Here is a 51,261-nt window from a genome sequence, read left to right as displayed (position 1 = left end):
TGCTGAAGGTGGCGCTGGCCAGCAGCTGTCCGCCGCTGGTCCACAGGCTTCCGACATGCGTGCCGGTGTTCTGCGGGCCCTTGTAGAACCGGATGCTGTCGATGGTCCCCGAGCTGGCCGCGGTGAACTTCACGCCGACGGTGATGGCGTTCGAGTCGTCGTGGGAGGGGACGTCCGGGGTGGCCGAGCTTCCCCACAGGCTGTTCGACGGAGCGGTCGAGGGGGTGAACACCACGTCGACCCAGTAGTTGGTCGCCTGGTAGGTGTTGCTCGGGAAGAGGTTCCCCGAGCCGTAGACGTACACCCCGTTGCCGCCCGAGGCTCCGTCCGCCAGGGCCGTGAGCGGACCGTTGCTGAAGGCCTGGGTGAAGTACGGCCTCGTTATGGAGTAGAAGCCCACGTTGGTGTGGTACGACGCGACGTAGGTGGTGCCCGCGACGATGGAGACGGGTGAGGAGAAGTCCACCTGCTGCCATCCGGAGGCGGTCTCGTTGCTGAAGGTGGCGCTGGCCAGCAGCTGTCCGCCGCTGGTCCACAGGCTTCCGACATGCGTGCCGGTGTTCTGCGGGCCCTTGTAGAACCGGATGCTCTCGATGGTCCCCGAGGTCGACGCCCTGAACTTCACGCCGACGGTGATGGCGCTCGAGTCGTCGTGGGAGGGGACGTCCGGGGTGGCCGAGCTTCCCCACAGGCTGTTCGACGAGGCGGTCGAGGGGGTGAACACCACGTCGACCCAGTAGTTGGTCGCCTGGTAGGTGTAGGCGGGGAAGGCGCTCGTCCCGTTGTAGACGTACACGCCGTTGCCGCCCGAGGCCGCGTCGGAGGGGGCCGTGAGCGGGCCGTTGGTGTAGGCCTGGGTGAAGAACGGCCTCGTTATGGAGTAGAACCCGGCCGTGTGGTAGGAGACGACATAGGTGGTGCCCGCGGTGACGGCGACGGGTGAGGAGAAGCTCACCTGCTGCCATCCGGAGGCGGTCTCGTTGCTGAACGTCGCTCTCGCCAGCAGCTGTCCGCCGCTGCTCCACAGGCTTCCGACGTGGGTGCCGGTGTTCTGCGTTCCCTTGTAGAACCTGACCCCGGTGATGTAGCCCGAGCTCGCGGGCGTGAACTTCACGCCGACCTCGATCGAGGAGGAGTCGTTGTGCGAGTCGACGGCGGGCGTCATCACCGGCGTCCACAGGGTGCAGGGGCATTCGGAGACCGTGACGGTCACCGAGGCCGGATTCTGCTGCATGTTGCCGATGTCGTCGACCGCCCGGGTCCGGATGGTCACCGCCCCGGAGGTTGAGGGAGTCCAGTTGTACACCCAGTTGGTGGTCCCCGTCGCGTGGGCCCAGGTCGTGCCGCCGTCGAAGGAGATCTCGACGCCGGCGACGACGCCGCCGCCCGTGTCGGCGGCCGTGCCCTGGATCGTGGTGATCGTGCCGTTCTGGACGGAGGCGCCGCTCGCCGGGCTGGTGATCGTCGAGGTGGGGGGACTGGTGTCCGTCGAGGCGGTCGCCGGGACCAGGCCCGCCTGGAGGCTGACGGGCTGGACCTGCATGTCGGCGAAGAGGTTGACCGTCGCCTGCTGCATCCGGATGTCCGTGGGCGTTCCCGGCATGTCATGGGTGGCGTCGAGGCCCCACGACCACTGGATGGTTCCCGACCCGAAGACGAGCGCGCCGCTCGAGTGCCGGTAGAGCGTCAGGCTGTGCGTCGCGGTCCCGGCGCCGTAGGTGCTGCCGAAGTCGAGCAGGAACAGGGAGGAGGTGCTCACGGTCGTTCTGGAGTACTTCACCAGTCCCGCCGGTTGGAAGCCGTTGTCGGGCGCCTCGTCCCACTCGTAGCCGAGGGTGCCGCCGGGGAAGGTGGCGGTCTGGCCGGGCTGCAGGTTGGCGACGGAGGTGTTGCGCCACAACCGCATGGCGGCGAACTCGGAGGGAACCGTGATGGCGTCGTAGGCGTAACCGTTGATCCTGAACAGGGTTCCCGTCAGGCCGTTCTCCGGCTCCGGAGGGACGAAACGGGGGTCGCGCCACGTGCCCGTCCACTCGGGACTCGGGTCGATCTTGGCGTTCGCCGTGGTCTCCTTGTAACAGACGAGCGTCCGGAACGGAGTGTTCGAGCTGTCGATGCTGTTCTCCCAGCGGGTCTTCCAGAAGACCTCGTTTCCGCTGAAGAAGGCGAGGCTCACCCCGTTGTTCCGGGCGTTCTCCGCGTTCTCGCGCATCTCGCGGGACCAGTACTCATCGTGCCCCGAGACCATGAACATCTTGTGGTCGAGCATCTCCGCCCCCCGGCTGGCGGTGTCGATGCTGGAGGTGTAGCCGACGTCGTATCCGTTGGCCTCGACCCACCGGATCATCGGGTACTCCGACTCGAAGAACCTGCGGGTCTGCGCCCCGAAGGGGCGGTTGTAGCTCACCTTGAAGGCCCGCCCCGCCGGGCTGCCCACGTAGAGGCTGTTGCCGCCGTAGGTGTTGTAGGCCTGCCAGGTGGCGTCCGAGGTCTGCAGCAGGATGTCCGAGTCCCTGGAGTCGTCGCGGACGACGAACACGATGTGGCTCGAACCGCTCGTGGCGTCCTGCCGGACCAGCTTCGCGAGGTAGACCCCGGACACGACGGTGTTCGGCACCGCCCAGGAGGCCGAGACCCCCCAGTTGCCGCAGTCGACCAGGCCGGTCGTCGCGTTGCTCAGGCAGGCGGGCTGCGTCTGCGGCAGGGAGGCGGAGGGACTGATCGTCGTGATCAGCCGCGCGCCCATGCCGTTGTAGTAGCCGATGCGGTAGATGTCCAGGCGGTAGTTGGGCGAGTTGGTGTTCACCTTGAACTGGACGGTCGACCCCTTGTTCACGCTCATCTGGGCGGCGTAGCCCTGGATGTTGCTGCTGCCCCCTCCCGAGACGTCCCACTCGCTGGGGGGATTGCCGGGAAGGTTGTTCTCCGCGCAGATGACGTTGACGGGCTGGCACACGGCCCTGAGCCTGCGGGCCTGGGCGGGACGCCCGTCGGCCTTCCCGCCCAGGTCGCCGGAGCCGGTCTCCGGCCGTGCGGGTGTCGCCTCACCGGGTGTCGTCTCACCGGGTGTCGTCTCACTGGGCGTCGTCTCGTCGGAGGTCGTCTGGCGCGGGGGAGTCGTCTCGCCCAGGGGGGTGGCGGGAGGCGACGGGATCCCGGACGCGGAGCCCTGAGAGGGTTCCCCTCTGTTCGAGGGGTACTGCGGGGGCGCCGCCCGGTCCGACAGATCCGAGGACTCTGTCTCGTCCGAGGAGGAGGGGCCCGGGGTGTCCCGCCCCGGAATCACGGGGGCCGTCTCGCTCCGTGACGAGCCCTGCAGCGTCTCCACCGCCGAGGACGTGTCCGCCGGCGTGGGCGCGGGCGTCGCCGCCCCCAGCGCGCCGGCCAGGGGGATCAGCGCGCCTCCCAACGCGACCAGCGCGATCCGGAATCTCCGTCCTCGCCAGGACGTCCGACTGTTCTTCTGCTCGCCGTATCGCACGCACAACCCCCGGTCGCAACCTCGCAGTCGGCCACCGCCAGACGGCGAAAACCCGGCGACGTGTACGCCGGACGGCGAAATTCTGACGACGCGGCTGAACAGGGAGGTTCACGGACGCATGCGTTCGACGATGTCTTGCCGCTCCTTTGTTGAGATCTAGACCCTTTGGCCGTTCCGGGGGCGGTTCGCCATCACAGAGGAGTTCTCGGGACACGACACCCGTCGGTGTGACGGCGTGCGAAGGCCGCCGGCCCGCGGCCGGTCCCGCCGTTTCCGTGATGACGGATCGGGCGGGAGAGGCGGCCGCGGGCCGGCGGGCGGGGATTCCTAGCCGACGTCGTAGAGCACGTCGACCCAGTAGTTCGTGGCCCGGTAGCCGTTCACCGGGAAGGTGTTCGTCGCGCCGTAGCTGTACACGCCGTTGACGCCGATGCCCTGCGTCCCGTTCTCAGGTGCGGCGAGCGGGCCCCTCGCGCGTGGGACGATGAAGTACGGCCTGTTCACCGAGTAGAAGCCGGAGGTGGTGTGGTAGGAGACGACGTAGACGGTGCCCGCGGTGACGGCGACGGACGAGGAGAAGTTCGCCTCCTGCCATCCGGAGGCGGTCTCGTTGCTGAAAGTGACGCCGGCCAGGAGCTGGCCGCCGCTGGTCCACAGGCTTCCGGTGTGGGTGCCGGTGTTCAGCGAGCCCTTGTAGAACTTGACTCCCCTGATCGAGCCGTTGGCACTCGGCCGGAACTTCAGGCCGACGGTGATGGCGTTGGAGTCGTTGTGGGATGCGGTGTCCGGGGTGTCGGCGCTCGACCAGAAGCTGGTCGACGGGGAGAAGAGCACGTCGACCCAGTAGTTCGTGGCCTGGAAGCCGTTCACCGGGAAGGTGCTCGCCGTGCCGTAGGAGTACACGCCGTTGACGCTCGCGGCGCTGTTCTCCGGAGCGGTGAGCGGGCCGTTGGTGCGGGCCTGGGTGAAATACAGCCTCGACACCGAGTAGAACCCGGAGGTGGTGTGGTAGGAGGCGACGTAGGTGGTGCCGGCGGTGACGGAGACGGGTGAGGAGAAGCTCACCTGTTGCCATCCGGAGGCGGTCTCGCTGGTGAAGACGGCGCTGGCCAGGAGCTGGCCGCCGCTGGTCCACAGGGTTCCGGTGTGGGTGCCGGTGTTCAGCGAGCCCTTGTAGAACTTGATTCCCCGGATGACGCCGTCGGTGCTCGCGGTGAACTTCACGCCGACGGCGGTCGCGTTGGAGTCGTTCTGGGATGCGCTGTCCGGGGTGTCGACGCTCGTCCAGAGGCTGGCCGTGACGATCTGGATCACCGGGGCCGAGGCGCTGGGGGCGAAGTGCACGGTGCCTTCGCCGCTGGGGGTGTCACCGCCCAGGTAGACGGCGACGATCGAGTGGTTGCCGGCGGAGAGCGCCGAGGTGGTGAGCGTGGCGACCCCCGAGCCGTTGGCCGTGCTCGTTCCGATGACGGTCAAGCCGTCCTTGAAGGCGACCTGGCCCTGCGGGCTGAGCGAGCCCGTGACCGGGCTCACCGTGGCGGTGAAGGTGACCTGCTGGCCCGCCGCGCTGGGAGAGCCCGAGGTGGTCAGGGCCGTGGTCGTCGGCGGGTTGTTCGGGACGGTGATGCGGGTCTTCGGGATGCTGGCGGTGCCCTGGAGGGTGACGGTGTCGGTGAGGGCGAAGAGACGGCCGTAGACGGCGGCCCCGTTGTTGACCGAGACCGAGTCGGACGCCAGGACGTTCCCCCGGAAGGTGGAGAGCGTTCCAAGCGTCGCGGAGTCGCTGAGCTGCCAGAAGACGTTGTCCTCCTGGGCTCCGCCGATGAGGGCCACGTTGCTGACGCTCGCCGTGGAGAGCGTGGCTCCCTTGAAGATGAAGAGCGCGTCCGGGTCGCTCTGGGCGTCGAGGGTGAGCGTGCCGGCTATCGCCAGGTTTCCGTTGGCGGTGTCGTAGACGCCCGGGGTCTTGGTCGTCCCGCCGAGCTGGGTGGGCACGGTGGTGACGGGCGTCCGCGCGGTGATGTCGTTGTAGGCGGCGGTCGCGGCGGCCAGGGCCTGCGTCGCGGCGGCGTCACCGTTGTGCGTCGCCCCGCTCACCGTGCCGGGGGGAAAGCCGCTGATGGTGCCGCCCGCGCCGACGCCGAGGTCTCCCGCGACGTCGGTGAGGTTGACGTTCGCCACCGTCGACCCCGCCAGGACCCCGAAGGAGGCGGCGCTGCCGAGGTTCACCGGCAACGCGTTCGCCTCCTTCTGCGTCCCGGCGACCACGCCCATCGTGAGGACGGTCACGAGGGTGACCAGGAGCCAGGGGCGGCCGAGCCTTCGCAGGGGGGTGTTTCTGCGGATCGAGGCCGTTGGGGGGACGGGGGATTGACCTGTTTCTCGCACTTCGGGCATCGCAGTCACCCTTTCTGGATTGACTGGGAGCTGTTCGGGGGAGTCGCACGCCTTGGTTCCGCGGGCGCGTTCGCATGAGCGCCGGGCGGGCGTGCCGTGGTGAGGGGTGGTCGTGCGACGTGGTTTTCCTGGTATCTCGCGCCGGCGGTGTGCGCGACGTTTCATGGATGCCGCGTTTCATGGGGGACATGTCACCGGATGGTGATTTCGCAGGCTTCCATGTATTTTTGCCGGGCTGTTGTGTCCGTTGGGAAAAAGGGGGAGGCGCGAGCGGGAAATGGGAGGTGAAGGGCGTCGCGCATGCGGAGGACGTCACGACATGCGATGGCGACTGCGCCTTGAGCGGTGGGGGGCGGGGACCTATGTTTGATCATAGGAGAACCTCTATCAATGCGCGATTGAAAGAGATTTTACTCGTGACCGTTCTGGATTGCCATAGTGCGGGGTTCGGGTAGTCCGATAATTTTATTATGATGATTTGAGGGGAATTGGCGGTCAATTAATCTTGCGTTTATCGCGATATCTGCTGATATGTTTTCCTGGCTCTCGGCTCGCACGTGGAAGTCGGCGAGGGCGCGCGTTCGCCGCGTCGGCGTCAGGGGGGAGCGAGCACACGGTCAGGCCCGCGGTCGCCTCACCGGGCGGCGAGCACCTCCTGGGACAGCACGTTCGACCTGCTCGGCATGAAGAGGACCCACGCCTCATGCATGGCGGTGCCGCGGCTCACGTAGACGGCGGTGATCTGGTGCGTTCCCGCGGAGAGGCTCGAGGTCGTGAATCTCGCGACTCCTGTGGCGTCGGTCAGGACTATGCCGAGACGGGTCGAGCCGTCCCTGAAGAGCACCCTGCCGGTGGGGGTGAGCGAGCCGGTGACGGCGCTCACCGTCGCCGTGAAGGTGACGGCCTGCCCCGCGGTCGAGGGGTTCGGCGACGAGGTGAGCGTCGTGGTGGTCCGCGGGCGGGTCACCCCGGGGAGGGAGACCCGGGTGGCGGGGAGTATGGCGGAGCCCCTGAGCTCGACGGTGCCGTTGAGCGCAAGGGTGCGGCCGTAGACGACGGCGGTCTCCGCCACGGTGATCGAGTTCAGTGCCAGGACGTTTCCCTGGAAGGTCGAGAGGGTTCCGATCGTCGCGGAGTCTCCGACCTGCCAGAAGATGTTGTCCACCTTGGCGCCGTTGGCGAGGGCGATGTTGCTGACCCTGGCCGTGTTCAGGGCGGAGTCCGCCTGGAAGACGAAAACCGCGCCGGGGTCGCCTTCGGCGTCGAGGGTGAGTGTCCCGTCGAGGGTGAAGACGCCCTCGGCCGCCTTGTACACGCCGGGGGTCCTGGTCGTCCCGCCGAGCTCCGCGGCCACGGTGGCGGTGGGGGTCCGTGCCGCGACGTTCTGGTAGGCCGCGGCGGCGGCGGCCGCCACCGCCTTCGCGTGGGCGTCGTCGAGGTGCGCGGAGCCTTCCCGCACCTCTCCCGGGGGGAAGCCGGTCAGGGCGGTGCCCGGGCTCAGGTCGAGGTTGCCGCTCACGGTGACCAGCTTCGTCGCGGTGACCGCCGTCCCGGCCAGGACCGCGGTGTTCGCGGCTCTGCCGAGGTCCACCGGTTCCTGCGCGGCGCTCATGCCCTTCGGCGTCGCGACCAGCGAACCCAGCACGCCCGCGACCAGGATGGTCGGCGCCAGCCAGTAGCGGCGGCGTGGAAAGGTGCGTGGATTATCAACGTTCGTCATTGATGGTCCTTATGCCGGTGACGCCGCATCGACGATGGCCGCCGTCACGAACTCGAATGCGGGTGCTCCGGGAAACCGGTCCCCATGGGCGTGAGTCTGACGAAACGATCAACTCCACCGGACGCGGACATCCGTGCTTGACGATGCTCTTGCGGATACTTTGCGGGTGACCGGGATCCATGCCGTCTTCCCGTGCCGCATCACGGCCGCCGCGGGCGACACGCCCGGTTCGCCGCCGAATCGGTGTCATGGGAACCATGGCTCCTACAGTCGGGTCGTACCTCATCTCGATGTGACGGGGGTCATGGCATGGGGGAGAAGCTGGTCGTCGTCGGCCAGGGTTACGTCGGTCTGCCTCTGGCGATGCGGGCCGTCGAAGCGGGGTTCGACGTCGTGGGGATCGACGTCGACGAGTGGCGGACCAAGCGGCTCAACGCCGGTGAGTCCTATGTCGAGGACGTCGACGACGATCTGCTGGCGGCGGCTCACCACTCGGGGCGCTATCTGGCCAGCACCGACTACGCCGACGCCGAGGCGTTCGACGTCTGCGTGATAACGGTTCCGACGCCCCTGCGGGAGGGCGTTCCCGATCTGCGCCACATCGGTTCCGCGGGCCGCTCCCTGGCTCCGCTGGTACGGCCGGGCGCCACGGTGATCCTGGAGTCGACCACCTATCCGGGGACCACGGAGGAGTATCTACGGCCACTGCTCGAGGAGGGCTCGGGGTTGTGCACCCCGGAGGACTTCTTCCTCGGCTACAGTCCCGAGCGGATCGACCCCGGCAACTCCCACTGGCGGCTGGAGAACACGCCGAAGGTCGTCTCCGGGATCGACGAGGGCTCGCTGGAGAGGATCAGGGCGTTCTACGGGCGGATCGTGCGGGAGGTCGTTCCCGTCTCCTCGCTGCAGGTGGCCGAGCTGTGCAAGCTCATGGAGAACACCTTCCGGCACGTCAACATCGCCCTCATGAACGAGCTGTCGATCTTCGCGCAGCAGCTCGGGATCGACGTCTGGGAGGCCATAGACGCCGCCTCGACCAAGCCGTTCGGCTACATGCGCTTCACTCCGGGGCCCGGCGTCGGCGGGCACTGCCTGCCCATCGACCCGTCGTACCTGTCGTGGAAGGTCAAGCGCAGCCTGGGGCACAACTTCCGCTTCGTCGAGCTGGCGAACGACATCAACGACCACATGCCGGAGTACGTCGTCCACAGGCTGATCCTCGGGCTGAACCGGCGGAGCATGCCGATCAGGGGCAGCCGGGTGCTCGTGCTCGGGCTCGCCTACAAGAAGAACGCGGGAGACTGCCGCGAGTCGCCGGCGATCGAGGTGGCCAGGGCCCTGTGCAAGCTGGGGGCCGAGGTGCGGGCCGCCGATCCCCATGTGGAGACCTCCCTGCTGCCGCCGGACATCGAGATCGTCAGGCCGGTCGAGCGGGAGCTCGAGCGAGCGGACGCGGTGGTGATCCTCACCGACCACGACTGCTTCGACTACGACCTCGTCCAGCGCTGCGGCGCCTATGTCTTCGACACCCGTAACCGCTGCCGGGGTTCCAACGTCGAGCGGCTGTGAGCCGGAGGGGGCGGGCCGTCCGCGGTCTCCGCGGCGGTCCGCCTGACGGCGGCTACGGCCCCATGACCCGGGCGATCAGTTCCTCGACCTGGGTGTTGAGCCTGGAGCCGCGCGGCCATCCCGCGTAGAGGGTGAGGAAGACGACGATCTCCCTCAGTTCCTCCGGGGTGAGCTCACCGGTCCGTACGGCCGCGTCCAGCTGGAGCTCGACCATGTCGTCCATGCTCTGACCGACGAGGAGCCCGAGCAGGAGCAGCCTGCGGTCCCGCACGCTCAGCCCGTCCCTGGACCAGACCTCGGCGAACAGGCGCTCCACGGTCGCGCCGAAGAGGTCGCCGGTCTCCTCCCTGCCGTGGACCCGCCTCATGATCTCCAGTCCGCGGGCGCGGCGGTCGGCAACACTGTCGTGCGCGTGCTCGTTCACGGGGCACTCCGGGTCCGTCGGCCAGCCGGTCGAGGTGATCGCGGTGAGGTGTCTCACCACCCCATCCTTGGTCAGTTTCAGCGTCAGGGGTAGCTCCTTCCGTCGTGAGTCACGACATGTATGAATATTTCGCGTCCAGGCTTGCCGGACGTTACAGGCCACGACCTCCTGCGCTCTCCTGTCCCCGTTCCGCCCCCAGGGACCCCCGTGATGATCTGTAACAAGTGAACACAACCTATCGCCAAGATTTGGTCAAGGTTTCCAGGATGGCTGGACCGTGAAAGGAGATGCATACTCGGAAAACGGGCACAACTATCTCGTTGGTCCGTAAAGCGGAGGTATACCCCTGGTGGAACGGTCAAGGGCCAGGTTCGCCGTGATCTCGATGGCGGTCATCCCCGCCATGGTCGGCGGGCTGACCGGATGCGCGGGTCCAGAGTTCACCTACGTCCGCCACGATGACGGTCAGACCTACTTCAAAGTGCCGGCGGCCTGGCGGAAGGTCGACCAGGAGGCGCTGGACAGGGCGACCACAGGGCAGGACCCCGAGTCGGCGACCGCCCGACTACGCAGGCGACTCGTCTGGTCGGTCGCCTACGACGCCAACGTCACCCCCTCCGCCGACCACCTCCTCGGCTACGGCACCGGGGACGAGCCGTTCGTCTTCGCCCGGGTCGACAAGCTCCTGCCCGACCAGCGGGACGCCATCTCCCTGAACGGCATGCGCGACGCGATCATCCCCGTCACCAAGGCGCTCAGGGAGGAGTACGCCCAGCTTCCCGGCTATCCGCTGACCGACTTCGAACTCCTGGCCGACGAGGTGCTCGCGCCGGGGGACGGTCTGCGCGGAGTGCACGTGCGGTTCAACTACACGGTCGGCGGGGCGGGCACGCAGACCTTCGACCTCACCTCCTACCTCGCGGGAGACGGCGACCAGATCTCCACGCTGCTGATCCGCTGCTCCGCGGGCTGCTACCGCAGACGCGCCGCCGAGTTCGACGGGATCGCGCAATCGTTCAAGGTCAAGCGACTCACCGGGTGAGGAGAAGCCCGAACATGACGTCACCCCCGCTCTCTCCGAGTTCGGAGGGCCTGCGCGCACCCGGTTCAGGCCCGGCCGACCCGCGTCCCCTCACCCGCAAGCGCATGCCGTTCTGGGACCGGACCAAGTTCGTCCTCGTCCTGGCGCTCATCTACGTTGTTCTGGTCTGGAATGAGATGGCCTCCTACGAGGGCATCATCACCGTCCGGGACGCCGCGATCAGAACCACCGCCACCGCGCCGTGGATCTTCTGGCTGCTGGGGGCCGAGCTCCTGCGGCAGCTCCACTTCCTCGCCAGCGAGCGTTCCGCCGGATACCACCGCTTCTGGACTCGCGGGGTCTTCGGCGGCTTCGAGCGCTGGAGTCACCGCCGCTTCTCCGACTGGAACCGCTTCAGGCTGGCCCGCGCCGTCAAGTGGCTGTTCTGGATCGGGGTGCTCGCCCTCATCCTCGGCGAGGTGCTGGGAACCTCGCCCGCGCTCGCGCTGTTCCAGGCCCCGGCGCTGCTGTGGCAGGCGCTGCCGTACGCGGCGCAACTCGCCTTCGCGTTCTTCTTCGTCGCCTTCCAGTTCATCGGCCTGTTCTGGCTGCTGTCGCGGGGCGGCGTCGAGACCTACTTCCCCGACGACATCAAGACCCGGTTCACCGACGTCTGGGGGCAGGACCACGTGGTCGAACGCGTCAAGGAGAACATCGTCTTCCTGGAGCGGCCCGACGAGATCGAGGAGCGCGGCGGCTACGTGCCCAGCGGCCTGCTGCTGTGGGGGCCGCCCGGCACGGGCAAGACGCTGATGGCCGAGGCCGTCGCGGGGGAGACGGGCAAACCGTACGTGTTCGTCGACCCCGGGGCGTTCGTCAACATGTTCATGGGCATCGGCATCCTGAAGGTGAAGTCGCTGTTCAGAAAGCTCCGCAAACTCTCCCTCAGGTACGGAGGCGTGATCGTCTTCTTCGACGAGGCCGACTCGCTCGGCCGCCGCGGCTCGCTGGCCCAGCAGGGACCCAGGGGCGGCGCCAGCTTCTCCCCGCACTCGGGCGGCTGTCACGGCTTCGGCTATCTGACGCGGGACACCAGGTGGCTGCTCGCCGGGCGGCAGGCGTCGAGGCCCGCCCACGAGGAGCGGGAAACCGGCCGCAGCCGCTTCTACATGGGCGGCAACCTCGGCGGCGGCGGGGACCCGGGAACGTTGCAGGCCCTGCTCACGGAGCTGTCAGGCCTGAAGAAGCCGCGTGGTGTCGTCAACCGCCACGTCCGGCGGCTGCTCGGCATGCGCCCCAAGCCGCCGCCGAGGTACCGCATCCTGGTCATGATGGCGACCAACATGCCCAACTCGCTGGACGAGGCGCTGCTGCGGCCGGGCCGCATCGACCGCATCTACAAGGTGGGCTACCCCTCGAAGGCGGGCCGGGTCCGCACCTACCGGGGCTACTTCGACAAGGTGCGGCACGAACTGACCGAGGAGCAGCTGGACAAGCTGGCGGTCATCACGCCCTACGCCACCGGAGCGACCATCAAGGACCTGGTGAACGAGTCGCTGATCACCGCGATCCGCGACGGCAGGGAGGTCATCACCTGGGCGGACGTGACCAGGGCGAAACGGCTCAAGCAACTCGGGCCGCCCGAGGACGTGGAGTACATCGAGCGTGAGCGGCACGCGGTGGCCGTGCACGAGGCGTGTCACGCGGTGGCCGCCTACCGGACCCGCTACCACCTCGAGATCGACATCGCCACGATCGAGAAGGGCGCCGACTACCTCGGCATGGTCGCGAGCATCAAACCCGAGGACCAGTTCACCCGGTGGAAGTCCGAGCACGAGGCCGACATCATGGTCTCCCTCGCCTCGCTGGCGGGGGAGCGGATGTTCTTCGCCGAGGACAACTCCTCCGGCGTCTCGGGCGACCTGTACTCGGCCACCTACCTCACCGCGCTGATGGAGGCGCACTGGGGCATGGGACGCGGGGTCACCTCGCTTCCCGCGCTGCAGGAACTGGAGATCATGGGCGGCAAGTCGCTGCCCAGGGCGGAGGGCGCCGGGGGCGTCGGCGTCAGGCCGTCCGGCGGCGGGCAGCCGCCGGCTCCCGACGTGCTGGGCGAGCGCATCGAGTACAACCTGGTGCGCCTGCTGAAGGCCACCGAGGAGCTGTTGCGGGAGCATCGGCGGGAGGTGCTCTGCCTGGCCCACGCGCTGGAGGTCCACAAGACCCTCAACGGCGAGGACGTGGTCGCGATCCTCGAGCATCGGCAGGGGCCGCTGGTCGACGGCTCGGTCTACGTCTCGGACGGGTTCTACGCCGAGATCGAGGAGTATCACCTGGAGGCCGCGCGGGCTCACCGTGAGCACAGCCGCGTGGAGCGGGAACTGCCCGTCCCGGTGAGAACGCCCCGCCTCGAGCCCGCGGGCGCTCTCGTCCAGGGGGCGGTCGTGGCCGGCAACGGTCACGGAGGCGCGCTGCCCGGCGTCGTCTCCACCGCCGTCCCCGCCGTCCCCGCCGTCGTCTCCGGCGCCGAGGCGGGGAACGCGAGACCTGCGGCGGCGGGTGGGCCGGACTTCGTGCCGTGGGGCGACGACGGGTCGCTCTCCCAGCCGGTTTCGCCGCCGGGTTCGCCGCCGGTTCCGTCGACCGGGACACCGGGGGCGAGCCGGGCGCCCCGGCGGCGTCTGCGCGCCGCGCTGGCGGTCACGGGAAGTCTGACCGCGCTGGCGGCTCTCACCTTGCTCGTCGTCCATCTCGTCGGAGGCGGGGCGGGCGGCCCGCAGGGCTCGGGAACGCTCCTGGCGACGCTCGCCGCGGTGGCAGTCACGGCGGTCGTGCTCCTCCTGGCCGCCGTCGTCGTCACGGTGCTCAGGAACGCACAGGCGGCCCGTGCCAGGGCGGAGGCCCAGCGGGACCGTGCGGTGGAACGCGCCCAGCTTCTCGCCGCCGCGATGGAGCCGGGAGTCGCCATGCGGGTGCTCGGCTACAACGGCGAACGGCAGGGTGGCTGAGGGCTCCGGGGGAACCGGGCGACCGGTTCCCCCGGAAGGCGGCTCAGCCGAACTCGCCGTCCTTCACACCGCCGACGAAGGCGTCCCACTCGCCCTGAGTGAACGCCAGCGCCGGACCGTCGGGGTTCTTCGAGTCGCGGACGAGGTAGAGCTCATCTACTCCGGCCTTGTGCGCGGCGACAGCCGGGTCACCGGGCACGACCGCCACCTCCACGCAGTCCCCTCCGTTGGTGCTGTGGCTGCTCTTGCGCCATGCGACGCTGGACAGATCCATCGATGGTCCTCGTACTCTCTTCCTATGGGGCGGAACATCTCCTCGCCATCTGGGCGATGAAGGTGGCCGAGGCCTCCGCGCCGAGAGCCAGTGCCGAGAGGCTCCCGAACATGAGGGTGTATCGGCGCACCTCCTCCGGGTCTTCCGGCATGAGCCCGCTCGTGGCCTGCTCGAGGTAGACCAGATCGGGATCCTCCGGCTCGGGGAAGCTGAGAAGGCAGAACTTGCCGTCCATCGCGGCGTGCGCTCCCGCGGAGAAGGGGATGACCCGGATCTCCACGTTGGGCAGCTTGCCGAGATCGACGAGGTGTTCCAGCTGCTCGCGCATCACCGCGCGGCCGCCGATCTGACGCCGGAGTACTGCCTCGTCGAGTAGCGCGACGAGCTGGATCGGGTCACCGGGGCCGTGCAGCAACTGCTGGCGCGAGATGCGCACGGAGACCTTCTCATCGACCTCGGAGGGGGCCTGGGTCATGGCGGTCGCCTCGATGACGGCACGTGCGTACGGTTCGGTCTGCATCAGGCCGGGAACGACCAGCGGCTCGTAGGTGCGCACCACCGACGCCTCCGCCTCAAGCCCGATGTAGGAGTCGAAGCCAGGTTTCAGCGCCTGCCGGTGCCGGTGCCACCAGCCGCGCTGGCGGGCCTCCCTGGCCATCTGGATCAGGGAGTCGCGAGCCTCCCCGGTCACGCCGTACACCTCGGTGAGGACCGACACGTCGGAGGGCCTGGGACGGGTCAGACCCGTCTCGTATCTCCAGAGAGTGGTGTCGGTGGAGCCGATCCGCTCAGCCACCTGCACCCGTGTCAGCCCGCTGTCCTCTCTCAGGCGGCTCAGCTCCGCCATCAGACGGCGATGCCGCGCCGTTGGACTGCGCCGGGGAGCCATGCACATACCTCCGTCCGATGGCAACGAAACTGAGGAATCTCAATATGAGCTATTGAAGTCCCTGATAGAACAGTTCACCGTGAGTGAGTGTGCCATCTCAGAGCGCGACGCGCATAGAAATATGTGTGTCGGGGAGCGGGGCCAATCATGGCGGTCGTGCAAAGGACCCTTCCACCTCGGTCAACGGTGACCTTACGGGGCGTGCCCGAGTCGGTCTCCGTGGCGAGACGCCGGGTCAGGAGGTTCCTCGGCGAGGGACATCCGGCGTCGGAGGACGTCGTCCTGCTGGTGAGCGAGGTGGTGACGAACTCGGTCGTCCACTCCGCCTCCGGTGAGGGCGGAAGGGTCGCGATGACCGTGGCGGTCGACGCGGGGGCCGTGCTGGTCGAGGTGTCGGACGCCGGGTCCGGGGCGTCGGCGCCGCACGTCAGGAACGACCCGCAGGCGGAGAACGGGAGAGGGATGTTCCTCGTCGACCTGCTCGCGAGCCGGTGGGGCATCAGGGACGACGGCGGGAGCGGGCGCAGGACCGTCTGGTTCGAAGTCGACTTCTGACGCTCGGGGCTGGATCGTCCCCTGTGTCCGAGGCGCGTCCTCGCGCGCCTGGAAATTTGGGCCTTTGCGAATCGACATCCTTGCCTGACTCTCAGTGCAGGTGCGTGACAACCCCCGAGAACGCGCCTGAGGAGGACACAGGTGAGACGCCGTCTGATCGTGGTACTCACGATCCTGGCGCTGTTGGGTTTCGGCGTCACCGGTGCGGGAGCGTCCGCGGAACCACCGCCGAACAGCCAGTACAGGGTCCAGGGGCCGAGCAACTCGCAACAGCGGAGCGCGGTCGCGGCGACCGGCGCCGCGATCGACCAGGTCGACTCCACCTCTGTCGTGGTCACCGCGAGCGAGGCCGAGGTCGCCGCGATCAAGAAGCTGGGCTACACGGTCACGAGGATCCCCGGGTCCCTTTCCAGGGAGGCGCGTCCCTTCGACTTCCCGCCCGCGGACTCCGGGTACCACAACTACGCGGAGATGACCGCGGAGATCAACCGGATCGTCGCCGCCCACCCGTCGATCGCGAGCAAGAGCAGCTACGGCACCTCCTACGAGGGGCGCGACCTGATCGCCGTCAAGATCAGCGACAACGTCGGCGTCGACGAGAACGAGCCGGAGGTGCTGTTCACCCACCACCAGCACGCCCGGGAGCACCTGACCGTCGAGATGGCGCTGTACATCCTCCACCTGCTCACCGACAACTACGGCGCCGACAGCAGGATCACCTCCCTGGTGAACTCGCGTGAGATCTGGATCATGCCGGACCTCAACCCCGACGGCGGCGAGTACGACATCGCGAGCGGTTCCTACCGGTCATGGCGGAAGAACCGGCAGCCGAACGCCGGGTCGTCCTACGTGGGCACCGACATGAACCGAAACTGGGGCTACCAGTGGGGCTGCTGCGGCGGCTCGTCGGGCTCGACCTCGAGCGACACCTACCGCGGCCCGTCCGCCGAGTCGGCGCCCGAGGTCAGGGCGGTCGCCAACTGGGTGCGCGGCAGGGTGGTCGGCGGCGTGCAGCAGATCAAGGCGAACATCGACTGGCACACCTACAGCGAGCTGGTCCTGTGGCCGTACGGTTTCACCAACAACGACACCGCCCCTGGTCTGACCCAGGACGACCACGACGCCTTCGCGGCGCTGGGCAGGAACATGGCGTCGACGAACAACTACACCCCCGAGCAGGCCAGCGACCTCTACATCACCGACGGGTCGATCGACGACTGGATGTGGGGCGCGTACAAGATCTTCAGCTACACCTTCGAGATGTACCCGACCAGCGCGTCCCCGGGCTTCTACCCGCCCGACGAGCAGATCGTCCCGCAGACGACCCGCAACCGGGAGGCCGTCCTCCGCTTCCTCGAGTACGCCGACTGCGTCTACCGGATCACCGGCAAGGAGGCCCAGTACTGCGCGGGCACCGGCAATCCGCCGGTGACCGTCTACTCCGACACCTTCGAGACGGCGACCGGCTGGACCGTCAACCCCGGCGGCGCCGACACCGCCACCCTCGGCCAGTGGGAGCGCGGTGACCCCGAGGCCACGACCTCCAGCGGGACCAAGCAGCTCGGCACCACGGTCAGCGGCGTCAACGACCTGGTCACCGGGCGTCTGGCGGGCGCGGGCCCGGGTGACCACGACCTCGACGGCGGCACCACGAGCATCCAGTCCCCACCCGTCGCCCTGCCCTCGACCGGCACTCTGCGGCTGGGTTTCTCCTGGTATCTCGCCCACGGTTCCAACGCCTCCAGCGCCGACTTCCTGCGCGTCAAGGTGGTCGGCTCCACCACGACCCAGGTGTTCCAGCAGCTCGGCGCGGCGGTCAACCGCGACGGCGCCTGGGCCGCCGCGAGCGTCGACGTCTCCGCCTTCGCCGGGCAGACGGTCCGGATCCTCATCGAGGCGGCCGACGCCTCCGGCGCGTCCCTGGTCGAGGCCGGGATCGACGACGTCAAGATCACCCAGCAGTCCTGAGCGGGGACCGGGCCAGGGCGGGGCCCCGCCCTGGCCCGGCAGACTCCGACCCCGTCCGGGACGGCCGTCCCGGACGGGCGGACCTCAGGCGCGGCAGAGCAGTTCGCCGTGCAGGATGGACAGCCAGCCGTCCCGGTCGGCGGCCCAGGTCCGCCAGCCGTCGGAGAGGCGGCGCAGGTCGTCCTCCGTCGCCGCGCCCGAGGCGACGGCCTGGCCGGCCATGTCGGATCTCAGGATCCGTTCGGCCCACATGCCGCCCCACCACGCCCGGTCCTCCGGCGTCGCGAAACACCAGGCGGACGCGGTGGGGGTGACGTCGGTGAAGCCGGCCTCGTGCGCCCACGACAGCAGGCGCCGCCCCGCGTCGGGCTCGCCGCCGTTCGCCCTGGCCACCCGCTGGTAGAGGTCCATCCACTCGTCCAGCTCGGGCAGCCCGGGGAACCAGGTGAACGCGGAGTAGTCGCTGTCGCGGACGGCCACGATCCCGCCGGGCCTGCAGACCCGGCGCATCTCCCGCAACGCCCGCACGGGGTCGCCGACGTGCTGCAGCACCTGGTGGGCGTGGACGACGTCGAAGGTGTCGTCGGGGAACTCCATGGCGTGCACGTCGGCGACGAAGAACTCGACGTTGGACTGCCCCCGCCGCTGCGCCTCGGTCCTGGCCAGGGTGAGGGCCTCGGCGGTGACCTCGACCGCGGTCGCCACGCCGGGCGCGATCCTGGCGGCCAGTTCGGCGGTGATGGTGCCGGGGCCGCATCCCACGTCCAGCAGCGACATCCCCGGCCTCAGGTGCGGCAGGAGGTAGGCCGCGGAGTTCTCCACGGTGCGCCAGCGGTGGGAGCGCAGCACGGACTCGTGGTGTCCGTGGGTGTAGACGGCGTCCTTGGACGACATGGGCGGTCACTCCTTCGGTGTGCTGGGTCAACCGTAGCAGCAGTCTCATATATTAAGAGAAAACGTCTCAAAATATGGTCATTACGGATTTCGCATGTCTTGGACACTTGCTGTCACGGCGAAGCGCGCTCACACTCGGGTCCGCGTCGGTTTCCCGGCGCCGGTTCCACTGTGGGGGTGGTCCTCGTGACCGAGGAGTTCAGCACTCGCGAGACCTGGCCGATGGAGTGCCTGCGTTGCTGGCACGTCTGGCAGGAGGAATACGTCGTCCGCCGTCTGACCGACGGGCACGGTCACGACGTCGTGGTGTGGCTGCGGGCGGGCACGCCGGTCCAGCCGCCCTGGGCGGGGGTGAGCTGTCCCGGCTGCGGGCACAGCCGGGTGACGGCCTTCCCGCCGGGAAACCGCGCGGGCAGGGCCGCGGCGACCGCGGCGCCCCCACCGCTCTCCCGGCTGGGGGCCGGTGCGGGATCCGGGGCGGGCGCGGAGACGGGCCGTGACGCCGGACGGGCCGCGGAGCCGCCCGCCGGGGCCGAGGCGGCGCCCGGCGTCCGGAGCGGGGCGGGCCGTCGCAGACGGCCGGTCCTGCTGTACGCCCTGCTCGGGATCGCGTTCCTGATCCTCACCGGTTTCGAGGTCGTCGAACGCGTCGTGACACATCACTGACGACACTCGTCGGCGACACGGCCGGAGACGTTCACCGGGGTGCCCGCGACAGTCCGTGAGGGACCGCGCCGCAGCACGCGGTCCCTCACGTGTCCCGGCAGGGTTGACGGCCCTCCAGGCGGGTGACGGCCTCGCGCGGGCCGTCGCACAGGGAGACGGGGCCGGTGACGCCGGGCGGCCGCGGGGCGGAGCGCGGGTCCCGGGAGATCGGCGCCGGAGCCGGCCCGCCCCGCGGGGCACGCCGGTCGCCGGGGCGCACGCCCGTCCTCACGAGGAGGCATCCCGCGATCATGATGGGGAGAACCTCCTCGCAGGGCAAAGTCAGAGCCTGAAGTCCAGATCCGGGACGATCTCGGCGACGTCCATCTGGGCCTTCTGCAACCTGCCCGAGTAGTCCCAGTTCATCGCCTGCCAGCGGGTGAACTGGTCGAGCACCCACACTCCCGACTGACGGCTGCCGTTGCCGGACTTGCCGTTCCCGCCGAAGGGCAGGTGGGCCTCCGCCCCCGAGGTGGAGTTGTTGACGCTGACCATGCCCGCGCCGATGCCCGCGCGGAAGCGGAAGGCGGCCTTCGGGTCGGTGGTGTAGATGGAGGAGGACAGCCCGTAGCCGGGCCGGTTGGCCAGCCCGATCGCCTCCTCGAGGGTCGAGAAGCCCGTCACTCCCACGATCGGGCCGAAGGTCTCCTCGAGGAACAGGCGGTCGTCGGCGCGCACGCCGTCCACGATCACCGGGTGGTAGTAGAGGCCGCCCTCCCCGGTGAAGCCGCCGCGGGGGTTCTCCCCGGTGATCCTGCCCGTCGGCCCAGAGACGACCGTGTGGTGGGGCTGGATCCAGCCGAGATACTCCTCGTAGCGGGCGGCGAACCTGCGGTCGAGCAGCGGTCCGCACAGCACGTCGCCCGACGGGTCGCCGATCGCCGCCTCCTCAACGGCCCGCACGTAACGCTCGAGGAACTCGTCGTGGACGCTCTCGTGCGCGATCACCGTGCCGAGCGAGGTGCAGCGCTGCCCCGCGGTGCCGAACCCGGCGAACAGGGCCCCCTCGACCGCCAGGTCCAGGTCGGCGTCCGGCATGACCACCATCGGGTTCTTGCCGCCGAGTTCGAGGCAGGGCGACTGCAGATGCCGCCCGCACAGCTCGCCGATCCTCCGGCCCACCTCGGTCGAGCCGGTGAAGCCCACCTTGTGCACCGTGCCCTCGCCCAGCGCCGTCTCCAGGCCCTCGTAGGCCGTCGGGCCGTCGGCGAGGACCAGGTTCAGCACGCCGTCCGGCAGGCCGGCCGCCGCGAACAGCCGGTAGAGCGCGTGCGCGGAGGCCGCGGCGTACTCGGCGGGCTTCCACACGACCGCGTTGCCCGACAGCAGGGCGGGCACGAGGTACCACGACGGCACCGCGACCGGGAAGTTGCCCGCCGTCACGACCGCGGCCACCCCGACCGGGACCCTGAAGGTGAACAGGTTCTTGTCCGGCATCTCGGAGGGGACCGTCTGGCCGTAGAGCCGTCGCCCCTCGCCGAGGAAGAAGTCGCACGTGTCGACGATCTCCCTGACCTCTCCCAGCGCCTCGGCGTACGGCTTGCCGATCTCCCGGGTGACCAGGCGGGCCAGCGGCTCGGCGTTGGCCTCGACGAGCCGTCCGGCCGAGGCGATCACCCGTCCCCTGACGGGCGCGGGCACCCGTGCCCACTCGGCCTGCGCCGCGGCCGCCGTACGGCAGGCGGACGAGAACGTCTCCGCGTCCGCCAGCCTGACCCGGGCGACCACCTCGTCCAGGCGGGCCGGGTTGACCGAGTCGTAGGCGTCCCCGGCCGTGCCGTTGCGCGCCTGCTTCCCTCCGATGACAGAGACGATCTCATCGGTCACCGTTGACCTCCTCATATGGTTGTGACCGCATTGTTCCCGTGAAGGGGGGAGCAGTCACACCAAGACGACCGGATCCCGCGAACGCGGGACGGGCCGGGTGACCCGGCCCGGGGCGCGGGGCCGGCACGCGCGGGCGGGACTCAGACCATGCGGAAGTCGGCGAAGTCGAAGCCGGGGGAGACGACGCAGCTCACCAGCACGCCCTCGTCCCCCGCGGGGCGGGCGGCCTGCCAGGTTCCCGCGGGCACCAGCGCCTGCGGGACCTGCCCCCGCTCGACCAGCGGGCCGAGAGTCACCGTGCTGGACGGCTGGCCCTCGTGCCCGCCGAGGAGCAGGGTCAGCGGACCGCCCCTGTGCCAGAGCCACACCTCGTCCGAACGGACCACGTGCGGGCGCGACTCCTGTCCGGGTTCCAGCAGGAAGTAGATCCCGGTGGCCGTCGACCTCGGCCCGCCGTACCCGGGTGGGGCGAGGTCGACGGAGGTCCTCCAGGTCTCCCGGTACCAGCCCCCCTCGGGGTGGGGGAGCAGGTCCAGGGCCTCGGCGAGCGGGGGACGGGCAGATGTCGTCATTGCACAGATCTTACGGATCACACCGCCCCCGGGGGATCACCCCTTGAGCGCCCCGCCGAGGAGGCCGGAGACGAACTGCCGCTGGAAGAGGAGGAAGACCAGCGTCAGCGGCAGCGTGGCCAGGAAGGCGCCCAGCATCAGCCCCGCGTAGTCCACGTGGGACAGGCCGATCAGGTGGTTCAGCGCGACGGGGACGGTGAACCGCTCCTCCGAGTTGAGCATCAGCAGCGGCCAGATGAACGCGTTCCACTGGGCCATGAAGGTGAAGATGACCAGCGCGCCGAGCTGGGGCCGCACGCACGGCAGGACGATCCCATAGAAGATGCGCAGATCACCCGCCCCGTCCAGGCGGCCGCTCTCCAGGAGTTCGTCCGGGAAGTCCAGGAACGCCTGGCGCATCAGGAAGATGCCGAAGGAGTTGGCCAGGAACGGCACGATGATCGCCTGGTAGCTGTCGACCCAGCCGACGCTCGCCATCATCTGGAACAGCGGGACCAGCAGCACCTGGAACGGGATCATCATGGTCGCCAGCACCGTGCCGAGCAGCAGCCCGCGCCCCCTGAACCGGTACTTCGCCAGGCCGTACCCGCACATCGCCGACACCAGCGCGCTGAGCGCCGTGTAGACGACCGCCGTCCAGAGGCTGGTCGCCATGACCCTGGAGAAGTGGATCGTGCTCTCCAGGGCGACGAGGTTGGACATCAGCTCGCCGCCCGGCAGGAACGGAGGGGGAGAGGCGAACAGCTCGCCGTCGTCGTGGGTGGCCGCCACGACCATCCAGTAGAACGGGATCACGCTGACCGCCGCGCCCGCGACGGCCGCGAGCCATACCAGGGCCCGCTTCACGGGCGCTCCCTTCCGAGGTAGCGGAACTGCAGATAGGAGAGACCGCCGACGAGCGCGACCACGACCCAGGCGATGGCCGCCGCGTAGCCGAAGTCGAACTGCCGGAAACCCACCTGGTAGAGGTAGAGGATGGGGGTGAGCGTGGCGTCGGCGGGGCCGCCGCCGGTCAGCACCAGCGGCTCGTCGAACAACTGCAGCGTGCCGATCGTCGAGGTGATCGAGCAGAACAGCACCACGGGGCGCAGCTGGGGCAGGATCACCCGCAGGAACGTCGTCAGCGCTCCCGCGCCGTCGATCGCCGCGGCCTCGTACTGCTCGCGTCCCACGGCCTGCAGCCCGGCCAGCAGGATGATCGCGTTGTAACCCGCCCACCGCCAGGTGATCGAGGCGATCAACGCGACCCTGGCCCAGAACGGGTCGTTGAGCCAGTCGACCTGCGTGCCCAGGATCTGGTTGACCGCGCCGCCGTCGGTCTTGAGCAGCACCCGGAAGACCACGGCGTAGGCGACCAGGGTCGTCACCGCCGGCAGGAAGTAGGCGGTGCGCAGGGTGGCCCGCCAGCGCAGCCACGACTGGTTGAGCACGTAGGCCAGCGCCAGGGCCAGGCCGATCATGACGGGCACCTGGACGACGAGGATCAGCGCGACGTTGGCGAGCGACCGCAGGAACGACGGGTCGTCCAGCATGCGCGTGTACTGCTCCGCCCCCGCCCACCGGGTGACGCCGCCGTCCGTCGTCTGCAGGCTCTGCACGAAGGAGGCGGCCAGCGGGTAGGCGAAGAAGACCAGGAACAACGCCGCCGCGGGGCCCGCGAAGACCCACGGCGCGGTACGGCTCCGCCGCACGGCCGGGGCGGTTCCCGCGGGCGCGGGGAGCGCGGCGGGGACGGCGGCCCCGGGGGAGGACCCGGGGGAGGCCGGGGACGTCGGGAGTGACGCCCCGGGGTTCGTCCGAGGTCTCATCCGGGGCTTCACCCGCCGACGGGACGCCCGGTCGCGGACGCGATCCGCGCGGCGGCCCGGTCGAGGGCGGTCTTCGGGTCATCGCCGTCCAGCAGCACGCCGGAGACGGCCGTCTTCAGCACCTCCCGGGCCTGGGCGTCGTCCCCGGTCAGCTCGACCGGCGGGATGTCACGCACCTCGTCGGCGAACAGGCGGTTGACCCGCTGCCCGCCGAAGTAGGGCTGCGACTGGTCGAACAACGGGTCGGTCAGCGCGGGCAGGTACGCGGGGAACAGCGCCTCCGTCCTCATCATGGAGACCTGGTTGTCCTTGCGGGCGAGCAGCCACTCGACGAACGCCCACGCGGTGTTCTGGTTCCTCGTCTGCGAGGTGATCGCCAGCGCCGACCCTCCGTTCGCCGAGGTGCGGACTCCGTCGGCGTCGAAGGCGGGCAGCGGGACGACCCCGAACTTGCCTGACAGTTCGGGCATCTCCCCGGTGAGCGTCCCGGTCCACCACGCGGCGGTCGGCTGGGTGGCGGCCTTGCCCTGCTTGGTCGCGGTGACCATGCCGTCCCAGCCTCGCTCGTTCTGCAGCAGGTCCTTGTCCCTGAGGGTCTTGAGCAGGGTGAGCGCCCGCACCGCCGCGGGGCTGCTCACCGCGACCCTGCCTCCCTTGAAGTAGCCCTGGCCGAGCTGCTGGAGCAGGGTGGTGAACATGTCGGGGTTGGTGAGGTCGGAGACGAAGAGCCGCTTCCCCGTGGCCTGTTTGACCTTCTCGCCGGCCTTGATCGCGTCGTCCCAGGTGATGATGGAGCCGGCGTCGACCCCCGCCTGCTTGAAGAGGTCGCGCCGGTAGAACAGCCCCACGGGGGCGGAGTCCCACGGCAGCGCGAACAGCTTTCCGCCCGACGTGGCCGCGGCCCACTTGGCCTGGTCGAAGTCGGCCCTGTACTTGCCCGCGACGCCGCTCAGGTCGACCAGGCCGTGGGGGAAGTTCTCGGCGTACCCGGGGATCCGGCCGTCCTCCAGCGTGATCACGTCGGGCAGTCCCGAGTTCGACTTGAGGCCGACCGTGATCTTGTCGTAGGCGTTGTCGTAGCCGATGTCCACCACCTGGACCTTCACCCCGGGGTTGGCCTTCTCGAACTCGGGCGCCATGCGCCGCAGGGCCTTCGCCGCGACGTCCCACGACCAGATTTTGATCTCCCCGGAGAGCGCGCCGCCGGTGCTCGGCGTGATTTTCGGCGTGTCCTTGGCGGGCACGCCTCCGGCGGCGCATCCGCTCGTCGTGAGGCAGCCGACGAGTGCTACCCCCACGATGACGTGGACTTTCTTCACCATGCTGCTCCTCGGGCGAACAGTGCTATGTCATGTGGTGAATACTGAGTTTTGAATACAGTAGACCGATAAGGGGGTATGCACCAGACCGTTTTGCGAGAGCTTTTTTGTCGGCGGGGTTGGCTAGCGTTCGGACCGTGATCGAACGGTGGAACCGGGATCAGGTGCTCGCGCTCGCGCCTGACGCCCCCTCCAGGAAAGCGGCCCAAGGGGTCTCCTCGCCCGGCAAGTGGTCGGGCGTCGGCGTCGCCGCCGAGGCGGTGTGGGGCGAGTGCGCGGGCAGCGGCTCCAAGCCCTACAGAGCGTGCGTGGACCTGTCGGAGCCCGCGTACCGGTGCAGCTGCCCCAGCAGGAAGTTCCCGTGCAAACACGCCCTGGGCCTGTTGCTGCTGTGGTCGGCGGACGGGGTTCCCGCGGCGGAGCGGCCCGCGGACTGGGCGGCCGAGTGGCTCGACCAGCGCAAGGCCCGCGCCGCGGGGGCCGCCGCGTCCTCCTCGGGCGCGGGGAGGGCGGCCTCCGCCTCCGCCCCCGACCCTCGCAGGGCGGAGCTCCGTGAGCAGCGCGTGACGGCTGGCCTGGCGGAGCTGGAGCGCTGGCTCGCCGACCAGGTCAGGCAGGGCATCGCCGGATCGCGCCGCCACGACCACTGGGACGGCCTCGTCAAACGCCTGGTCGACGCGCAGGCCCCCGGCGTGGCGGGCACGGTCTCCCGCCTCGGCGCCGTCCTGTCCCACGAGGACTGGCCCGCCCGCCTCCTCGGCGAGTACGCCCTTCTGCACCTGCTGGCGGTCGCGCACCGCCGCCCGCCCGCCGCGCGCGAGCCCGGCGAGGACTCCGGCGCGGAGCTGCTCCAGACGGTCCGCGAGCGGATCGGATTCCCGGTCGCCAAGGAGGAGGTGCTCGCCGGACGAACCGTCCGCGACCTGTGGGACGTGCTGGGGCGACGTGACTCGGAGCAGGACCGGCTGATCACCCGCCGGGTCTGGCTCCGGGGCAGGGCCACCGGAAGGGCGGCCCTCGTGCTCTCCTTCGCCCCCGTCGGGCAGGCGCTCGACGCCTCGCTCGTCACCGGCGCGGTCCTGGACGCCGACCTGGCGTTCTACCCCGGCTCGGCCCCGCTGCGCGCCCTGGTCGCCGTCCGCCACGACGGCGAGGCCGTCTCCGCGGGGCCCGCGCCGGGAAACACCCCCGAACAGGCGCTCGAGGAGGTCGCGCGGGCCCTGGCGGGAGACCCCTGGCTCGACTCGTGGCCCATGGTGCTCGAGGCGGTGACCCCCGCGAAGAACGGCTCCTGGCTGCTCGCCTCCCCCGCGGGAGGCCTGCCGCTGCACCCGTCCTGCGGCACCCCGTGGCGGCTCGTCGCGGCCTCGGGCGGACATCCGCTCACCGTCGCCGCCGAGTGGACCCCCGAGGGGCTGTGGCCCCTGACGACCTGGGACGAGAAGGGCCAGGTGATCGTGCTGTGAGCACCTCGCGAAACGTCTCCCCGGACATCTCGTCCGGATGGGAGGACCTGGTCTCCACGGCGCTCGTCGGCACCGACCGGCGTCCCCTGCCAGGGGGGAGCGCGCCCTCCGCGGGCTCGGCGGCCCAGGCGGCCGAGGTCGAGCTGCTCGAACGCGCCGCCGTGCTGACCGTCAGGGCGAGGGCGGGCAGGAGGCTCCGCGAGGTCAGGCCGCTCGAGGCCGCCCCGGCGGAGGAACAGCGGGAGGTCTCGCGGGCGGCCTGCGACCGGCTCGCCCGGATCCTCGGCGGCGAGCAGCCGAGACTGCTCGCCGAATGGCTGGAGACCGCGGCCGCCCGAGGCCGTCGGATCTCGCCTCACCTGCTGCCCGAGCTGCTCGACCAGGCGACCAGGGACCGGTCGATCCGCCCGTTCCTCGGCGTCCTGGCGGGCAACAGGGGTCGCTGGCTCGCCGGGCTCAACCCGGCCTGGGGTTTCCTGCTCGAGGAGGCCACCGCCGCCGGCGCGACGGGCTCCGGCGGCGAGGAGGTCTGGGAGCTGGGCACCTCGGGCGACCGTCGCGCCCACCTCGGGGCGCTGCGGGCGGTGGATCCGGCGCGGGCCAGGCGACTGCTGGAGACGACCTGGGAGAAGGAGCCCCCCGACGAACGGGTCGCCTTCCTGGAGATCCTCGCGGACCGGCTCTCCCCGGACGACGAGCCGTTCCTGGAGGCGGCGCTCGACGACCGCCGCCGCGAGGTCCGCCATCAGGCCGCCGACCTGCTCGCCCGCGTCCCCGGCTCCCGCCTCGGCCTGCGGATGGCCGAGCGGGCCGCCCGCTGCCTCAGCGTCGAGGACGGCAAGATCCAGGTCGTCCCGCCTGTCGCCTGTGACGCCGCGATGGAACGCGACGGCGTCAGGGCCAAACCCCCGAGGGGGACCGGTGAGAGGAGCTGGTGGCTGCAGCAGGTCGTGGCCCGCGCTCCACTCGGGGTCTGGGCCGGGCTGCTCGGCCGCCCGCCCCGTGAGCTGGTCCGGATGAAGATCGCCGACTGGGGCCGCGAGGTCATGGCCGGATGGGTCCGCGCCACCGTGCTCCAGGGCGACCCCGAGTGGGCGCGCGAGCTGTTCGCCTGGGATCCGCTCGCCGACCTGCTGGCCGCCCTGCCCAGGGCGGAGCAGGACAGCGTCGCGGCCGACTTCGTCCGCAGGCACGGCCTCGACGGTCAGCTGATCATGGTTCTCGGCGGCGCCGCCGCCCCCTGGGGAGCCGCCCTGGGGCAGGCCGTGCTGGAGAAGATCCTCCAGGTCTCGGGCACCCAGCCGTGGAACCTCGGAGAGCTCGTCAGACTCGCGGGCGAGCGCATCGACCCCGCCCTGCACGGCATGGCGGAACGGCTCTCCCTCGAACCACCCATCCAGGAGGTCGCCGCCCTCCTGCGTTTTCGCGACGACATGTTGAAGGAGCTTCAGTGACAACGGTTCTGCGGGCCCACGCGGAAGACCAGTACGCCGAGGAGCTGGCGGTCCTGGCCAAGGACGACGACCGGGTCCGCCCGCCTGGCTGGAAGCTGTCCCCCTGGGCGGTGACCACCTACGTCCTGGGCGACGGCGACCGGATCACCCCCAAGTACATCGGCCCGAGGCGCATCGTGGAGGTGGCCGTCGCCACCCTCGCCACCGACCGCGCCCTGCTCCTGCTCGGTGTGCCCGGCACCGCGAAGACCTGGCTGTCCGAGCACCTGGCCGCCGCCATCAGCGGTGACTCGACCCTGCTCGTGCAGGGCACGGCGGGCACGGCGGAGGAGGCGGTCCGCTACGGCTGGAACTACGCCAGGCTGCTCGCCGAGGGCCCCTCCCGTGAGGCGCTCACCCCCAGCCCGGTGATGCGCGCGATGGCTGAGGGACGCATCGCCAGGGTGGAGGAGCTGACCCGCATGCCCTCCGACGTCCAGGACGCGCTGATCACGGTGCTGTCCGAGAAGACGCTCCCGATCCCCGAGCTGAACCAGGAGGTCCAGGCCTCGCGGGGCTTCAACGTCATCGCCACCGCGAACGACCGCGACCGGGGCGTCAACGACCTGTCCAGCGCGCTGCGCCGCAGGTTCAACACCGTCGTGCTGCCGGTCCCCGCGACGGCGGAGGAGGAGGTGGACATCGTCTCCCGTCGCGTCGGCCAGCTCGGCCGCTCGCTGGAGCTGCCCCCCGCCCTGACCGGTCTCGAGGAGATCCGCCGCGTCGTCACGGTCTTCCGCGAGCTGCGCACCGGCGTCACCGAGGACGGCCGCACCAAGGTCAAGTCCCCCAGCGGCACCCTCAGCACCGCCGAGGCCATCTCGGTTCTCACCAACGGCATCGCCCTGGCCGCCCACTTCGGCGACGGCGTGCTGCGCCCCTCCGACGTCGCCGCCGGGATCGTCGGCGCGGTGGTCCAGGACCCGGTCTCCGACCGCGTCGTGTGGCGTGAGTACCTCGAGACCGTCGTCCGCGAGCGCCAGGACTGGCGCGACTTCTACCGGGCCTGCCGTGACGAGGGGTGAGGCGGTCCTGAACCCGCACATGACCGTCTCCGTGCTGGGAGTGCGGCACCACGGACCTGGATCGGCGCGTTCCCTGAAGGACGAGCTGGAACGCCTCAGGCCGGACATCGTGCTCGTCGAGGGGCCGCCCGAGGCCGACGGGCTGGTCGAGCTGGCCAAGGACCCCGAGCTCGAGCCCCCCGTCGCCCTGCTGGCCCACGTGCCCGGCGAGCCCTCCAGGGCCGCCTTCTGGCCGTTCGCGGTGTTCTCGCCCGAGTGGCAGGCCATCCGTTACGCCGTCGAGGCGGGGGTGCCGCTCCGCTTCTGCGATCTGCCCGCGGCGCACGGCCTCGCCCCCGGGGCCGACGCTCCGGCGGGGGAGGCGGACGACGCGGACGCTCCGGGGGAGCGGGGCGCGGAGGAGGGATCCGGAGGCGAGGCCGCCGACGGGGAGCCCGCCGTACGGGTCGATCCGATCGGCGCCCTCGCCCGGGCCGCCGGATACGACGATCCGGAGCGCTGGTGGGAGGACGTGGTCGAACACCGGGGGGACACGCCGTTCCAGGTGATCGCCGAGGCGATGGCGGCGGTCCGCGAGGGGCACGTCGCCGACGGGCACGAGGCCCGGCGTGAGGCCTTCATGCGGCGCACGATCCGCAGGGCGGTCAAGGAGGGGTTCGAGCGGATCGCGGTCGTCTGCGGAGCCTGGCACGTGCCCGCGCTGGCCGGATCACCGGACGGGGCCGCCGCCTGGGGGGCGGGGCTGCCCTCAGGGAAGGCCGACGACGCGCTGCTGCGGGGACTGCCCAAGGTCAAGGTCGAGATGACGTGGGTGCCGTGGACGTACGGACGGCTGGCCGCCTGGAGCGGATACGGCGCGGGAGTGACGTCGCCGGGCTGGTACCACCACCTGTTCGTCGCTCCCGACCGTCCGGTCGAGCGCTGGCTCACCTCGGCGGCGGGCGTGCTGCGCGAAGAGGACCTCCCTGTCTCGTCCGCGCACGTCATCGAGGCGGTACGGCTCGCCCGGAGCCTGGCCGTGCTTCGGGGAAGGCCGCTGGCGGGGCTGGCCGAGGCCACGGAGGCGGTCAGGGCGGTGCTCTGCGAGGGCGACGACCTGCCGGTCGAGCTGGTCCAACGGCGCATGGTCGTGGGGGAGCGCCTCGGCCACGTCCCCGACTCGACCCCGATGGTCCCTCTGCAGCGCCACCTCCGCGAGGAGCAGCGGCGTCTGAAGCTCAAACCGGAGGCGCTGGACCGTGAGCACGACCTCGACCTGCGCAAGCCCCTCGACCTGGAGCGCAGCGGCCTGCTGCATCGGCTGCGCCTGCTCGGCGTCGACTGGGGAACCCCCCAGACGAGCAGGAGCAAGGGCACCTTCCGCGAGTCGTGGACGCTCGCGTGGCGGCCCGAGTTCGACATCGACCTGATCGAGGCGAGCGCCTGGGGGACCACCGTCCCCGCCGCGGCCACCGCCCGCGTCCGTGACATGGCGGAAGGAAGAGCCGAGCCCGTCCAGGACGCGTCACCGGGGGCGGGTCCGAGCGGGCCCGGCGCGCGGGGCGGGCGACGAAACGGACACACGGGGACGGGCGGCCGGGGAGGAACGGCCTCGGCGGTCTCGTTGGCGACCCTCACCGGGCTGGTCGAGCGGTGCCTGCTCGCCGACCTGCCGGACGCGCTGCCGTACGTGCTCGACGCGTTGTCGGCGCGGGCCGCCCTGGACGGCGACGTCACACACCTGATGGCCGCGCTCCCCGCGATGGTCCGCGCCCAGCGCTACGGCGACGTGCGCGGCACTCCGGCGGCCGGGCTGGCGACCATCGTCGACGCCCTGCTCAGCAGGATCTGCGTCGGGCTCGGCGGCGCGGTCACCGGCCTCGACGACGCCGCGGCCCGTGACCTGCTGGGGCACGTCGACGCGGTGCACGCCGCGGTCGCCCTGCTCCAGGACGTCTCCGCCCCCTCCGCGGCGGCCCCGTCACACGACGCCCCCGTAGCTTCGGCGGAGGCTCTGCCCGGGGAGGTTTCCGGAGCTTCGGCGGGGACCGGGGGCCGGGGCGCTTCCGGTGTCCCGTCGGAGGTTCTGTCCCGACAGGCTTCCGGAGTTTCCGGGGAGACCACGTCCCGGGACGCCTCGGGGGAGTCGGGGGAGACGCCCCGGCGGCGGTGGCTGGCCGCGTTGCGCGGTGTCTCCGGGCGCGCCGACCTGCACGGGGTGATCGAGGGACGGTTCACCAGGATCCTGCTGGACGCGGGGGACCTCGACGTGGGGCAGGCGGGCACGCTGATGTCGAAGGCCATGTCGGCGGGCCACCCCCCGGCCCGTGCCGCGTCGTGGGTCGAGGGGTTCCTGTCCGGTGGCGGCCTGCTGCTGGTCCACGACCCGCGGCTGCTCGCGCTGGTCGACGAGTGGCTCACCGGGCTCGCCCCGGAGACGTTCGTCGACGTGCTGCCCCTGCTCCGCCGTACCTTCGGCGCCTTCGCCGCGCCCGAGCGGCGCTCGATCGGCTCTCGGGTCCGATCACTCGGCGTCGAGGACGACGACACCCTGGACGAGGACGTGGACGAGGAGCGCGCGGCGGCGGCCGTACGCACCGTGCTGGCGATTCTGGGAAGGACGGAGACCGCGTGACGGACGAGAGACTGCGCCGCTGGCGGCTGGTGCTCGGCGGGGACGCCGACGGCACCGGCTGCGCGCTCGGCGGGGTCGACGCGCAGATGGACGGGGCCCTGGCCGCGCTCTACAACGCGGGCGGCACGGACGGCCGGGAACGGAGCGGAGGGCTCGGAGCCTCGGCGCCCAGGGTGGCGCGCTGGCTGGGCGACATCCGCTCCTACTTCCCCTCGACCGTGGTCCAGGTCATGCAGAAGGACGCCGTCGAACGGCTGAACCTCACCCGGCTGTTGCTGGAGCCGGAGATGCTCGAGGCGGTCGAACCAGACGTCCACCTGGTCGGCACTCTTCTGTCGCTCAACCGCGTGATGCCGGAGAAGGCACGAGAGTCGGCACGCGCGCTGGTCAGAAAGGTCGTCTCCGAGCTCGAACGGCGGCTCGTGCAGCGGACGAAGGCGGCCGTGACCGGGGCGCTGGACCGGTCGGCGCGGACCCACCGGCCCAAGCGGGTCGCCGACATCGACTGGGACCGCACCATCCGGGCCAACCTGAAGAACTACCTGCCCGAGCGGAACACCGTGGTGCCCTCCAGACTCGTCGGGTACGGCCGGCGGCAGCGAGCGGTCCAGCGCGAGGTCGTGCTCTGCATCGACCAGAGCGGGTCGATGGCCGCCTCAGTGGTCTACTCGAGCGTCTTCGGGGCGGTGCTCGCCTCGATGCGCTCGCTCAGGACCTCGCTGGTGGTCTTCGACACCGCGGTCGTGGACCTGACCGACCAGCTCCACGACCCGGTCGAGCTGTTGTTCGGCACACAGCTCGGCGGCGGGACCGACATCAACCGGGCCATCGCCTACAGCCAGGGCCTCATCACCCGGCCCACTGACTCGATCTTCATCCTGATCAGCGACCTCTACGAGGGAGGCGTCAGGGAGGAGATGCTCCGCCGGGTCGCCCAGATGACCGCGGCCGGAGTCCAGGTGATCGTGCTGCTGGCGCTCTCCGACGAGGGCGCGCCCTTCTACGACCACGAGAACGCCGCCGCGCTGGCCGCCATGGGCGTGCCCGCCTTCGCCTGCACCCCCGACGCCTTCCCGGGCCTCATGGCCGCGGCCATCGAGCGCCGCGACATCGGCCAGTGGGTCGAGCGGGAGCTGGAACGCACGGCCACCTGATCCGGCTCTGACGAGGATGGCACGGAGGCCCGTCCTCGTCAGAGCGTCGTGGCCGCCCCGGCCGAAAACGGCTCAGGCTCCGTAGCCCGGGTCTTCGCGGGCGTGTCCCGTCGTGTCCGAGGCGGTCGGGGTCGCATCGGCGGGGTGCGTGCTCGTGCGGAGGCGTCCCTGCTGTGTCCGGATCCGTCGCGGTCTCGCCCCACCGCTTTCAGGGCGCTCTCGCCCCACCGCCTTCGGAGCGGTCAGAGGGAGGTGGTGGGCGAGGCGAGCAGGGGCTCGATGGCGGTGCGCAGAGCCGGGGTCATGGGGGACGGGCGCAGCGTGGCGGGGTCGAGTTTGACCTGGACGCGGCGGCCCTCCGCGTGTGTCACCGACCGGTCGGCCGACAGCACGCGGAAGCCGTACACCACGCTGGTCGTGCCGAGGTGTTCCACCCAGAAGTGCACCGCCGCCTCGCCGACGCTGTTGATCGGCACCTGGTAGGTGATGGAGAACTCGCGCACGACGAAGAAGATGTCGGCGAAGTGCGGCTTGGTGGGGTCGAAGGCCCAGCCTCGTTCGGCCCAGTAGCCGGCCAGCGCCCGTTCGAGCAGCAGGACATAACGGGCGTTGTGCACCACGCCCATGGCGTCGAGATCCTCGAAATGGATCTGGACGGGGTGGACGTGTCCTGGCCACAGGGCGGTCGTCATGTCAGGCCTCCGGGAGGATGCTGGGGTCGGTCGCCAGGCCGCGGAGCCGGTCGAGCACGGCGCGGCGGGCGTATTCGTGGCTGTGCTCGTGCTGGAGCAGGTGGGTGTGGACGATCACGACCGCGCCGAGTGCCTCTATCTCGAAGGCGAGCTGACGGGGATCGGTGCCGGAACGCAGCTGGCCCAGCTCCACGGCTTTCCTGGCGAGGTCGGCCAGCAGGTCCATCCAGCTGTCGATCGCGGCGGCGATGGCGTCGTGAACCGGGCCGGGCCGGTCGTCGAACTCGCTGTCGACGGCACGGAAGAAGCAGCCGCCGGGCAGCCGGCCCGAGGCGTAGAACGTCAGCCGGAGCTCGTGCAGGGCCAGCAGCCTGCGCAGCCCCCGAGGAGCGCGCAGGGCGGGATCGACGATGTGCTCGATCCACTGCTGCCGAGCGTGTTCCACGATCGCGAGCTGAAGTGCTTGTTTGTCGGGCCAATGGACGAAAAGGCCGGACTTGCTGACACCGAGCGTCTGGGCGAGGCGGGCGAGTGACAGGCCTTCGAGCCCCTCCACCGAGGCAAGCTGGACGGCGGTGTCGAGCACCGCCCTGCGAGTCCGCTCGCCGCGCTGAAGTCGTCCGTCGATCACCCTCCAACCGTACCAAAGAATATGAGCGACCGGTCATATATATTTCACGACGTCGATGCTTCACGGCGTCGCGACGAGTGGCCTCCGCCCGCGTCGTTCATGAGCCCGCCCGTCACGCTTCCGGTCAGCCGCGCTTCCGGCCAGCCACGTTGCCGCCGTTCGCGTTCCCAGTCCGTGCTCGCAGTTCTCGTTCGCAGTCCGCGTTCGCAGTCCGTGCTCCCGGTCGTCCATGCCCCGTCGCCCCTGTCTCCGCTGCCGTCCGTGCCCCCCGCTGTCCGTGCCCCCGCCGTTCCTGTCTCCGCCGGTCCCGCTCCCGTCGGCTGCTCCTGTGGCACGGGACCGGCCGCCGCCGTCCTATCGGCTGCCGAGCACCGCCGGGTTGCCCTCGCCCCACATGTGGGTCAGCAGGCGGTGACTGAACCGCCAGCCGTCGGGAGTCCGGCGCAGCCGGTCCCGGTAACGGACGCCCCCGAGGTACGACTCGCCGCCGGGCAGGCCGCGCTTGACGTGCTGGGCGTGGGCGTAGCCGGTGTGCTCGGCCTCGTCGCCGCGCACCGTGACGACGTTGTTGCCGTTCAGGTGCTGTGTCGCGTCCAGAGGCTCCAAGGACGCGCGCATCAGGGCGACGATGGCCTCGGGCCCCGAGCGGGCGTATCCCCCCGACCCGTTCGATCCGCCGTACTCCCAGCGTGCGTCCTCGGTGAACAGCCCGCCGAGCGCCTCCCAGTCCCTGGTGTCCAGGGCTGTGGCGTAGGCGTTGACCAGGTCCAGCACCGCCGCGCGGTCGGCGAGCTCCCGAATCTGCCGGGCGGTCTCCGCGCCGCTCTTCATGCCAGCCTCTGCGCCGGTCTCAGCCATGGCCGTGCTCCTCGTTCCCTCTGGGCTCGTGAAGTGATACGGGGTACATGGTCGGCAGCCGACCGGGAGAAGGGGAAGAAGGCACTTTCCTGTCCGGGGCGCACAGTGATGTGCCGGTCCAGCTCACGGGCCTCTCGCCAACCCTCCTCGCCAACCCTCCTCGCCAGGCCCGGCTCGCCGGGCCCGGCGGTTCACGTGAGGCCCGGCGGTTCGCCTCGGGGGCGCGGTCCTACGACCAAGGGCTGAGCCTCGGGGCCGATGCCCGGCGCGAGGCGGCCGCCGTACTGTCCGGTTCATGACTACTACGACGGTTGCCGCGCCCTCCGCGGGGATATTCGCTGAGCGTTATCGCGCGCTGACGGTCGGCATGGTGGCGCTGATCGTCCTGGTGGCGTTCGAGGCGCTCGCGGTGGCGACGGCCATGCCGGTCGTGGGACGGGCCCTCGACGGGATCGCGCTGTACGCCCTGGCCTTCAGCGGGGCGCTGGCGGCCGGGGTGGTGGCCACCGTGCTGGGCGGGCGCTGGGCGGACCTTCGCGGACCGGTCGCCCCCCTCTGGGCGGGCGTCGCGACCTTCGTGGCCGGGCTGGTGGTCGCGGGGGTGGCGCCGAGCATGGACGTGTTCATCCTGGGCAGGTTCGTGCAGGGTTTCGGGGGAGGGATCTTCCAGGTCGCGATGTACGTCCTGGTGTCACGGGTCTACCCGGCGGACATGCACCCCAAGGTGTTCTCGATCTTCGCGGCGGGCTGGGTGGTGCCGTCCATGGTCGGCCCCCTGGTCGCCGGCGTCGTGGTCGAGCAGGTGGGCTGGCGCTGGGTCTTCCTCGGGGTGCCGTTGTTCGTCGCCCCGGCGGCGTTGCTGCTCTGGCGCGGCCTCGCCGCCGCTCCGGCGGGCGAGGAGCGCGCGGAGACGGGTGAGCGCACCTCCATCGTCAGGAGACTGGGCTGGGCGGTGCTGACGGCGGTGGGCGCCGCGCTCATGCAGTACGGCGGCGCGGCCGGAGGCGCCGGGCTGCTCCTGCTGGCGGCCGGGCTGTTCCTGCTGGTCCTGTCGCTTCCCAGGCTGCTGCCGCCCGGCACCCTCCGCGGCGCGCGCGGCCTGCCCTCGGTGATCACGCTGCGCGGCATCGTCGGCGCCACCGTCATCGGCGGCGAGGTGTTCCTGCCGCTCATCCTCACCGGGGAGCACGGGCTGTCACCGACCGGCGCCGGGATGGTGCTCACCGCGGGCGCGCTGGCCTGGGCGTTCGCGTCGTGGGTCGTCGGGCGCAGGCGCTACGACCGGGTCCTGATCCTGCGCGTCGGCCCGGCACTCATCGCCGCAGGGACCGTGCTGATGGCCCTGACCGTCTTCCCCGACGTCCCCGTCCTGTTCGCCGTCCTCGGCGAGGCCGTCGCCGGGTTCGGCATCGGAAGCGCCTACCCCACGCTGTCGGTGCTCGTGCTGGAACTGTCGAACCCCGGAGAGGAGGGGGAGAACAGCGCCTCCATGGGAATCGGGGAGTCGGTCTTCACCGTGGTGACGGTCGCCGTCGTCGGTGTGATCGTCGCGGTCTTCGGCGCGGAGGCTCCCGTCTACCTCGTGTGCTTCGCGCTGACGGCGCTCATGGCGGGCGTGGGGGTGTTCGTCGGAGGCCGGTTCAGGAGCTGACCGCCGGGCGTGGCCGGTCCGGGGCCGGCTCACAGACGGTTCGGGCAGATTCGGGGCCGGGCGGGCGTGGCACCATGGAAGAACGCCGAGCGCCTTCGTGTTGGGAGATGAGTCCCGCCTTCGGGCGGGACTCGTTTTTTACGAGACGCTTTCCCATGGCGTTTTCCCGAAAGACGTAAGGAATCGAGGGGGTTCATGCCGCGCGTACGTGAGCTTGAGGTGTTCCGGTTGGTCCTGCCCTACGGCAGGCGGCCAGAGACGATCCTCGTCCGGCTCACCGACTATGGGGGCATGACCGGCTGGGGAGAGGTCGTCGACCCCGCCCCCAAGACCTGGAGGCTCCTGCAGGAAGGACTCGCCGAGGCGCTGATCGGCGTCGACTGGGAGCACCCCGACGAGCTGGGCGAGGTTCCCGGGGGCTCCGCCGCCGACATGGCCTGCTGGGACCTGTGGGCGAGGATGCTCGGGGTTCCGCTCTCCCACGCGCTGGGCGGCAGCCGTACCTCGCTGACGGCCACCGTCAGGATCGGCGCCGAGCGCAACCTGGAGAGCCTGGTCGCGCGGGTCAACCGCCATGTCTGCGCCGGATACGCCCACGTCACCCTGGACGTCCACCCGGGGTGGGACATCGAGCCGCTGCGCGCGGTGCGGCAGGCGTACCCCGCGCTCGGCATCGGCGTCGACGCCCGCCGCGCCTACACCGACGCCGACGCCCTCGAGGCGATGGACGCCTACGCGCTGTCGTCCATCGAGCGTCCGTTCGTCGACCTCGCAGGCCACGCCGACCTGCAGGAACGCGTCGCCGCGCCGGTGCTGCTCGAAATCTCCTCCGCGGCCGAGCTCGACGAGGCGATCGCGACGAACGCGGGCAGGGCGCTGCTGTTGCGCCCCGCGCTCCTGGGCTCCCTGCGTGAGGTGCGGCGGATGCACGACACCGCGACGGCGGCGGGCTGGGAGATCGCCTGTTCGGGAGGCCAGGGCACCGGTCTGGCCAGGGCCGCGACGGTCGCCGCGGCCAGCCTGCCCGGCTGCGGGCTGCCCTGCGACGTGGCCGAGCCCCCGCGCAGCGCGCAGATCGTCACCCCGCCGGTCGGCGCCTCCGGCGGCGTCGTGGCCGTGCCGCTCACCCAGCCAGGGCTGGGCCACAACGTCGACGTGGCGCGCGTCCGCCGTCTGGCCAGGGACTCCTACAGCGTGTAGGGGCCCGCGGCGTGTGGAGCCGGTCCCCGCGCCGGCGGCGCGCGGGGGAGGGGTCAGGCGCAGCCCTCGCTGATCCCCTTCGGGACCGTGGGGTCCACGGGTTTGCCGTCGGTCCCGGACCTGGCCTCCGAGTCCGTCCCCGCCCGCTGAGCGGTGGTCGGCGTGGCACGCGGCCCGGCGCTCCGGCCGGTTTCCGGGGAGGCGGCGGTGCCGCTGGGCGAGGCCGTGGCGGTCGGCGACCCGGCGACCGCGGTGGCCGTGGGCGAGGCGGTCGCGGTGAGACGCTGCCGGGAGACGTTCGAGGCGCGGATGGCCTTCGCCGTGACGACGCGGATCTTGTTCCAGTCGGGGTAGCCGGTGTTGATCAGCGGAGGGACGAACTGGACGCTGGTCACCTTGGCGTTCTTCACCTTCAACGCCAGCGGGACCAGGTGCTCCAGCATCGGGCGCGGGATGTCGGTCCTGAGAAGTTCCTTGGTGGCCAGCGCGATCCGGTTGAAGCGGGCGAGCACCGTCGCCGGGTCGGCCTGCTGGAGCAGGGCGCCCAGCACGCAGCGCTGGCGTCCCATCCGGGTGTAGTCGTCGCTGTAGGTGCGCGAGCGGGCGAACCACATCGCGTCGGCTCCGCCGAGCCTGCGGGTTCCGGCCTTGACCAGGCCCTCGTTGTACTTGCCGAAGACCACGTCCTGCGGCACGGTCAGCCGCACTCCGCCGATGGCGTCGATCAGCCGGGCGAATCCCCACATGTTCACCAGGGCGTACCAGTCGACCCTCAGGCCGAGTGTGTAGCCGATCGTCTCCATGAGGGTCTTCGTGCCCTGCCCCTTGCGTCCGCCGAAGATCTCCGGATGGGCGTCGGCGTACTCCCAGACCGCGAAGAGCAGGTCCTCGCGCGAGCCGTCCGGGTTGGCGGGCAGCCGGAAACCGTCGGGGAACCGCCTGGCCATCGGAGAACCAGGAACGAAACGGACGTTCTCCAGGTTGCGCGGCAGTCCCAGCAGCACGGTGTTGCCGGTTTCGACATCGATGCTGGCCAGGTTGATGCTGTCGGTCCTGACGCCGACCCGGTGGGTGTCGGCGTCGCCGCCGAGCAGCAGGATGTTCACCCGGCTCCTGCCCGCCCACGGGTCCGCCTCCTGGGAGGCCTGGGGCGCCGGCGTGGTCGGCGCGGCGCTGAAGATCTTGTCGATCGCCGACTGCGAGACCGAGACGTACTGGCCGACCAGGCCGAACGGCACCACGACCGCGACCGCGAGCAGCCCCGCGACCGCGCCCGCCACGGCCTGCCTCGCGCCGCGGAGCGTGCCGGGGTTCAGCACCGTGAAGGAGTGCACGACCAGTGCGAACCAGGCGGCGCCGAGCGCCAGGGAGGCGACCGTGACGCCGGTCAGCCACGAGGAGGAGGCGGTCAGCTGCCCGAGCAGGTCGCCGAAGTCGACGGTGAGCAGCACCCACAGCACGCCCAGCAGCAGCAGAGCGTAGGCCGACACCAGCGCCAGCCCGGTCTTACGCCATCCGACCCGCAGGTGCGCCGCGCCCGGCACCACGGTGGACAGGGCCGTCCATCCGATGACCGCGCCGAGCCCCCGCGGCTTCGTTCTCTCCCGCACCTGCTCCCCGATCTCCCACGCGCCTGAGCGCCGCAGGGAGATGGTAGGGGGGACACCGGGGCGTGCGGGCGACGACCGAATGAACAACGCGGAAAAGTAAACCCTTTTTATGCTGACTTATCACTGACAATAAGATTCCGTTGCCGTCTTTTGCCGGTATGGCGAAAGACAAGCCCCGGAGGGGAACCCGTCGAGTCCCTCGAAAGCCCCTGGGAGGGCGAACCCCTTCGGACGTACCCTGATGTCCATGCCCGACGTTCTCGGTCCCGGTTACGAGCTCACCGTCCTGCCCATGGCCGACGACTACGAGGGACCGGTGGTCGCCTCCCTGGTACGGCGGCGCGCCCCCGAGCCCACAGGAAGGGCCGTCCTCTACCTTCACGGGTTCACCGACTACTTCTTCCAGACCCACCTGGCCGACCACTTCGTCGCCCAGGGCTTCGACTTCTACGGCCTCGACCTGCGCAAGTACGGCCGCTCCCTGCTTCCCCACCAGACCAGGGCGTTCGTGCGCAGCGTCACCGAGCACTTCCCCGAGATCGACGAGGCGATCAGGATCATCCGTGACCAGGACGGCCACGACGAGGTGACCCTCAACGGCCACTCGACAGGAGGCCTGGTCGCCGCCCTCTGGGCCGACCGGGTCAGGGGCAGGGGGCTGGTCCAGAGCCTGGTGCTCAACAGCCCCTTCCTCGACCTCAACGTCCCCGCCCCGCTGCGGCTGGCCGCCGACCTGCTGAAGGGCGCCTTCTCCAGGATGCCCCCGCGCGCCGTCATTCCCACCGGGAAGGCCAACGCGTACGGCGTCAGCCTGCACCGCGACCACCACGGCGAGTGGGACTTCGACCTGGCCTGGAAACCCATCGGCGGCTTCCCCGTCCACGCGGTCTGGCTGGCCGCGATGCGCAGGGCCCACCGGCGGCTCCACGCCGGTCTGAAGGTCGACGTCCCCGTCCTGGTGCTCTGCGCGGAGAAGGGGCTGAGGCTGCGCGACTTCGCCCCCGAGGCCCAGGAGGCGGACGTCGTGCTCGACCCCGAGCAGATCGCCCACTGGGCCACCAGGATCGGCTCGCACGTCACGTGCGTGCGGGTGCCGGGCGGCATGCACGACCTGGTGCTGTCGTCGCGCCCCGCGCGCGAGCGGACGTTCGAGGAGATGGACCGCTGGCTCGAGTGCTACCAGGGGAAGGCGAAGAGACTGTAGTAGGCTCCGGCGACCAGCAGCAGGCCGGTGCCGCCCAGCACCCCCGCGATCGCGGCCCGCTGCGGACGGCTCGGCTCCCAGCCCTCCCGCAGTCCGGAGACGACGGCCGCCACGGCCGTGACCTCCTGCAGCAGCATGAGCACCGCCAGGATCCTGATGACCAGCCATCCGGCGAGCACCGCGGGCCAGGCCCCCGCCTGGTTCACCGAGAACAGCACCAGCAGGACGATGAAGGCGACCACCGAGACGAGCAGCCCCAGGCCGGTCCACGCCATCCGCCGGAACCTGCGCCTGATCGGCGGCCAGACCCTCGCGTTGGCCTCCGCGGGCAGCTGCCTGCCGCGCAGCCGCAGCACCATCTCGGCCACCGGGCCGACCACGTATCCCACGGCGGCCAGGCACAGCGTCAGCCCCAGGACGGCGCCACCGGCGTACCACGGGGCGTTGGGCACCTCGCTGGCCTCGTAACGCTGGACGGGGGTCGCGCCCGCGATGTGCGTCGAAGGCCTGGCCGTGCCCGGCAGGCCCTTGACCCAGTTGGCCAGCGTCTCCAGGTAACCGGGGGCGAAGGGCCCGCCGTGGATTCGCATGCCGTGGTCGGCGCCCTCCAGGTAGCGGATGGTGTAGTCGGCGTTGCCGCCCTCGGCGAGCGCGCCGGTCAGCGCCTTGCTGCTCTCGACGAACGGGATCGACGGGTCGCGTGTGCCGTACAGGGCCAGAACCGGGCGGTGGAGCCTGCGCAGCGCGGGCAGTCCGTCGTAGCGCAGGAAGTTCATGTGGACCGCGCTCATCGCCCTGGTGAGCAGCTCCCGCACCCCGCTGGGGGCGTGCAGCCGGTCGAGTTGCTCGCTGAGCGCCCACGTGACCTGCCGCAGGGGGGAGACGTTCGGCGCGGAGACCAGCACGGTGAACCCGACGTCCCGGCTCCTGGCCGCGGCGATCGGGACCACCCAGCTGCCCTCGCTCACCCCCCACAGCCCGGTCCTGGCCGGATCGACGTCGGCGCGCAGCCTCAACCTGTCCAGGACGCGCAGGGCGTCGCTCGCCAGCAGGTCGAAGTCACGGTTGCGGAAGTCGTAGCGAACGGTCCGCTTGTCGTAGACGAGCGTGACGATTCCCGCCCTGGCCAGCCACTCGGCCTGGACGGTGAACTCGTCGCGCACCCCGGGGCCCGCCCCCTGGACGAAGACCAGGGCGGGGTGCCTGCCGGGGGTGAGCGGCGCGCGGATCGTGGCGCCCAGGGTGGTGTCCCCGACGTCGACGTCGACGTCCTCGACGGTGATCTGCCCGCTGGCGGAGACCGGCGCGAGCTCGGCGCGCGGCTGGGCGGGCAGGGCCTGGAAGACCGGGTCCACCCCCAGCGGCGGCGGGTCGAAGGGCGGAGGCAGCGTGTAGCCCATCGTCGCGAGAACCAGCAGGACCACGCCCGCTGTCGCGCCCAACACACCTCGGCCAACCCGCACGCCGATTCGCTCCCCGATCGTTGTCCGCCTCCGGGATGAACGTATGCCGGTATCGTTCCCTTCGATCTTCAAGCGTACTCACGACCGGCCTTCCGGGGCAGAGGGGCGATGAGAGCAGTGTGGCGGCAGTGGCCGCATTTGCCGCCGAGGCCTGTTAGCTTCAGGTGACATGCGAGTGCTGCACACCTCGGACTGGCACCTGGGCCGTTCGTTCCACCGCGAGAGCCTCCTGGCCGCCCAGGGGGTCTTCGTCGACCACCTGGTCGAGACGGTCAGGACCGAGCGGATCGACGTGGTCGTCGTCTCCGGTGACGTCTACGACAGGGCGCTGCCCTCGGTCGACGCCGTGGAGCTGTGCAACCAGGCGCTGCAGCGGCTGGTCGCGGAGCGGGTGCGCACCGTGCTGATCAGCGGCAACCACGACTCCGCGCGCAGGCTCGGCTTCGGCGCTGGCCTGATCGACGCCGCGGGCGTCCACCTGCGCACCGATCCGGCGCGGGTCGGCGAGCCCGTCGTCGTCGACGAGGTGGCCTTCTACGGCATCCCCTACCTCGAGCCCGAGCTGGTGCGCGGTCCGTGGGAGCTGCCCGCGCGCACCCACACCGCCGCGATCGAGCACGCCATGTCCCTGATCCGCGCGGACCTCGCCCACAGGGGTCCCCGCTCCGTGGTCCTCGCCCACGCCTTCGTCACCGGCGGGCAGGCCAGCGACAGCGAGCGCGACATCAGCGTCGGCGGGGTCGCCAACGTCCCCGTCTCCGTCTTCGACGGCGTCGACTACGTGGCGCTCGGCCATCTGCACGGCCGCCAGCGGATGAGCGAGACGGCGCGTTACTCGGGTTCCCCGATCGCCTACTCCTTCTCCGAGGCCGACCAGGTGAAGGGGTCCTGGCTGGTGGACATCGACGGGGAGGGCCGGGTGAGCGCGGAGTTCGCCGAGGCCCCGGTGCCCCGGCGGGTCGGCAGGATCAGGGGCCGTCTCGACGACCTGCTGGCCTCGGCCGACCACGCCCGCTACGAGGACCACTGGCTCCAGGTGACGCTCACCGACCCGATCAGGCCGAAGAGCGCCATGGAACGCCTCAGATCCCGCTTCGAGCACACCCTCAGCCTCTCCTTCGAACCGGAGGGCGGAGTCCAGGAGGCCGCGGCGCGCCCGAGGCTGGCGGGAAGACCGGAGATAGAGGTCGCGCTCGACTTCGTCCGCGAGGTGCGGGGCGAGGCGGCGGACACCGAGGAGACCCGCCTGCTCCAGGAGGCCGTCGAGGCCTGCCGCGTCAAGGAGGCGATGGCGTAGATGCGCCCGCACCATCTGTGGATCACCGCGTTCGGCTCCTTTCCCGCGGAGGAGGTGGTGGACTTCGACGCCCTCGCGGAAGCCGGGCTGTTCCTGATCCAGGGCCCGACGGGCGCGGGCAAGACCACCGTCCTGGACGCCCTCTGCTACGCCCTGTACGGCAGGGTGCCGGGAAGGCGCGACAGCGCCAAGAGCCTGCGCTGCGACCACGCGCCGCCGGACAGGGGCCCCTCGGTCGCCCTCGAGGTCACGATCAGGGGACGACGGCTGAAGATCAGCCGATCGCCCGCCTGGCAGCGCCCCAAACTCCGGGGAACCGGCACCACCAGGGAGAACGAGAAGGCACTCGTCCAGGAGCTCACCCCCTCGGGGGAGTGGATCGGGCTGACCACCCGGGTCGACGAGGCGGGCGACCTGATCGGCGGCCTGCTCGGCATGAACGCCGACCAGTTCTTCCAGGTCGCGATGTTGCCGCAGGGAGACTTCGCCAGGTTCCTGCGCGCCGACGGCGAGGAGCGCCGCAAGGTCCTGGAACGCCTTTTCTCCGTGAAGGTCTACGCCGCCGCCGAGTCCTGGCTGGCCGACAGACGGACCGAGGCCCACCGTGAGCAGCACGCCCTGCGCAGAGAGGTGGACTTCGCCGTCAAGCGCGTCGAGGAGGCGGCGGGGCCCGATCTCCTCGCGCTCCTGGCGGACGACGCGACGCCTCCCGGCGTGTCGGGCGACGCCGTGTCCCCCGACACGCCGGATGACGCCGTGCTCCTGGGAGCGTCAGGTGACGCCGTGCTTCTGGGAGCGTCGGGCGACGCGGTGCCCCCCACGGCGTCGGGTGACGCCGCGCCCTCCGGGGCCGCCCTCGCCGAGGACGACCCGCTCGGGTGGGCCGCCGCACTCGAGGAACTCGCCACCGAGGCCGTGGCCCGGATGAGGCTTGACTCGACAGACGGACACGAAGCCGTACGGCAGGCGCGGGCGATGCTGGAGCACGGCACCGCGCTGGCCGACCGGCGCCGCCGGCACACGGAGGCGCTGGCGCGTGGCCGGGCGCTCGAGGAGACCGCGGAGGAGCGGGCGGATCTCGAGCTCGTCCTCGCGGAGGCGGCCCGCGCGGACCGGGTGCTGCCCCTGATCCAGGCGGCCGAGCAGCGGGCCGAGGCCGCGGCCAAGGCCCACGGACTGGCCGTGGACGCCGTCGCCCGCGCGCTCCCCCTGACCGGGACCGGGCTGGAGACCGCCCCCGACCGGCTCGCCGCGCTGGCGCGCGACCGCCGGGACGAGATCACCAGGCTGGGCGAGCTGCGCGCCGAGGAACCGCGCCTGGCGAAGATCGTCCAGGACCGTGAGCTGGCCGCCCGCGAGATCGCCGAGCTCGGCGCGGCCCAGACGGAGACCGACGACCGCCTCGTGCTCCTTCCCGGTCTGCGACAGGAGGTCGAGACCCGTCTCTCCTCGGCCCGTCTCTCCTCGGCGCGGATTCCGGCCGCCGAGTCGGCGGAGGCGGCGGCCGTGACCCGCCTGCGGGCCGTGGAGCGGCGTGACGGCCTGGCCGCGGAGCTGACCGGGGCGCGACACGACCTGGCGGCCGCCCTGTCCCAGGTCCTCGCCCTGCCTGCGACCACTGACACCGCCCTGTCGTCCGCCCCCGAGCTTCCCGAGAGGCCTGGCGCCGCCCCGTCCGCCTTCGCGCCGCCGGGGAGCCCTGACACGGACGCTCCGTCCGCCTCCGGCCTGTCCGCGCGCCTTGACGCGGCAGCCCTGTCCGCGCTGGGCCTGTCCGTGTGCCAGGACGGCGTCGTGCGGGTCGCCGTGGCAGGCCGGGAAGCCGCGCGGGACGTCATGCTCCAGACCTTCCCCGGCTCGCCCGGCCCACGGGGCGAGGCCGTTCCCGCCGGGACGGCGATCCGCGACCTGCTGGCCTCCCTGGAGCGGGAGCGCGGTCATGAGCTCGCGGGACTGCAGGGCCTGCGGAGCGACGAGGCCAGGCTCGCCGAGCTCGCGGGGCTGCTCGCGGGACTCGACGCCGAGCTCGTGGCCGCGGCGGAGCGGGAGGCCGCGCTCAGCGGGCGTCGGCAGGAGCTCCCCGTCCGGCTCTCCGAGGTGTCGGCCCGGCTGGCCGAGGCCAGAGCCAGGGCCGCGGAGGTTCCCGCGGCGCGGGCGCGTGTGGACGCCGCGACCGTCCTGCTCGAGGCGGCCGGGCGGCGTGACGTCCTCCGCGCCGAGCTGGAGGCCGCCAGGACGGTCTGCGCCGAGGCGGTCGATCTCGCCCAGCTGGCCAGGGACCGCCATCAGGATCTCCGGCAGGCCAGGATCGACGGCATGGCCGCCGAGCTGGCGGCCAAACTCGCTCCCGGCGAGCCCTGCGCGGTCTGCGGCTCGCCCGAGCACCCCGCCCCCGCGGCCCCGGCACGGCAGGCCTCGACCGCCGAGGACGAACGCGCGGCGCAGAGCGCCTACGACGCCGCCGCCGAGCGGCGCGGAACTGCGGAGAACGCCGTCACCGCCCTGGCCTCACGGCTGCAGGAGGCTCTCGCCGCCGCGGGGGAGCTGAGCGCGCGGCAGGCGGAGGAGGCCCTCGGCGAGGCCGGGCGGACACTGGCCGAGCTGGTCTCCGCCGCGAGCGTGGAGACGGAGCTCGCCGCGGAGTCGGAGCGCCTCGCGGCCGAGCTGGACGCCGTGAGAGCCCGGGCGGCGGAGACCGAGCGGTCGCTGGCCGAGGGCCGTGCCAGACGGGCGGAATGGCGGGCGGAGCACGACCGGCTGGCCGTCCGCCTCGACACGGCGCGCGGCGCCGACCCCACGGTCCAGGCCCGCAGGGACCGCCTCACCCGGGAGGCCGCGCTCCTGGCCGTGGCGGTCGCGGCCGCCACCCGTGTCGTCGACCTGGCGGCCGCCCACCGCGAGGCGTCCGCCGTGACGGACCTCACCGCTGAGGACGCCGCGGGAGAACTGGAGGAGGCGCGGACGGCGCTCGCCCTGCTGCGGGAGTCGGCGGGAGCCGAGCCGGTGCTGGTGGCGGAGGCCGGCCGCGTCGCGGCCGAGCTGGGCGAGCTCGAGGAGCGCTCGCGCGGGCTCGCGGTGACGCTCGCCGCCCGCCGTACGACCCAGGAGAGGCTGACAGCCGACGCCGAACGGCTGGCCGCGCGCATCGACGCGGCACGGGGCGACGATCCGACCCTCGCCGCCAGGCTGGACCGGCTGGCCGACGAGGCCGAGCTGCTCACCGAGGCGGTCGAGGCCACCCAGCGGGAGCAGGCCACCGCGACGGAGCTGGCGGCGGCGCAGGTGGCGGCCGTGGCCGCCGCCGTCGAGGCGGGCTTCCTCGGGATCGACGACGCGCGCGTGGCGGTCCGCCCGCCCGCCGAGCAGGAGGAGAAGGCCGAACGGCTCCGCGAGCTCGACAGGGAACGCGTCGCCGTCGCCGCGGTGCTGGCCGACCCCGAGCTGATCGCCGCGGCCGCCGAGCCCGAGCCCGACCTCGAGGGGCTGCGAGCCGCGCGTGACGCCGCCGACGCCGCGCAGGCGGGCCTGCTGTCCGCCAGGAACCAGGCCGAGACCCGTCTGGCCAGGCTGGCCGCGCTCCGCGCCGAGCTGGCCGGATGTCTGGAACGCTGGCGTCCCGCCGAGCGGCGGCACCGCCTCGCGGAGGGGCTCGCGGCTCTGACCGGCGGGACCTCCGGTGACAACCGGTGGAAGATGCGTCTTTCCGCCTACGTGCTCGGCGAGCGCCTGCGGCAGGTGGTCGAGTCGGCCAACGAGCGGCTCGACCGGATGTCCGGCGGGCGTTACCTCCTCGAACACGGCCTCGGCCGGACCGCGGGTGACAGGAGCAGGTCGGGAGGCGGGCTCGGCCTGCGGATCCTGGACGGCTGGACCGGCTTCGACCGCGATCCGGCGACGCTTTCCGGCGGCGAGAGCTTCATCACCTCGCTGGCGCTCGCGCTCGGCCTGGCCGACGTGGTCACCGCCGAGGCGGGGGGAGTGGAGCTCGGCACGCTCTTCATCGACGAGGGGTTCGGCACCCTGGACGAGGACACCCTCGACGGCGTGCTGGACATCCTGGACGGCCTGCGCGACGGAGGCAGGGCCGTCGGCATCGTCAGCCACGTCACCGAGCTGCGCACCCGTGTGCCGGCGCAGCTGCGGGTCCGCAAGGAACGCCGAGGCTCGACCCTGTCGGTCTTCACTTCCTGACGACCCGTTCCCGGCGGGATAACCTGTGCGGAGGCAGGCTCCACTCCATCTGCGGGGGACGCCTCAGAAGAGCGAGGAGCCATGGTGACGACCACCCAGCGGCCCATGCGCGCCGACGCGCGTCGTAACTACGAGCGGCTGCTCGCCGCCGCCGCGACCGCCTTCGCGGAGCAGGGCACCGAGGCCTCCCTCGAGGACGTCGCCCGGGCTGCCGGCGTCGGCATCGGCACCCTCTACCGGCACTTCCCCACTCGCAGGGCGTTGCTGGAGGCGGTGCTCCACGACAGCATGGTCACCCTCGACGCGAGGGCCCGCGAACTGCTGGAGTCCGGCTCCCCTCAGGAGGCGCTCCTGGAGTGGCTGCGTCATCTGGTCGTCCACACGACCGCCTACCGGGGCCTGGCCGCGACGCTGATGAGCAGCCTCCGTGATCCGGACTCCGAGCTGTACTCCTCGTGCGAGACGATGCGGAGCAACGGCGCCAGGCTGCTCGCCGCCGCCCAGCGCGCGGGCGCGATCCGCCAGGACGTCACGGGCGCCGACCTGATGAAACTCGTCAACGCGATCGCCTGGGCCGCCGAGCACGCCGAGGACGACGCCGACCGCCTCCTCGGGCTGGTGATGGACGGCCTGCGGGTCAGGGAGGGGCGTTGACGCACCCACCGCGCACCGGGTGCCGGGCGGCGGTTCGTCGGCCCGGACGCCGGGTCGGCAGCCGCGGCCGCGGCGGTTCGCGGGGCGGGACGCCGGGTCAGTAGCCGCGGGTGCGACGGGCCGCCGGGCGGCTGATGAACGGCCTGCGGACCCGCCGGGGGCCCTGCCGCCTGACCCGCCTGGTCAGGTCGGAGCCGGTGACCGCGCGCAGGATCTCCGCGCCGAGGATGACTCCGGCGCCCAGGGCGAGAGCGGTCGACAGCGCCTGGAGCAGGCTCTCCTGGCCCGCGCCTCCGTGGCCGAGGCTGACTTCCAGCATGCCCCGGTAGAGCGCGGTGCCCGGCAGCAGCGAGCCGATCGCCGGGATCGTGATCACCATCGAGGGCACCTGGGCGCGCAGCGCGTACGCGCTGCCGAACAGCCCCACGACCGCCGCGGAGACGGCCGTCGCCAGGACGACCGGGACCTGCCAGACGTGCAGCTGTACGAAGACCATCCAGACCATCGCGCCGCCGACCGCGGCGGGGACCAGGTGGCGGAGCGGCACCAGCAGGGCGACGGCGAACGACAGCGTCACCCCGACGGCCCCGAGCAACTGCTCCGGCCTGATCAGCAGCGGCGCCGCGGGCACGTCCTCGACGGTCAGCGGCACGCCGAGGCGGACGGCCGCGTACAGCGTGATGCCGATGCCGGAGACGACCGCCGTCAGGATGAAGAAGACCTCGAACAACCGGGCGGTCGCGGTGACGTACTCGCCCGCGATGCCGTCCTGCACGCAGGCCACCATCGGACGTCCGGGCAGCAGCGCGACGACCGCCCCGACCACCACGGCCTCGGCCCGCACCGGCGCGCCGATCGCGACCATCAGCACCGCGACCAGCGAGCCGAGCACGGCCGCGACCGTGATCTGGAAGAACTCCGCCACCCCCCGGCGGGCCAGCCAGGCGCTGGCCCGGTCGCCCAGCACGGTCGCGACGAACGCGGCGACCGCGACCAGCGCGCCGCCGCCGACCAGGATGCTCGCTGAGGAGGCGATCAGCGCGAGCGCCGTGACCAGGAACCAGTTCGGATAGACCCGCACCCGCCGGGTGATCTTCCGTAGCCGGGCCTCGGCCTCCTCGAGCGGCACGGATCCGCCCGAGGTCTCCCTGATCATCTCGTGGACCGCGATCAGCCGGTCGTAGTCGGGCAGGAAGCGCCGTACCCGGCGCTCCGCGGTGACCGGGACGCTCCCGTCCGACGGAACGTGCGACAGCGTGATGGCCGACAGGTTGACGTCCGCCTCGCAGTGCGGCACGCCGTAGGCGTTGGTGATCCTGCGCATGGCGCCCGCGACGGTCTCCGTGCCCTCGCCGCTGCCGAGCAGCAGCTCACCCACGCGCAGCGCCAGCGCCATGGCCCGGTAGAGGTCGTGCTTGGCGGGTGTCCGCTCCAGCGATGACGCCGACACCGAATCTCCCTGACCTTCCCGACTTCCACCGGCTCGCGGATCCGCCGGTCCTCGTTTCCTGCTGAGGCTATCCTCTGACGGCCCGTCCGATCACCGCCCGCCGTCCGCGCACCCCGTCTGTCGGCTCACACCGTGTCCGCTCACACCGTGTCGGCTCACACCGTCTGCCTGCTCACCGCGGAGGCGAGCGCGCGCACGCGCTCCGCGTGGTCGTCATGACCGATGATCACCGGCGGCTCGTTGTACGGCATGGCGTCCGAGGAACGACGCAACTTGATGTACTGCCCGCAGGCGTCGATCGCGTAGGGCTCCATGTCGTCCTGGAGCGCGCCGATCACCGTGATCCCGTAGGTCTCGCCGATCCTGCGGAACAGCGCCACGGCCTCCCTGCGGTGCTCCTTGCCCAGGTTGCGGCCCAGCTCGTCCAGGACCAGGCACAGGTGGCCGCCGCCGGAGGACGCGATCGCCGCCGCGCAGACCAGCTTGACCGCCTTCTCGTCCATCAGCGCCGTGTTGGCCCGGCGGTTGTACGGCACGTAGCCCTGCCCCTCGCCCCTGCGCCACTTGGGCGTGACCCGCCAGGCCCAGCGCTGCTCGGGGTCGGCGGGCGCGGGCGGCACCGGGAACTCCAGCGTCGCGCCGTAGCCGCCGTAGGAGGTGTCCAGCTTGTCGAACTCCTCGGCCACCCGGGCGAGCCGTGCCTTGATCGCGGCGCTCAGCGCGGCCCGGTGGACGGCGGTCGACTGCGCGGCCTCCTCGGCGCCCTTCGCGGCGGCGGTCAGGTCGCGCTGCCTGGTGGCGAGCTGGGTCTCGATCTGGCGGCGCTGGTGGCGTTCGTACTCCTCCTGGCCGCGCAGGTAGGACGCCAGCGCGGCGCAGACGCCAGGGAAGGTCGCCTGCTCGCGCGCGGTGCGTCCCGCGCCGGGCTCAGCCCGCTGCCGGACCAGGAAGCCCAGCTCCTCGGGCATCTCGTCGTCCTCGCCGGGGAAGGTGTCGCGCAGCGCGTCGTCAAGGCGGCGCTCCGCGGTCCGCCACCACTCCTCGGCCGTCAGCGGAAGCTCCTGCTCGCCCAGCGCCTCCAGCCACTCGCGGGCCCCGTCGATCGTGCCGCCCCACTCGGAGGCCAGCGCGTCCATCCCGAGCGCCAGCCGCTCCGTCGTCACCCTGGCCGCCTGCTCGGCGGCCTGGTCACGCTCGGCCTCGTGCCTCGCTCTGCGCCCCTCCAGGCGCTCGACCTCCATGTTCCTGGTCCTGGCGCGGAAGTCGAGCGTGCTCGCCCGCCGTTCCGCCTCTCCCACCTTCGGCGTGACCTCGGCCAGCGCCTCGGTGAGTTCGACGAGGGTCTCACGCCGTTCGGCCATGCGCCGCTCGATGTCGGCCAGCTGCACGGCGGCTCTGGCCCCCTCAAGCCTCCGCCCCGCCTCGGCGACCCCGTCCTCCGCGGTCCGCACCGCCGCCGCGGCCGTCTCCTGCGCGTCCCGCGCCCGGTGCAGCCGTAGCTCGGCGGCCTTGATCCGGGCCTCCCTGCCGGTCGCGACGGCCTCGAACGCCCCGACGACGGTGACGCCCGCCGAGCTGACCAGAACCGATCCCGGCAGCTCGGCCAGCGCTCGCGCGGCGGACGCCAGATCGGCCGCGTCCACGATCACGGCGTGCTCCCCGGGCCACCCGCGGGCGCCCAGGACCGCCGTCACCGCCTGTCCCGCGCGGTCCCGCCCGCTCTCCTCGTCGCGGGCCTGCTCGGCCACGTCGAGCGCGTCGAGCAGGCCTGTCGCGCCGAGTCCGGCCGCGGCGAGCGCGTTGAGCTGAGCCGCGGCCGGGCCGCCCTCCGCGTCGTCCAGCGCCGCCCTGGCCCCCTCGGCCTCGCGGTCGGCCACACCCAGCGCCTTCAGCGCCTCGTTGAGCCTGAGCCTGGCCTGGGCCAGCTCGCTCTCCGCGGTCCGCACGTCGCGGCCGTCGGCCAGTCTCCGCTGCTCCTCGAGGCTCGGGATCCGCCCGCGCAACTCGTCGACCGAGTTCTCCGCGACAGCGCGGTCGGCGTCCAGCTTGGCCGCGCGGGCCTGCAGGGTCGCCAGCTCCTTGCGGGCCTCGGCCAGGCCGCGCTCGAGCGTGTCGTCCTTCAGCGTGGCGATCTCCGCCCTGACCTCGGCGACGGCCTCGGCCGCGCGCTCACCCGT

General features: G+C 71.4%; 36 protein-coding genes (1 of these 36 cut by a window edge). 17 read left to right on the top strand and 19 right to left on the bottom strand.

The annotated features are described in order from the left end of the window. From PKF00_RS37780 to PKF00_RS37770, 3 genes are all read right to left on the bottom strand, one after another. Window positions 1–3,481, bottom strand: a 3,481-nt coding sequence (locus PKF00_RS37780) for a DUF4082 domain-containing protein (RefSeq protein ID WP_271222540.1), incomplete at its 3' end; no start/stop codon positions are given. Window positions 3,482–3,808: 327 nt separating this feature from the next. Next, window positions 3,809–5,770, bottom strand: coding sequence for a DUF4082 domain-containing protein (locus PKF00_RS37775; protein ID WP_271222539.1), 1,962 nt, complete (start codon window positions 5,768–5,770; stop codon window positions 3,809–3,811). A gap of 742 nt (window positions 5,771–6,512) precedes the next feature. Further along, complete coding sequence (locus PKF00_RS37770) at window positions 6,513–7,598, bottom strand: ice-binding family protein (RefSeq protein WP_271222538.1); 1,086 nt, start codon at window positions 7,596–7,598, stop codon at window positions 6,513–6,515. A gap of 309 nt (window positions 7,599–7,907) precedes the next feature. On the opposite strand from PKF00_RS37770, the gene PKF00_RS37765 reads away from it, so the two are divergent. Beyond that, window positions 7,908–9,167 (top strand): nucleotide sugar dehydrogenase, encoded by a 1,260-nt coding sequence (locus PKF00_RS37765; protein ID WP_271222537.1) that lies wholly within the window; start codon window positions 7,908–7,910, stop codon window positions 9,165–9,167. Between the two features lie 52 nt (window positions 9,168–9,219). Here the strand turns inward: PKF00_RS37765 and PKF00_RS37760 are convergent, their stop codons facing one another. Then, window positions 9,220–9,648: a carboxymuconolactone decarboxylase family protein gene (locus PKF00_RS37760; RefSeq protein WP_271222536.1), complete on the bottom strand. Its 429-nt coding sequence runs from the start codon at window positions 9,646–9,648 to the stop codon at window positions 9,220–9,222. Between the two features lie 292 nt (window positions 9,649–9,940). Here PKF00_RS37760 and PKF00_RS37755 point away from each other — a divergent pair, with 292 nt between their 5' ends. Together PKF00_RS37755 and PKF00_RS37750 are read left to right on the top strand one after the other, a co-directional pair. Beyond that, window positions 9,941–10,633, top strand: coding sequence for a hypothetical protein (locus PKF00_RS37755; protein WP_271222535.1), 693 nt, complete (start codon window positions 9,941–9,943; stop codon window positions 10,631–10,633). A 14-nt stretch (window positions 10,634–10,647) separates the two neighbouring features. After that, window positions 10,648–13,620 (top strand): AAA family ATPase, encoded by a 2,973-nt coding sequence (locus PKF00_RS37750; protein ID WP_271222534.1) that lies wholly within the window; start codon window positions 10,648–10,650, stop codon window positions 13,618–13,620. A gap of 43 nt (window positions 13,621–13,663) precedes the next feature. Here the strand turns inward: PKF00_RS37750 and PKF00_RS37745 are convergent, their stop codons facing one another. Next, window positions 13,664–13,894: a DUF397 domain-containing protein gene (locus tag PKF00_RS37745; protein ID WP_271222533.1), complete on the bottom strand. Its 231-nt coding sequence runs from the start codon at window positions 13,892–13,894 to the stop codon at window positions 13,664–13,666. Between the two features lie 22 nt (window positions 13,895–13,916). Then, window positions 13,917–14,741 (bottom strand): helix-turn-helix domain-containing protein, encoded by an 825-nt coding sequence (locus tag PKF00_RS37740; protein ID WP_271222532.1) that lies wholly within the window; start codon window positions 14,739–14,741, stop codon window positions 13,917–13,919. Between the two features lie 243 nt (window positions 14,742–14,984). On the opposite strand from PKF00_RS37740, the gene PKF00_RS37735 reads away from it, so the two are divergent. Together PKF00_RS37735 and PKF00_RS37730 are read left to right on the top strand one after the other, a co-directional pair. Beyond that, window positions 14,985–15,338 carry an ATP-binding protein gene (locus PKF00_RS37735; protein WP_271222531.1) on the top strand — a complete coding sequence of 118 codons (354 nt, stop codon included), beginning with the start codon at window positions 14,985–14,987 and terminating at the stop codon, window positions 15,336–15,338. Window positions 15,339–15,479: 141 nt separating this feature from the next. After that, a complete protein-coding gene (locus PKF00_RS37730; RefSeq protein ID WP_271222530.1) occupies window positions 15,480–17,306 on the top strand; it encodes a M14 family metallopeptidase in 1,827 nt (608 codons plus the stop codon). Window positions 17,307–17,390: 84 nt separating this feature from the next. On the opposite strand, the gene PKF00_RS37725 is transcribed toward PKF00_RS37730, so the two are convergent. After that, window positions 17,391–18,200, bottom strand: a complete 810-nt coding sequence (locus tag PKF00_RS37725) for a class I SAM-dependent methyltransferase (protein ID WP_271222529.1) — start codon at window positions 18,198–18,200, stop codon at window positions 17,391–17,393. A 186-nt stretch (window positions 18,201–18,386) separates the two neighbouring features. On the opposite strand from PKF00_RS37725, the gene PKF00_RS37720 reads away from it, so the two are divergent. Further along, the gene (locus PKF00_RS37720) at window positions 18,387–18,866 is read left to right on the top strand and encodes a hypothetical protein (RefSeq protein ID WP_271222528.1); all 480 of its coding nucleotides are present in this window, start codon (window positions 18,387–18,389) and stop codon (window positions 18,864–18,866) included. 321 nt (window positions 18,867–19,187) lie between these two features. On the opposite strand, the gene PKF00_RS37715 is transcribed toward PKF00_RS37720, so the two are convergent. The 5 genes from PKF00_RS37715 to PKF00_RS37695 all read right to left on the bottom strand — a co-directional run bounded on the left by PKF00_RS37715 (window position 19,188) and on the right by PKF00_RS37695 (window position 24,434). After that, window positions 19,188–20,732 (bottom strand): aldehyde dehydrogenase family protein, encoded by a 1,545-nt coding sequence (locus PKF00_RS37715; protein ID WP_271222527.1) that lies wholly within the window; start codon window positions 20,730–20,732, stop codon window positions 19,188–19,190. 140 nt (window positions 20,733–20,872) lie between these two features. Further along, window positions 20,873–21,304, bottom strand: coding sequence for a cupin domain-containing protein (locus PKF00_RS37710; protein ID WP_309298468.1), 432 nt, complete (start codon window positions 21,302–21,304; stop codon window positions 20,873–20,875). A 36-nt stretch (window positions 21,305–21,340) separates the two neighbouring features. Beyond that, a complete protein-coding gene (locus PKF00_RS37705) occupies window positions 21,341–22,150 on the bottom strand; it encodes a carbohydrate ABC transporter permease (protein WP_271222526.1) in 810 nt (269 codons plus the stop codon). Continuing rightward, window positions 22,147–23,112, bottom strand: coding sequence for a carbohydrate ABC transporter permease (locus PKF00_RS37700; protein ID WP_271222525.1), 966 nt, complete (start codon window positions 23,110–23,112; stop codon window positions 22,147–22,149). Before PKF00_RS37700 ends, PKF00_RS37705 begins: the two co-directional genes overlap by 4 nt. Before the next feature lie 8 nt (window positions 23,113–23,120). Further along, window positions 23,121–24,434: an ABC transporter substrate-binding protein gene (locus PKF00_RS37695; RefSeq protein WP_271222524.1), complete on the bottom strand. Its 1,314-nt coding sequence runs from the start codon at window positions 24,432–24,434 to the stop codon at window positions 23,121–23,123. Window positions 24,435–24,568: 134 nt separating this feature from the next. Here PKF00_RS37695 and PKF00_RS37690 point away from each other — a divergent pair, with 134 nt between their 5' ends. Genes PKF00_RS37690 through PKF00_RS37670 form a run of 5 tightly spaced genes read left to right on the top strand, consistent with a single transcriptional unit; the run spans window position 24,569 to window position 32,183 of the window. Beyond that, window positions 24,569–25,897 carry an SWIM zinc finger family protein gene (locus PKF00_RS37690; RefSeq protein ID WP_271222523.1) on the top strand — a complete coding sequence of 443 codons (1,329 nt, stop codon included), beginning with the start codon at window positions 24,569–24,571 and terminating at the stop codon, window positions 25,895–25,897. Further along, on the top strand, window positions 25,894–27,351 hold the full coding sequence (locus PKF00_RS37685) for a DUF5691 domain-containing protein (RefSeq protein ID WP_271222522.1): 1,458 nt from the start codon (window positions 25,894–25,896) through the stop codon (window positions 27,349–27,351). The genes PKF00_RS37690 and PKF00_RS37685 overlap by 4 nt, the downstream gene beginning before the upstream one ends. After that, window positions 27,348–28,415, top strand: coding sequence for an ATP-binding protein (locus PKF00_RS37680; RefSeq protein ID WP_271222521.1), 1,068 nt, complete (start codon window positions 27,348–27,350; stop codon window positions 28,413–28,415). Before PKF00_RS37685 ends, PKF00_RS37680 begins: the two co-directional genes overlap by 4 nt. Window positions 28,416–28,434: 19 nt before the next feature. Further along, the gene (locus PKF00_RS37675) at window positions 28,435–31,029 is read left to right on the top strand and encodes a DUF5682 family protein (protein WP_271222543.1); all 2,595 of its coding nucleotides are present in this window, start codon (window positions 28,435–28,437) and stop codon (window positions 31,027–31,029) included. Beyond that, entirely contained in the window at window positions 31,026–32,183 is a 1,158-nt protein-coding gene (locus PKF00_RS37670) for a VWA domain-containing protein (RefSeq protein ID WP_271222520.1), read from the top strand. Before PKF00_RS37675 ends, PKF00_RS37670 begins: the two co-directional genes overlap by 4 nt. Window positions 32,184–32,425: 242 nt before the next feature. On the opposite strand, the gene PKF00_RS37665 is transcribed toward PKF00_RS37670, so the two are convergent. The 3 genes from PKF00_RS37665 to PKF00_RS37655 all read right to left on the bottom strand — a co-directional run bounded on the left by PKF00_RS37665 (window position 32,426) and on the right by PKF00_RS37655 (window position 34,364). After that, a complete protein-coding gene (locus PKF00_RS37665) occupies window positions 32,426–32,875 on the bottom strand; it encodes an acyl-CoA thioesterase (RefSeq protein WP_271222519.1) in 450 nt (149 codons plus the stop codon). 1 nt (window position 32,876) lies between these two features. Then, window positions 32,877–33,506 (bottom strand): TetR/AcrR family transcriptional regulator, encoded by a 630-nt coding sequence (locus PKF00_RS37660; RefSeq protein ID WP_271222518.1) that lies wholly within the window; start codon window positions 33,504–33,506, stop codon window positions 32,877–32,879. Between the two features lie 354 nt (window positions 33,507–33,860). Continuing rightward, window positions 33,861–34,364: a nuclear transport factor 2 family protein gene (locus tag PKF00_RS37655; RefSeq protein ID WP_271222517.1), complete on the bottom strand. Its 504-nt coding sequence runs from the start codon at window positions 34,362–34,364 to the stop codon at window positions 33,861–33,863. A 295-nt stretch (window positions 34,365–34,659) separates the two neighbouring features. Between PKF00_RS37655 and PKF00_RS37650 the strand changes: the two genes are divergently transcribed. Together PKF00_RS37650 and PKF00_RS37645 are read left to right on the top strand one after the other, a co-directional pair. Further along, window positions 34,660–36,015, top strand: coding sequence for an MFS transporter (locus PKF00_RS37650; RefSeq protein WP_271222516.1), 1,356 nt, complete (start codon window positions 34,660–34,662; stop codon window positions 36,013–36,015). Between the two features lie 195 nt (window positions 36,016–36,210). Continuing rightward, window positions 36,211–37,215 carry an enolase C-terminal domain-like protein gene (locus PKF00_RS37645; RefSeq protein ID WP_271222515.1) on the top strand — a complete coding sequence of 335 codons (1,005 nt, stop codon included), beginning with the start codon at window positions 36,211–36,213 and terminating at the stop codon, window positions 37,213–37,215. Between the two features lie 53 nt (window positions 37,216–37,268). Here the strand turns inward: PKF00_RS37645 and PKF00_RS37640 are convergent, their stop codons facing one another. Next, window positions 37,269–38,825 carry an LCP family protein gene (locus PKF00_RS37640; protein WP_271222514.1) on the bottom strand — a complete coding sequence of 519 codons (1,557 nt, stop codon included), beginning with the start codon at window positions 38,823–38,825 and terminating at the stop codon, window positions 37,269–37,271. Window positions 38,826–39,072: 247 nt separating this feature from the next. Between PKF00_RS37640 and PKF00_RS37635 the strand changes: the two genes are divergently transcribed. Beyond that, window positions 39,073–40,029 (top strand): alpha/beta hydrolase, encoded by a 957-nt coding sequence (locus tag PKF00_RS37635; RefSeq protein ID WP_271222513.1) that lies wholly within the window; start codon window positions 39,073–39,075, stop codon window positions 40,027–40,029. Here PKF00_RS37635 and PKF00_RS37630 read toward each other — a convergent pair. Then, window positions 40,002–41,474, bottom strand: coding sequence for an alpha/beta hydrolase family protein (locus PKF00_RS37630; protein ID WP_271222542.1), 1,473 nt, complete (start codon window positions 41,472–41,474; stop codon window positions 40,002–40,004). The two genes, PKF00_RS37635 and PKF00_RS37630, sit on opposite strands and share 28 nt — an antisense overlap. A gap of 187 nt (window positions 41,475–41,661) precedes the next feature. On the opposite strand from PKF00_RS37630, the gene PKF00_RS37625 reads away from it, so the two are divergent. From PKF00_RS37625 to PKF00_RS37615, 3 genes are all read left to right on the top strand, one after another. Next, window positions 41,662–42,789, top strand: coding sequence for an exonuclease SbcCD subunit D (locus PKF00_RS37625; protein WP_271222512.1), 1,128 nt, complete (start codon window positions 41,662–41,664; stop codon window positions 42,787–42,789). Next, window positions 42,790–46,980, top strand: a complete 4,191-nt coding sequence (locus PKF00_RS37620; protein ID WP_271222511.1) for an AAA family ATPase — start codon at window positions 42,790–42,792, stop codon at window positions 46,978–46,980. It begins immediately after the preceding gene. An 81-nt stretch (window positions 46,981–47,061) separates the two neighbouring features. Continuing rightward, complete coding sequence (locus PKF00_RS37615; protein ID WP_271222510.1) at window positions 47,062–47,634, top strand: TetR/AcrR family transcriptional regulator; 573 nt, start codon at window positions 47,062–47,064, stop codon at window positions 47,632–47,634. Window positions 47,635–47,731: 97 nt separating this feature from the next. On the opposite strand, the gene PKF00_RS37610 is transcribed toward PKF00_RS37615, so the two are convergent. Further along, window positions 47,732–49,084, bottom strand: a complete 1,353-nt coding sequence (locus tag PKF00_RS37610) for a threonine/serine exporter family protein (RefSeq protein WP_271222509.1) — start codon at window positions 49,082–49,084, stop codon at window positions 47,732–47,734. Window positions 49,085–49,239: 155 nt separating this feature from the next. Beyond that, window positions 49,240–51,261: the 3' portion of a coiled-coil domain-containing protein gene (locus tag PKF00_RS37605; RefSeq protein ID WP_425582195.1), read on the bottom strand. Its footprint extends 1,368 nt past the window's final position; the window shows 2,022 of its 3,390 coding nt (coding positions 1,369–3,390); its start codon lies beyond the right edge, outside the window — the gene reads right to left on this strand; its stop codon occupies window positions 49,240–49,242.

Origin of the sequence: Streptosporangium carneum (genome assembly GCF_027922005.1) — a bacterium.
Lineage (GTDB): Bacteria > Actinomycetota > Actinomycetes > Streptosporangiales > Streptosporangiaceae > Streptosporangium > Streptosporangium carneum.
This window is presented reverse-complemented; position numbering and strand designations above follow the sequence as displayed.

What these genes read in the sequence shown, in the direction of transcription:
- PKF00_RS37770 (WP_271222538.1), bottom strand. Translation starts at nt 7,598, where the DNA reads ATGACGAACGTTGATAATCCACGCACCTTTCCACGCCGCCGCTACTGG.
- PKF00_RS37765 (WP_271222537.1), top strand. Translation starts at nt 7,908, where the DNA reads ATGGGGGAGAAGCTGGTCGTCGTCGGCCAGGGTTACGTCGGTCTGCCT.
- PKF00_RS37750 (WP_271222534.1), top strand. Translation starts at nt 10,648, where the DNA reads ATGACGTCACCCCCGCTCTCTCCGAGTTCGGAGGGCCTGCGCGCACCC.
- PKF00_RS37745 (WP_271222533.1), bottom strand. Translation starts at nt 13,894, where the DNA reads ATGGATCTGTCCAGCGTCGCATGGCGCAAGAGCAGCCACAGCACCAAC.
- PKF00_RS37740 (WP_271222532.1), bottom strand. Translation starts at nt 14,741, where the DNA reads ATGGCGGAGCTGAGCCGCCTGAGAGAGGACAGCGGGCTGACACGGGTG.
- PKF00_RS37725 (WP_271222529.1), bottom strand. Translation starts at nt 18,200, where the DNA reads ATGTCGTCCAAGGACGCCGTCTACACCCACGGACACCACGAGTCCGTG.
- PKF00_RS37710 (WP_309298468.1), bottom strand. Translation starts at nt 21,304, where the DNA reads ATGACGACATCTGCCCGTCCCCCGCTCGCCGAGGCCCTGGACCTGCTC.
- PKF00_RS37700 (WP_271222525.1), bottom strand. Translation starts at nt 23,112, where the DNA reads ATGAGACCTCGGACGAACCCCGGGGCGTCACTCCCGACGTCCCCGGCC.
- PKF00_RS37695 (WP_271222524.1), bottom strand. Translation starts at nt 24,434, where the DNA reads ATGGTGAAGAAAGTCCACGTCATCGTGGGGGTAGCACTCGTCGGCTGC.
- PKF00_RS37675 (WP_271222543.1), top strand. Translation starts at nt 28,435, where the DNA reads ATGACCGTCTCCGTGCTGGGAGTGCGGCACCACGGACCTGGATCGGCG.
- PKF00_RS37665 (WP_271222519.1), bottom strand. Translation starts at nt 32,875, where the DNA reads ATGACGACCGCCCTGTGGCCAGGACACGTCCACCCCGTCCAGATCCAT.
- PKF00_RS37655 (WP_271222517.1), bottom strand. Translation starts at nt 34,364, where the DNA reads ATGGCTGAGACCGGCGCAGAGGCTGGCATGAAGAGCGGCGCGGAGACC.
- PKF00_RS37650 (WP_271222516.1), top strand. Translation starts at nt 34,660, where the DNA reads ATGACTACTACGACGGTTGCCGCGCCCTCCGCGGGGATATTCGCTGAG.
- PKF00_RS37645 (WP_271222515.1), top strand. Translation starts at nt 36,211, where the DNA reads ATGCCGCGCGTACGTGAGCTTGAGGTGTTCCGGTTGGTCCTGCCCTAC.
- PKF00_RS37635 (WP_271222513.1), top strand. Translation starts at nt 39,073, where the DNA reads ATGCCCGACGTTCTCGGTCCCGGTTACGAGCTCACCGTCCTGCCCATG.
- PKF00_RS37625 (WP_271222512.1), top strand. Translation starts at nt 41,662, where the DNA reads ATGCGAGTGCTGCACACCTCGGACTGGCACCTGGGCCGTTCGTTCCAC.
- PKF00_RS37620 (WP_271222511.1), top strand. Translation starts at nt 42,790, where the DNA reads ATGCGCCCGCACCATCTGTGGATCACCGCGTTCGGCTCCTTTCCCGCG.
- PKF00_RS37615 (WP_271222510.1), top strand. Translation starts at nt 47,062, where the DNA reads ATGGTGACGACCACCCAGCGGCCCATGCGCGCCGACGCGCGTCGTAAC.